This is a genomic window from Calothrix rhizosoleniae SC01, from assembly GCF_900185595.1.
GTDB lineage: Bacteria > Cyanobacteriota > Cyanobacteriia > Cyanobacteriales > Nostocaceae > Calothrix_A > Calothrix_A rhizosoleniae.
Window position 1 is genome coordinate 1 of record NZ_FYBH01000138.1, and the last position, 52,096, is coordinate 52,096.

Genomic DNA, 52,096 nt, shown 5'->3' on the forward strand with positions numbered 1-52,096 from the left:
TACTTATTTATGGATAAGTAATCAACAATTGTGCCGCGATGCATAAGCATTCTTTCACAAGAATTCATTACTTCAAGCCCCTGACTTTAGACATCTATGCTTTACTTACAATTCATCATCCATATCTAAATCTTCATCTGTCAATGTTTGTTGGGGGATAGCAGCAATAATTGCATCAATTACTTTTGCTACTGGCAAAATTTCAATGTCCAATTCGGGAAATTTTTGCCCCTTGGGTACAATTGCTCGTTTAAATCCCAGTTTTGCCGCTTCTTTTAAACGTAATTCCATTTGGGATACAGAACGCACTTGCCCTCCCAATCCCACCTCTCCAATTAATACTGTACCTGGATCGACAATGCGATCGCGGAAACTGGCTACCACAGCGATGGCAACTCCCAAATCTACTGCTGGTTCTTCTACATGTAATCCCCCGGCGGAAGCGACATAAGAATCCAACTTGGACATGGGTATACCCACCCGTTTTTCTAGTACTGCCAAAATTTGCACCAAGCGACTGTAATCTACCCCGGTGGTGGAACGTCGAGGGGAAGTGTAGCTAGTAGGACTAACCAAAGCCTGTAACTCTACCACAATTGGACGAGTTCCTTCGCAGGCTACCACAATTGCTGTACCCGGTGCGGGTTCGTCACGATTACCTAAAAATAATTCACTGGGGTTGGGTACTTCCCGCAATCCATGTTCAACCATTTCAAAGATACCGATTTCGTGGGTAGCTCCAAAACGATTTTTTACAGTACGTAATAACCTATGGGAAGCGAAGCGATCACCTTCAAAATATAACACCGTATCAACTAAGTGTTCCAAAACCTTAGGCCCTGCGATCGCTCCTTCTTTGGTAACATGTCCAACAATTAACATGGTAATATTTTCATGTTTTGCTATTTTCATTAAAGCAGCAGTACATTCCCTGACCTGAGCCACAGAGCCAGGGGCAGATGTAAGATTAGGGAAGAAAATTGTTTGAATACTATCAATAACTGTCAAGTTTGGTCGTAGAGATTCCATTTCCTTTAAAATCTCTTCTAAATTTGTTTCTGGTAGGACATATAGAGCTGTCAAATTGATATCTACGGGTTCTGATTGTGTTAATGGATCAGCATTTTTTGATACTTGCTTACCATCTGTATCATTGCTTTCCTCATTAGTTAATTTTGTTACCCCTAAACGGGATGCCCTTAATTTGATCTGTTGCCCAGATTCTTCCCCAGAAACATAAAGAATACGATAGTTTTGTGCTAGTTGATTTGATACTTGTAGTAATAAAGTAGATTTACCAATACCAGGATCACCACCAATTAATACCATAGAGCCAGGAACTACCCCACCTCCCAATACCCGATCCAATTCTCCATACCCAGAATTCCAACGCACTAATTGGCGATCGCTAATTTGATCAAATCGCACAGCCGCTCTAGGTTTAGCTGGTTTCTGATGAGATTTGCCATGTCCCGGTTTTGACTGCCAACCACTTACCATACCACTGGGCAAATCCGCGGCAGAGTGGATAGCAACTTGCTCTTCTAAGGAATTGTAAGTACCGCATGATGGGCATTTCCCAAACCATTGAGATGATTCTGCACCACATTCATTACAAACGTAATATGTTTTTGGCTTTGCCATTCTTAAATCTTATTAAATATTCTTAATTTTTACTTAATTTTTGCAGTCAGCAAAAGTCTAACAATAGTAATAGTTGTGGCGTTTTCTCAATGTATTAATGGAATGATATCTTAATATTATGATATTAAAAATTTATCATGAAAAACTTTAGTTAAGGAGCATTGAGAAATTTGGAAAGTCATAAGGAAAAAATTCTGGTGGTAGATGATGAAGCCAGTATCCGCCGTATTTTAGAAACACGGCTGTCCATGATTGGTTATGATGTAGTTACCGCAGGGGATGGCGAAGAAGCTTTGGATACATTCCACAGCACTGAACCCGATCTAGTAGTTTTGGACGTGATGATGCCAAAACTAGATGGTTACGGAGTTTGTCAAGAATTACGTAAGGAATCAGATGTCCCCATTATTATGCTTACCGCTTTGGGTGATGTTGCTGATCGGATTACAGGTTTAGAATTGGGTGCTGATGACTATGTAGTCAAGCCATTTTCTCCCAAGGAACTAGAGGCTCGCATTCGTTCTGTGTTAAGACGAGTGGATAAAATTGGAGCTTCTGGCATTCCCAGTTCCGGTGTTATTCATATTGCTAATATCAAAATTGATACCAATAAGCGTCAAGTTTATAAAGGTGATGAGCGCATTCGCTTAACTGGTATGGAATTCAGTTTACTAGAATTGCTAGTCAGCAGATCGGGAGAAGCTTTTTCTCGTTCAGAAATTTTACAGGAGGTATGGGGATATACTCCAGAACGCCACGTAGATACACGGGTAGTCGATGTGCATATATCCCGTCTACGAGCAAAGTTAGAAGATGATCCTAGTAATCCAGAACTTATTCTCACGGCAAGAGGTACAGGCTATCTGTTTCAAAGAATTATTGAACCAGGAGAAGAATGAAAGAGTGAAAGAGTGAAAGAGCATATTTGGCAGAAAAAACTACAGAGTAGGAGTTTAGACACGAGAGGGAAACTTCTCCATCCCATGAAGTGAAGAATGGGGAGTTAAACTCAACTATCTATTCATAAACCTGTAACCCATAACTCATAACTCATAACTCATATCTTTTGTAAAATATGGCTCAACCAGATCCCAATCAAGTTCTACGTCGTTTGCCTCTGGTGGTTGGTGGCTTAGGTGCTTTTCTTTTGCTAGTTAACCGCTTGTTTACGCCAGAAATCACCAATTCTCAAGCTCGAGGGGATGTGTTGGGTGTGGTGTTAAGTGCAGTATTAATATTGACAGGCTTAATTTGGCAACAGGTGCAACCAAGAACTCCTGATAGCGTAGAACTAATTGGGGAGGAAGGTTTTGATATGCTCCCAGATTTACCGCAGGCAGTGAAAACAGAATTAGCTTGGGCATCCCATTTGCTACTGACAAATACAGTGACGCGATCGCTATTGGTAATAGTTCAAGATAAAATTTTGTTGCGTCGTGGAATTCTGGGAGCTAAATCTGAGGTTAAACCAGGAACAATCTTAAAAAGAGTCCTAGAAACTCAAAAGCCAGTTTATTTAGTAGATTTAAAAGTTTATCCCGGCAAAGTCGAATTTGATTATTTGCCAGAGAATGTACAAGGAGTTATTTGTCAACCAATTGGGAAGATAGGTATATTGATTTTAGGGGCAAATGCTCCCCGCAGTTACACCAAGCAAGATGAAAGATGGATTGCGGGGATTGCTGATAAATTAGCTGTTACTCTTAGTGTCAGTTAGTTGTGAGCATTTTTGAGTGGTTAAAATATTTCTCTGGTGGAGCAAAAAGGTATCAAGCATTTTTTATAGTTAGAAAAGTTGATAACTACAAAATATATGCAAATTATCTATGGGCTACTTGTTGCTTTAATGATTGTAGGTATCATCGGTTCTGTGATTCCTGCACTTCCTGGTGCCAGTTTAATTTTAATTGCCATTATTATTTGGGGATTTGTTCAGGGTTCTTGGGCGACAATTAGCATTCCCTTGATTGTCACATTGATAGTATTACTGTTGAGTATAGGAGTTGATTTTTTAGCTGGTTACTTAGGTGCGAAAAAAGCAGGTGCTAGCAAGTGGGGACAAATTGGTGCTTTTGTCGGCTTATTCCTAGGGTTTTTCGGATTTTTGCCGGCTTTACCTTTTGGTGGTCCCCTGTTAGGAATATTGCTAGGACCATTGTTAGGAGCAATAATTGCTGAATATATTTACCGCCGCCAACTGAAGGTAGCATTTAAGGCTGGTATTGGTATTCTTGTTGGTACCGTAGTTGGCAATATTATTCAAGGATTATTAGCGATCGCTGCGGTGATTGTATTTTTGGTCACTACATGGTCACAAGTATTTGCGAGCTAAATTGAAAATGAGGAGTCGGGAGTCGGTCAGTCAGAGGCATGCAGGGAAGCAGGGAGCTCTTAGCAGGGGAGAAACCCCGTACATGAATGTAGAGAGTAGCGCGCAGAAAGGGGGTCTTCCCCATGAGCGACTGCATCAAAAAAGGAATTATTGAGAAAGATTGCTTATGCATGGCGGCACAATTATCTACTAATTTTTCCACAAATAAATTTGAGGGCTTGTATCCTTTTCTTTTTCGGTCAGAGATGATTTTTATTGGCATTGCTGAATTGGAATATGAAATTTAAAATCAAGCCTCTCAAACTCTTGTTCTCTAGATCTCTGCGCCTCTGCGTTAAACAAATTCATATCTTTATTCAGCAACGCCCAAATAATTATTAAAAATTAAATGGGTAATAAATTAAGACTTTGGAATTCCTATCTCGCTACACAAATTCGATAAAAACAGCTTTTTAATATTTCTATCTAAATCTGTGTAGCTCAGTCAATTTTAAACGTTATCTTCATCATGTTTATCAATTTAACTTAAAGCAGTATAGGTATAAAAAATATCCTTGACTTTAACAGCGTGAGAGTATAATTCCTTTTTATATAAGTTTTTAAGCCCAATCATGCTCATATTTAAATGTATTAAATAATTGTTTATTTAAATAAGTACGTAATTCGATTTTTAATTTTTAGTAAAAAAATAGTTTAATTACCGTAAATTATCAATTCCATAAATTTACGGTTTCAATAAATATATGCCATCATTGAGAATAATGATTATAGATTATTCTCAATATTAAAAATGAATTTTTTCAAGCATTTATTAATAGTTATAACAGCTACTCTGCCTATCCTAATAGATAGTCATAAGGTAGCCAAAGCCGTAACCTTTAACTTTGAATTTGCGGATGGAATCTCACAAACTTATCAAGATGCTGTTAAACAAGCGGGTGATCTTTGGGCTGCTCATCTTGAGGATGATGTCACCATCAATATTTATATCAGCTTTGGAGAATTAAATGATGGCATTGTTGCTGCAGTACGTCCTAGTATGGTACGGGCAAACTATACAGATGTCCTAAGTCAATTTGATTTGGATCAAACATCAGCAGATGATGCCACAGCATTCAATTATTTACCAACTATCCAAGCAAATAATGGGGGAATCAAGCGGCTGATTAATAAGACGGGTACTAAATATCGCTCTCACAAAGATAAAAGTGTGTCTAATCTCTGGCTTACCCGTGCCAATGCCAAGTCCCTAGGCATTATTGAAGGTAACAACATAACCACCGATGCCGAAATTCGGCTGAATAATAGTAACTCTGTCCAATGGGATTTTGATGCCAGTGATGGTATTGAATCAGATCATTACGATTTAGTCGGCACTGTGGCACATGAGCTAGGACATGCGATGGGATTTATCAGTGGTGTTGATATGTTGGATTTTAACTTTCAAAGGCAGCAATTTTACCCAGATCAAGAGTACGACTATATCACTACTATGGATCTGTTCCGCCACTCAGATAGAACAAAAGGTAAAGGCAAGATCGATTTCAGGCTTAACAAGAAGGAAAAATATTTTTCTATTGATGGAGGTACTAATAAAATTGCCGAATTTTCCAATGGTTTGTCCACACGTGGCTCCTCGGGTGGCTACCAAGCAAGCCATTGGAAATTTGGCTTGAATGGCGTGATGCAACCAAGCATTGATCCTGGTGAGATTAATTCTATCCTACCTATCGATCTCCAATTGATGGACGCAATTGGTTGGGACTTGAACTCAGACAGCGAGATTAATTACCTGGAATCATCGGTTGATTACATCATTAGTGAAGACAACTTGCATCTTCCCATGACTCGAAGTTTACCAGGACATCATAGTAGCGGTTTCAGCTTTTGGTAACAGGGTTCAGTATCTCCTTCTGGTAAAGAAAGAGCTAATATGATTTAATTTCTGAATAAAATTCTGTTTCTGTATCATTTGTGTAGCTGATTCGATTTAAAGTCGACTATTTTTTGGAGAAATCATGAAATATTTTAACCAACCAAGAATACTTACCATACTTATAAAGATAATCGCCATACCTAAAATGGAATTTTTTACTTGCCAATTTTCACCAGTTTGATTTGATAATACAACCTCTACCATAATTGGCGGTAATAAGATGAAACCTGGCATAATAAATAAAATATAGTATGTAACTTTAGGACGGACAATACTTGTAATTAACGCTAGAATTATTCCCAAAGGTATAAAAGTTAAAATATAATATAATCCATTATAAATGGTTTGATAGGATCTATTTAAATAGATATCCCAAGGATTACTAATAGCAGCTAAACAGTTGAAAAGAGCAAATCCAGGATTTAAATTAAATGTATATCCATTACTAAGACTGTCGATATAAAATTTCAGAATCGAGCCATTATAAGTAATGATCAGGTGATGGCTTTTATTATTATTTAATACATCTGGGATAACCATTTGTGGGTTAGTGCCATTATTTCCCATAATTGGTGTTCGCAATCTTAATACTAGATCTGACCCATCCTGTCCTAAAGTCAAATTACGCTGATCATGGTCTTTCGAGATTGAAATAATCCTAGCTGGTCCAGTTTGAGATATTTGTGCTGTAGCAAATGTAGTAAGTAAGTCGGCACAATAAAACCAAACTATGTGAAGAATAGTAAATAAGCCTAAAACCCTTGTTCCCCCTGCTCCCTGCTCCCTGCCCCCTGCCTTATCCAAACGATAATTTTTTACGCCAACCTACTTACTCAGAGTAAATTGCGAACTACGGCGAATTTTGTCTGTAATTGAACTGACTGAAAATGAAGTTTTTAGCCAGTTACGGGAATCAATAAAAGCACCTGTGGTCTCTTCAGTTTTACCAGATTCTCCTTGCCAAGATAGAGTCGGTGAATTTCCAGTTTTATCACTAAAGTTATCCTTACCTATAAATTTATAAGCAGCTATTAAAGCAGTATCATTATCTGACAGTAACTTGTTTTGCGAAAAGGCATTTTCCACTTCTATCGGAGAGATACTTCGATCTGCGATCACTAATTCATAAATATTACCTCGCCAAGGTCTATCTCCTGTTCCTTCATTCCCAATATGTAAAAAAAGCCGATTATCCCAATTACTCAAACTGGTAATAATTGGTAAATTAGCAGCGATTATTAAACAAAAAATTGTGTATGTAATTCCTGCTAAAATTGTTGTTTTTATAGATAGTGAATTACGAATTTTTTCTAGGAAGAGCCAAATAGAATTAATGATTTTATATTTCCAAATATGGAAACATAAAAATCCTAATAATCCACCTATACTGTTGTTAACGATATCAGCTATTGTCGTTGATCTAGAAGGTAACAATATTTGGAGGAATTCTACTGTAAAAGATAAACCAGAACTGGCTATAAAAATAATTAATATTAACTCAATAATATTTTTTCTATATTTGTTAATTACGTTACTTAAACCAAATCCAAAAGGGATAAATAGTAAGACATTATTTACAGAATCAGTTAAATCAGTTTTATGGCGGAATGCATAACTAATATTGGTAATTTCAGGAATGAGTTTTTGGGAAAAATTAAAAGGGAATAAGGTCGCAAATAATATAACCGCAGTACTCAAAATAACTATTATCGGAGATAATTTGTCAAATAAATCGTACAAATAAGAGATTGAGAGTTGATGGTTTTTTACTATCTTTTTCATAAAAAATATATATAACAATAATTATTTCTCTAGCCTATAATAACTAATTATTTTTTATTTGAAATCTATCATTATGAAGATAAGCTATAAGTTTATTTTATAACACATCATTTTTTTGATCATTGAGAATTAAACATAAATATTATAATTAGGATCTAAATATTGAAATAATTATCACTTTATTAAAAATGATAATCGTGACAATATTTTGTAATGTTTTACACAATAAAACATTACGTCTGGTCTGAATTAAAAACGTTTTTTTATTGCGAAGGTTTTGATACTTTCCAAAAACCTTAATTTTTGGATTACTAAGGCGATTACAATAGTTTCAGCGATCAATTCACACTAAGTATACATTTCAAAATTGTGCGACTTCATCATTTCTTCATCAAATCTTAACCAGATTCATAAAAAGTTGCGATCGCCATTTATTTTAAAATTGAATTACCGAACATGGGGATTTATTTTGATTGCCAATACGATATACCTATTGCACAATTAAGAATGTGATTCCAAGCACAACCTGATTGAGGTGATTAATCTCTAGGAAATTTTTCATTTGTCTGCTGTTCTTGAGGAATTAAGATAATATGTTCAGTATTTATGCTGCAAGTCTAATATTTAGATTTAGATAATTTCCATAATTCACGGATTAGGGATGATAATCCTTGCTATATAATACTGAACAAGGCTGATAGTGAGGATGTGAAAGCTGTGCGTGATGATTTGCAGGGTTTAGAGATTACTCCACAAGAATTGCGATATCTCACCAATTTACCTGTTAAATATGAGCGACCAAATATTACAAGGCATTTTCAAAAAAAATGTAGGCTGTGGATTAATAAAATTAAAGGCTCAGAGGGCCCCACAGCTTTATTTTTGGGATTATCTTTATGTGTAGTAATATATTTATTTTTAGGATTAGTTATTAATTTATTGGCTATCTGGTTCCCTTTACCTCCAATGCCATCATGGATATTAATAATATTATCGGGGGGCTTATTTTTTTATGTAACTAAACTATTTTTATATTTAGTCTGGAAGCATAACAAAAAAATGGTGAATACTAACATGAACCCATCTTTAGAAGTTCTATTAAAGGATGTTGATAGATACAATGCTGTAATTAAAGCAATTGATATTAATGATAGAATCGAAGCAGTAGGTAATACAGAAGTTATTATTCAAGATAGGGAGCGAGTTACTGCAGCTTTAGAAATGGCACGGATAGATTTAGTTAAGGCATTAAAAACTGAAAAAATTTTAAGAGAAAATCAAAAATTTATCATTAGCAACCATGATCTATTTACAGATAATCTGACAAATTTAACAGCAACATATGTAACTGAAAAAGCTGCTGAACATGGGAAATTTCTCAATGAAGCATTACAGATTGCCCTCGAAGTTCAAGATGAAATGAGAAAATTACAACGTCACCGTTAAATTTGGTATGACTACATAGAAATAAGATGATTTTTGCACCTATGTGACCTATAAGTGAGTCTTGTTAAATATCTGTAGGAAACGAAGTTTAAATTTTGGTCTAGACAGGAAACAGAAAATAAGGAAAAATTATATAAAACTGAATATTAAATGAATATATCAAAATTTACATATGGGGAGGCAGCAACTCAGTTTTTTGTCGATTTCTATGGTTACAACCAATAATTTTTTCTCAAAACCAGGTTATTTGGGATTCTATATTTAAATTATTTTGCTTTTCTAACTGACCTCATACCGATTTTTAATGGATAGATCCAACTTCAGATTAGAATTGAAGATAAAAAATATATGTCAAACTCTAGGAAAAGCTGATATAAAGGAAACTAGTAGAATGAATTGGCAAGAGATATCTGGTAACTGGGTGATTTTACCCCACAATCCCATTGGTATTATCCATTTCTTAGGTGGTGCATTTGTGGGTTCCGCTCCTCATGTCACCTATCGCTTGTTATTAGAATACCTCGCGGCGAAGGGGTTTATTGTCATTGCGACTTCATTTGTAAACACTCTGGATCATATTACGATTGCGAAGCAAGTTCTGCTGAACTTTGAAAGGGCTTTGGTACGCTTGGAGGATAGATCCATCATTGGTAAAGGCTATCTTCCTATTTACGGTGTGGGACACAGTATGGGTTGTAAACTGCACTTACTTATTGGTAGCCTTTTCTCTGTGAATAGGGCTGGTAATATCCTGATATCATTCAATAACTATGCAGCTAGTGATGCTATTCCCCTGGTAGAACAATTAAACTCTACACTGGAGATTGAATTTATCCCTACTCCCCAGGAAACAAACAAACTTGTGCAAGAAAATTACAATGTCCGTCGCAACCTATTAGTAAAATTTAGTAACGACACCATAGATCAGTCAACGACTTTAAGGGAAATACTAGATAAACGGTTTCCAGGTATGGTAACAGCGCAAACTTTACAAGGGAGCCATCTGACACCTATAGGTCAAGATGTAAGTTGGAAACCAGGTAGGGAATTTAATCCTTTAGATGCTATAGGACAATGGTTTAAGCAAGAAGTATATCGCGATTTAAATAAGTTAAAATCTACTATGATTTTGTGGCTCAATCCAATTTCAGAGCTAGAAATGTAGGATAGATAAAATATAGAAAAAATATTATTGGACATCAGAACACAAATGAAAAATAACCCATCATAATCCCTTTCCCATTATCTTTATTAATACCGATTTACCTAATTTATATGTTTAAAATTCTCGTTATTGATGATGATATGGCAGTCCAAATACTGCTCAAAAGAATGCTGGAAAAGGAGGGGTATGAAGTCATTGCTGTTAGTAATGGTAAAGATGGCATAGAAGCCGCAATTGCTTCTCCACCAGCAATGATTATTTGTGATTGGATGATGCCAGGGTTAACTGGAATTGACGTATGTCGTTATATCAAGAATGTCCCTTATTTATCTACTACCTTTTTTATTCTGTTAACATCCTTAGATTCCATTGCTGATCGTGTTAAAGGATTGGATGCTGGTGCTGATGATTTTATCACTAAACCAATAGAAAAAAATGAGTTACGAGCTAGAGTTAGAGCTGGATTACGTTTGCATCAATTAAGCCAGGATCTGCAAAACCAAAAGAAACTTTTAGAAACAGAATTGACGGAAGCAGCAGATTACGTCATGTCTCTGTTACCACCGCCAATGAAATCTCCATTAAAGATTGATTTTCGGTTTATTCCTTCTCGACAGTTGGGTGGTGATTGTTTTGATTATTACTGGTTGGATTCAGAATATTTAGCCATTTATCTTCTCGATACTGCTGGACATGGATTGAGAGCCACTCTTTTAGCTATTTCTGTTTTTAATTTATTGCGATCGCGGGCATTAAAAGGGTTAAATTATTATCAACCAAGTGAGGTATTAACAGCTCTCAATGAAACTTTCCCGATGAATTATCAGAATGATAAATATTTCACTATCTGGTATGGTGTTTATCACTTATCTCAACAAAAATTAGTTTATGCTAGTGCAGGTCATCCACCAGCGATATTATTTTCTGATACTGATAATTTTCCTTTGGTACATCGATTAAGAACTCCTGGTATGCCTATTGGAATGTTCTCCGGTGCACAATATACTGATGCTACTTGTAAAATAGAAAAAGACAGTAGTCTGTATATTTTTAGTGACGGTGCTTATGAAATTACCAAATCAGATGGAAATATTTGGGGTTTAGATGCTTTTATTCAGACCCTGATAGACCTATCGAAAAATTCTAATTGTCAACTAGAACAAGTTATTAGATTCTTAATTCATTCTAATTTAAAACCATCTTTTGAAGATGATTTATCTATACTAAAAATGCAGTTTAATTAACTGCGAGAAAGTACTGATTGATAAAATTGATCTTGATTGGCAAATATTGTAAATACCTTATCCATACCAGTAAGTTCAAACAATATTTTAATTTGTTCATTCACAGAGCAAATAAATAGTTGGTTCTCGGCTGCTCGCAATCCTTTAAATGCTAACACTAAAGCCCCCAATCCAGAGCTATCCATAAAAGTCACATCTGCAAAATCTACCAAGATTATTTTGATTCCATTGTCAACACATTCGGTAATTTGCGATCGCAACTCTTGTGATGTAGTTGCATCTAAAATCCCACTTGGTTTAATAACTTGAGTTTTATCTTGATCCATAAATAATATTCATAATTTTCAGTTTGGCTTTTCCCAAAGACAATCATTATACAATCTTAATGATTATGATCTACAACTCTGAACACAAGTCAGCCCCAACTCTTATTCAGTGACACTCCTACACTTCTGTTCGAGTCAGTGTAGGCTTCTGGCGGATTACTCCTTCCAAAAATTCGTTCGTGGTACTCCAATTGTTTCCCACTACCGCAGTTTTAAGTCAGGCGCGTGTCCCTCCCGACTTGGATAGGTAAAATCAGGCACCGATACGGGTGAAGTTAACCAAACTTATTGTATCAAACTCATGCAATATTTTGCTTGTTTCCTCCATGTCTTCCTTCCTCGCCTACGGCATTAGACAGGACTTACCTTGGCTCGATAGAGTAATTTATTACCTTTTCTGTAGCCAGTGTAACGTACCTTAACTATCTCTCCCGGTGCTAAAGTGCCATCCATTAATTGATGCTTTTGGGGATTATATGGTACTTCTGCTCCCACAACAGCAATCGCTTCCATTCCCCAGGCTTGTAATAGCTGATCTAAGGGTTTTTGCACCAAAGGTATAATTTTAACTGCTGGTAGTTGGGGATTCTCCTGAGCCTTATATGCGGCTGTAGGGAACTGTAAAAATAAAGACTCCAGTATTTGCAATATGGATTGCTGGAATTCTTGTTGTAATAATTCTTGCTGTTGGGCTAATTGCTGTTGCGATCGCTGGTACTCGGTTTGTAAATCTGCTATCTGTTGTAATAATTCTGGATTTGCTGATTTTGTACCATTCTCCAATTTGACCCCAGAAAAATTATCCACTAATTCACTCAATGATATATTCAATACTGAAGATAGCTGCAATAAGGGATCTAAGCGCATTTTCTCTATCTTTCCCCGTCGCAGCTGTAATATTTGACGTTCAGAAATGCCAGATTTACGACTCAGTTCTCTGAAACTCGCAACACCCACTTGTTGCATTAACTCCCGTAACCTTTGAGTAAAATCAGTGTTGGACATTTTGCAAATTGAAGATTTACCAACCAGGGAAGCAAGGGAATGAAGAGAAACAAATCTCACACAATCTATTCCTGATCCAATTTTTACTTCATCCCCTCTCCCCTCATCTTTATTCTTCCAGTAAACTCCTCAACATCCAAGCAGTTTTTTCATGTACTTGCATTCGTTGAGTCAATAAATCTGCTGTGGGTTCATCGTTAGCTCTTTCTACTGCGGGAAAGATAGAACGGGCTGTTCGGACTACGGCTTCTTGTCCTTCCACCAATAAACGGATCATTTCTTTGGCTTTGGGAACCCCTGGAGTTTCCGGAATGGAGGTTAGCTGGGCATATTCGCCATAGGTTCCCGGTGCGGGATAGCCTAGTGAGCGAATTCTTTCAGCCACTAAATCTACAGCTAAAGCTAACTCTGTATACTGGGTTTCAAACATTAAGTGCAATGTCTGAAACATTGGTCCTGTTACGTTCCAATGAAAATTGTGAGTTTTTAGATACAAAGAATAGGTGTCTGCTAACAAACGAGATAGTCCTTCGGCTATTTCCCTACGCTCCCGTTCTTCAATGCCGATGTTGACGGGTAGAGATGCTCCTGTCTGACTTGCCATAATCTACTCCTAATTGGTGCTTAAATTTAAAAGAAATTAATTACATTAAATAACTACTATGCTAAGTGCATTCTCAATACACTTTTGGGTGCTTTCCTAATTCTGGCGAGGATAGTTTCTTTACCTAAACGCTGACAAGCTTCATAGCGATGACATCCTGAAAATCCGTAGTATTGCCCATCTACTTCTAAAACATCAATGGGTTCTTGTTGTCCAATTTCCCTAATGGATTCCATTAAGGCTTCCACCTTGTGCGGATCGTTTTGCCTTGGTAAGGGTCGCCGAATTTGGTGTAATGGAATTTGTTCTACCCTGACCATCACAGCTCCTCCTTAAACTGTAGTATTTTATCCTTAAATAAATCATACTCATTATGAGTTTATTTAGCAACTAAATCCAAAAACACAGTGCTATTATGGGGAAAACGCCACACTTAAGCTACATCAATATTTAGCACTGTTAGTAGAATATATTTTCATGAATATCCCGTTCAGGTCTTTTTCTGGCACTGCGATCGCAATTTTCTGTTGGTTTGGGTTGGTGGGGGCACCAAGTCTAGGGGCAAAACAATCAGATGTGGAGCTGAAGATCGGTATAGTGCAGCGATTTGGCAGTCAAGTCAAGGACAAATTACAATTACTACCGGCTAAAGGCGATCGCTTGCAATTGGAATTTAAACAAGGTAATGGACGAAAAAGGTTAGTTACGGCTAATCCGGTGCAGTTAGAAATTGGTAAACAAACTTTATCTAAACCAGTATTAGACGAAAGGGTCGTTCTAGGAACTTTCCGTACCTTTGAAACTGCTGAAGATAATGCGAAAAAATGGCGTGAACAAGGGATTGAGGTAGAAATAGCCCAACCGGAACGCTGGCAAGTATGGGCAAAAAGGGATGTTTACAATAGTCCTTTACTCAGACGGTTTTTACTGGAAAGTGTGCAAGCTGCTGGTCAAAAAACATCATATATAGATAGTAAAATTTTAAAACAAGTACCCTTAGTCAGTTGGGTAGTCAATGGTTATCGCTACAACCGCGATCGCTTAAAAATTAGTAGTGGTAAAAATTTAATTTTTGTTAGACAAGGGAAGAAGGTAAAAAACCCTCGTCTTTATGGTGGTAAATTGGCAATTCAACCAAACGCTTATGGTAATTACACCCTAGTCAACCATGTACCCTTAGAAACATATTTGCGGGGGGTTGTACCCTATGAGATCGGTACCAATGCCCCCATGGCATCCCTAGAAGCACAGACCATCATTGCCCGGACTTATGCTCTGAGGAATTTACGTAGGTTTGAAGTTGATGGGTATGAATTATGCGCGGATACTCACTGTCAGGTTTACTATGGACTATATGGAACTTCCAGTAGTACGGATCAAGCGATCGCTACTACTAAAGGTATGGTATTAACCTATGAGAATCAATTAGTAGATGCCTTATACGCTTCCACTACTGGGGGAGTAACAGCTGCTTTTAGTAATGTGTGGGAAGGGGAAGACCGACCTTATTTAAAACCAGTTGTGGATGCTCCTAGTAATATTTGGGACTTATCTACCAATAGTTTGTCTTCAGAAAAGAACTTCCGACGATTTATCAGTATAAAAAAAGGATTCAATGAAAGCGAGTGGAGTATGTTCCGTTGGCGTAGGGAAAGCAAGATCGAAAATATTACCAAAGGCTTGCAAAAGTTTATGAAGGTTAAAAATAGTCCCTATGCCAAATTTAAAAAACTGCGAGGAATGCAGGTAGTGGAGCGCAGTCAAGGAGGACGCATTCTCAAACTAGCAGTCAAAACTGACATTGGCACTTTTCATTTACACAAAGATGAAGTTCGCAGTGCCTTCTTTGCCCCTAAAAGTACTTTATTTTATCTACAACCCCTAAACAAAGGTAAACCTGGATTATGGGGATATGCTTTTATTGGTGGAGGATTAGGACATGGAGTTGGTTTAAGCCAAACTGGAGCCCAAAACTTAGCTAAACTAGGTTGGTCAAGCCAGGAAATTCTCCAGTTTTATTATCCGGGTACTCAAATTAACCCACTGAGTGAAATCCAGAAACAGTGAATTTAAGTTAAGGCAGGAACATTAATTATTTGTTCCTGCTTTAAACTAAATCTAAGTTATATATATTTTTTGCTAAATCATTGTTTTAGCAAACAGAATACACAGAGCAGAAGCTATTTATGTGAATCTGTTTCCTCTACTGTTTCATGCACCTATTTATTAACTCTTGGTGACTCTGGTAAGAGAAAGTTTTTAGGTGCTGGGAACATTTCTAGTAGAGTTCTTCCTCTTGGTGAGTTAAGATGGTGCAATCAGAGCTTGGATAAGCAACGCAGGTTAATACATATCCTTTTTCGATTTGGTCATCATCTAAGAAAGATTGGTCGGATTGATCAACAGTACCAGCTGTGACTTTACCAGCACATGTGGAACAAGCACCAGCACGGCAGGAATAAGGCAGATCCAGACCTTCGTCTTCTGCTGCATCTAAAATGTAGGTCTCGCTATCGACTTCAATAGTTTTGTTTAAACCTTCATTTTCGTTGATGAGTGTTACTTTGTAAGTTGCCATTTTATTTTCCTCTCTTTTGCCAGCGGCAGTATGCAGTATTAAGCTATCTTCAAGCAATTACCACGGCATATCTGATTGATGAGCCGTTCATTAAAATTTGCTTCAATTCTGATACTACGAGAAAAATAGCCGGATGCAACTAGAAAATCGCTCTGATTGACCAAGGATTAGTAATGAAATTTAGTTCCTGAATATAGATAAGTTTTTTTTATTGAAAAAAGGCTGTAAATCCCTACATCATCAAAAATAGTTATAGTTATCTTTGGAAAAACCTATTTTACCAATCAATCATCTCGGCTTCTTCGTTGTGATTCTTGAGTGCAAAAATTTTATATTTATATAACTACGCAATTAGGGCGCGGACATTGTTGCACTCCCAAACCCATGAGCAGTAAACTTATTACTCCTTCGGAGTTCACCATTTGCTTTATGCCGGGGAACCCCTATGGGTTGCGCCACTTGCTTTATGCCGGGAAACCCGTCCACCGCAATGGCTTACCGTCCACCGCAATGGTTCACTTATTACTTGCCCATAGGACTATATGTATACATCTACGACACCATATAAAGGTTCAAAAATTAGGGTCGGTTTAGTTGGTATTGGATATGCAGCGAAAACAAGGGCAAAGGCATTACACAGTGATGAAATTGCCGTTAAAGCTCAACTCGTGGCTGTTTGCGGCCATTCTCCCGAAAAAACTATTGCCTTTGCCCAAGAATTTAATTGTACAGCGATCGCAACTTGGGAGGAGCTAGTTAACCTAGCAGACATTGATTTAGTCATTATCTCTACTATTAATCGAGATCATGGAGCGATCGCTAAAGCAGCTCTTTCTCAGAATAAACACGTAATTGTTGAGTATCCTCTAGCTCTAGATGTAGGGGAAGCTGAGGAAATTATAACTCTTGCTGAAACCCAAAAAAGACTTCTCCATGTGGAACATATTGAAATGCTAGGAGGAGTTCATCAAGCTTTAAAACAAAATTTACCTCATATCGGTCAACTATTTTATGCTCGTTACAGCACCATCAAATCCCAGTTACCATCACCCCGTAAATGGAGTTACCATCACCAAATGTTCGGTTTTCCTTTGATGGCTGCCCTTTCTCGCGTCCATCGTCTGGTAGATTTGTTTGGTCAAGTTTTGACGGTTAATTGTCACACCCGATTTTGGCCAATAGATAGGGAATATTACCAAAGCTGCATCTGTGTTGCCCAATTGCAATTTGAAAGTGGATTATTAGGGCAAATAACCTATGGTAAAGGGGAAACTCTGTGGCACAGTGAACGTAAATTTGAAGTTCATGGCGCAAATGGAGGGATTATTATCAATGGTGAGACAGGAGCTTTATTGCAGCCAGAAAAAAGCATCCCCATAGAAATTGCCAGTCGCCGGGGCTTATTTGCTAAAGATACAGGGATGGTTTTAGAACACCTGATTCGTAAAACTCCCTTATATATTACCCCTCAAGCAAGTTTGTATACCCTGAAAGTTGCTGATGCCGCTAGACGTTCCGCACAAACAGGGCTAATGGTAAATATGGCTTAATATTACTTTACAGATACAGCATCAACATCAACAGTATTACCTGTAGATGTATCGACTTCAGCAGTCGCATTAGCTACAGCTTCCCCAGTGGATTGACCTTGGCGTGATTTAAAACTATCAATTACTAAAGTAGAAACTTCAGTCACCAATAATGTTAATAAAAACACATCATCCACTTGTCCTAAAATAGGAATTACGTCAGGGGCGATGTCAATAGGACTAATTAAATACACCATAGTTCCTAAAATTACCCACCACCGATACTTAGGATGACGGAGCAAATTACGATACCATGCGTAAATAGATTGAATAGAAAACTTCATGACATTAACCTCTAGTTATCTTTAATTTTGGCAAATTATGCCCTAAACTTCCTGTGGGAATAACCGCACTAATCGCTCTGGAAAATGCTACCAATATAACCTGAAGCTATTCCCTAACTATTGGTATTTCCACAATAATAAAAATAGTGCGTTTAACTCAAAAGTCAGGTACTTAGGGATTTTTGCATCAGCAATGGATAGAGGAGAGTTACAACTGTGGATATATTAGAAACATTTCAAAAAGGTGGTCCTGCAATGTGGCCCCTGTTAGCCCTATCAATTTTATCTTTGAGCGTTATTTTTGAAAGATTGTGGTTTTGGTTACGCATTTTAAGTCAAGAGAGGGCAACGGTTGATCGCGTTTTGGAAGCAGCTGAAGATCATTGGGAAATCGCTAAAGATATAGCTAAACGGGCAACAGATCAACCTATTGGTAGATTTCTTTATGCTCCTTTAAAGCTATCATCTAAAGATGCAGAAACTTTCCGACTAGCATTAGAGTCTACAGCCGAAGAGGAGTTAGCTGGAATGCGCCGGGGGGAAAAGCTATTAGAAGTAGTGATTGCTTTATCTCCTCTCTTAGGATTATTAGGTACAGTTTTAGGTCTAATTACTTCTTTGCGTGCCATCCGGATTGGGGATTTGGGTACTCAAGCTGCTGCGGGGGTAACTACTGGAATTGGGGAATCTCTGATTAGTACTGCTGCAGGGCTAGTTGTAGCTATCTTCACTTTGGTATTTTATCGTTTATTCCAAAGTTTTGTGTTTAACCAAGTTAAAGTTTTTCGCAGAGCCGGTAACGAGTTAGAATTGCAGTATAGACAATCACCACCAGAATATCGCAATAGTAGAGAGACAAATGCTTTTGGGGTCAACCCTCAACAATCTACCACCAAAGAGATGGATGTTTCTGATGTTATGACCACAGAATCTACAGAAAATCAATTTATTAATTACAGCGAACAAAATCCAAACAACTTGTCTGAGAACAGGGAAGAAGAAGATTCTGATACCTTAGGGCTTGATAATTAATCAGAAATTAAATCTTGATATACGGTGTGAGAGGGAAATCATGAAAATTAATCTGCAAAATTCTGTTGAAGGCGTACAAATTCAAGTTCTTCCTCTAATTGATGTTGTTTTTTGTATACTCACATTTTTTTTACTAGCAGCCTTGCAATTTACTCGTCAACAAGCAATTAATATAGACTTACCCAAAGCAAAAACAGGAACTTCTGCTCAGGTTAATTTAGAACCAAATAAACGCAATATCTTACCTGTCTCCATAGACGCAATTGGTCAGACCTTTGTGGAAAAAGAGCCTGTGAATAAAGAAAAGTTAGCAAACAAATTAAAACAATATCTGGAACAAAATCCTCAAGGCGTATTAGTATTAAATGCTTCTCGTTCTGCTACGTACAATGATGTGATTGAAACATTAGATATATTAAGGGAAGTTGGAGGCGGGCGCGTCGCTTTGGGAATAATTCCTGGTCCTGCAGGAGCTACTAATAACTCTCCATCTAATACACCTATACCAAATAATCCTACTCCAAACAATCTGTCCCCAGATAGCTCCAATTTCAATTTACCACCATTAAATAATCAAGCTCCCGTACCACCAACTGCACCTAGTCAACCCCAAAAAGTCCCAGTCAATCCAAAACCTGGAAGTTGAAGGGCAAAGAGTAGGTGACTAGGGAACAGGGGAGATGAGGGAATAAGGAGCCAAAACACATCACCCCATCATCCCCTTGCTCCCCCTTGCTCCATTTCTCCCTGAATATTGCAAACATAAAGATATATAAAATAAATTTCCCTTATAAATGAAATTCCTGCTAAGTTACGGGTAAATACTAAAGTTGTAGCGATCGCCAAATTTTCCTTAACTGATCCTGACTGACTACTGTTTTTTTAACGAACAATAATATCTAAGGTAGTTCTTGTTCACCAGTTAATTAGGAATCACAGATAAAGGGATTTATGGCAGTTCAGAATGTACTAAAGTCGATGCCATCAACTTAGTATCTGAATACGTTATTTAATTTTTGATGACGTAGTATTTTGTAAATAGTCATTCAAGTTTCAGGGGTTTTGGCTAATGAATATTGGAGCCTTGTTAATCGCCTGGGTTGTAACAGCTGTCAGTCTATACATTATTAGCAAATTACCTTTGGGAGTAGAAATTGATTCTCCAGGTAAAGCCTTTATTTCGGCAGCTGTATTGGGAATTGTTACCGCATTCGTCAGACCAGCTTTAAAATTATTTTTTTCAATTCCCAACCTGGTTACTTTTGATTTGTTGTCAAGTTTGTTCACATTTATTATTGCTGTAGTCTGTTTTGGTCTTGCTGCTTGGTTAGTTGAAGGATTTCGTCTCCGATTTGGTATTTGGAGCGCCATTATGGGGGCGTTTGCGCTCTCTTTGATCAGTGGTTTAATTTACAAATTACTGGGAGTCTAGCTAGAAAATGGAGTTTAGGTGTTAGGGGTTGGGGAATAGGGAAGAAGTATTTTCATCTTTGGTTGTGTACAAAAGTATATGAGAGACTAGCTGGAAAATGGGGAGTGGGGAATCGGGAATCCGGATTCGGTCAGAGGTGTTCTTACTCTTGTTTGTGTGCAAACTCTGAAGCGGGTTCAGTCTCAGGTACGGTGAAGATGCTTTCTGAGGGTAAAACCATTGGGTTCCCTATGACGAAAGAATCCCACGGTTGATCGCCTAGCGTAACCGTGGGAGTGTCAAGAATTGTGATTTCTTAACCCCTCACTCCCAGTTATTCGTTCTCAGATGGTGGGGGAACTGCTGCACTATCTGATGTTTGATTGCGTTGTTCCCGTTTTTTGCGATCAGCAGCCACCATATCCGCCATGACAATTAGAGCTTGGGTCATTTTATCTAGATTGGAGCGATATAACTCCAAATCTTTGGTGAGCTTATCATCAGATATACTCAAGCCATCCCCAATAGTTTTAAGTGTTTCATTCAGCTGCTTTTCATCTTTAACGAATTCTGGATCGGCAGATTCTAATAAACTATACAAACCAATGGCAAATAAACGGCTGTATTTAAAGTTGGAATTATTGGCGATCGCTTGTAAAGTATTTTGCAGTTCAGTATCTCTATCTAAATGAGTGCTTTGACTTAACCAGCTAATTAAATCGGCAATAGGCAAATCATTCGCCACAGCTTGCAAGCGTTGAGCATCTTGTTGATAAGTATCTGGATTTACCTCCACAGCCTTGAGAAGGGAATTAAAAATGGACTCTTTATCCTGTTCTGGCTGATAACCTGCCATAAAACGCTCAAAGGTGGTGACTACGCCCAAAGCATAAATTGGGTTGTAGTTAAAATCTACATTAACAGACAGCAGATGCATTTCTACCATCAACTCTTCTACTACCCGGCGATAAATTGTATTTATCGGTCGGGAATGAAGGGTGTAGAAGGTTCGTTTCGTATCAGAGACAGTACGGACGTTATTCACAAATTTTTTCAGGGCAATGTAATTTTATTCTCTCGTTTCCAGTCAACTTTGCCAAGTTGAGGTTGGAGGTAAATAGCAATAGTTCGATATTTAGAATAACTGATCGGACTGCCCAATAGGTGCAAAACTTTTTTCTATGTGGGTGAAGTTTCCTAAATTGTATCCTGCTTTAAGGCATTACCTGCCCATCAGGATATATAGCACTACGTAATCAGGGAGCGGACATTGTTGAATCCCCAAACCTATGCTAATTAAAGCAAGGAAAATAATGGACTTAGCAACCGGTTCCTATTTCTTCCCAGCTGATTAACTCGGCAAATTTGCCCCGTCGTAATTTTTTCTCAACACTTGAATAATGAAACTGAAGTTTATTCTTAGTCTTGGTATATTATAAGAATGAGTCTCATTCTCATGAAATTACAATTTATTGATACTTAATATCATTAGACTAAATGTATAAATTACACCTTAGATTAAAAATTTAGGATTTCTGTTCAAAATAGCTAAGGAGAATGGCGGAAATAATTTTATCAAGAACAAGAGCGTAAGCCTTGTTCCCTAATAATTTCAATTATGTCCACCTCCTGATAAATGTCATAAGAACATTATTTTTTATCAAAATCACTTGCTAAAGACTAGAAAACAGTTGAGAATACCTAAATAATAAATTTGCAGGATAAAAGCAAGAAAGTAGTGTGAGAGAGATGATGAAATATTTATGGGATGGAATGCTTATTAGTTCCACAGCAGTAGGGATGGCCTTCTCTGTGGGGATTATGGGTGCTGTGGCAAAAGAAGTCCCAACTTCCACAGACATGAGAGGAAGTGCACCTCAAAACAAAAGTCAGGGACAGAAAATAGCTCAAGTAACTTCCGTATCTCAGTTGTCAGACGTACAGCCTACAGACTGGGCATTTCAAGCCTTGCAATCCTTGGTAGAAAGATATGGTTGCATTGCAGGGTATCCCAATGGCACTTATCGTGGCAATCGAGCCATGACGCGGTATGAGTTCGCGGCGGGTTTAAATGCTTGTTTGGAGAGGGTAAATGAACTAATTGCCACTGCAACAGCAGATTTAGTCACCAAAGAAGATTTAGCCACATTACAAAGATTACAAGAAGAATTTTCGGCGGAATTAGCCACATTAAGGGGACGTGTGGATTCCTTAGAAGCGAGAACCGCAGAATTAGAAGCAAATCAATTTTCCACCACCACCAAGCTGCAAGGAGAGGTGGTTGCAGCTTTCACCGATGTACTGTCAGGGGATACCAATAATAGTGATAATACGACTTTTGCGGCTCGGACTCGCATCGAGTTTGTCACCAGCTTCACAGGAAAAGACACTTTATTTACTAGGTTAGCAGCGAATAATATTGTTGATCCAGACATTGGGACTCCAGAAGGGAGTTTTTCCTTCGCTGGAGAGGATGGTAATACAGATATTGGTTTAGATGCCTTGTATTATCAATTTCCCCTAGGTGAAGCCACTCAGATAATTGCGATCGCCACTGGCGGTGCAGCAGATGACGTTGCAGACACAGTCAATATTTTTGATGGAGACGGTGGGGCTGGTGCTTTATCTAACTTTGGTACCAGAAATTCCATTTACTATCAAATGGATGGTGCTGGTGTGGGGGTAACTCGGCAATTCGGTGAGCGATTGGAATTGAGTTTGGGATATTTGGCAAACTCTCCTAACGATCCCAGTGATGGTAATGGCTTGTTTAATGGTGGTTACGGTGCTTTAGCCCAACTGACCTTTAAACCGAGCGATCGCTTGACCATTGGTCTAACTTATATTAATGCTTACAACCAGGAATTAACTACAGGTAGCAACCGGGCAAATCCTCGGACATTTTTAGGGGGAATTGTACAAAATATCACGAATAGTGCAGATACTGTTTCGATTCCCGTTTCCAGCAATTCCTATGGCATAGAAGCATCTTTTAAACTGAGTGATCAATTTGTCCTCGGGGGATGGGTTGGTTATACCAATGCACAAAATCTTTCCACCAGAGGTGGTGTAATTGATCGAGGAGATGCGGATATATGGAACTGGGCTGTGACCCTGGGATTTCCCGACCTGGGTAAAAAAGGTAACTTAGCTGGCATAATTGTGGGCATGGAGCCAAAAGTCACAAATTCGAGTATTAATGAAATTGACGAAGATGATGATACTTCTCTACACATCGAAGCCTTTTACCAGTATCAGATTAATGACAACATAGCCATTACTCCAGGAGTAATTTGGCTGACAGCACCAGACCATAATAGCGATAACGATGATGTTGTTATGGGTGTCCTCAGAACCACCTTCAGCTTTTAAATCAATCTAGCCTGGGGATGAGGGAGTGGGAGAGTGGAAGAGTGAGGGAGTGAGGGAGTGAGGGTTGATGGTTGACGGTTGATGGTTGGGAGTTAAGATTTTTTATCTTTACACTCCTTCCCTCTTCCCCTCTTTCCCTCCTTCTCTCTTTCCCGTCTTCCCACACTCCCCCTGCTCCCTGCTCCCTGCTCCCCTGCCTCTTCAGTCCTCTTTCTCTCTTCCTCAAAGATAGTTACTTCATTAAGAAATTCTATAAATTGGCATTGAATGCTGATGATAATCTTATTTTTCTGTTTATTGTTCTAGTGACAAACTAAATAACTAATAACTAATGACTAATTATTCCTTTTGAAGGGTACAATGAATGCCGATTGTCTTCCAAAAAATTAAAGCTTCATGATTTCCAGTAATGACTTTCGACCTGGTGTCTCAATTGTAATCGATGGATCTGTATGGCGTGTAGTGGAATTTCTCCACGTCAAACCAGGAAAAGGAGCCGCCTTTGTGCGGACAAAGTTAAAAAATGTCCAGACAGGGAACGTGGTGGAAAAAACCTTCCGGGCTGGAGAGACGGTTCCACAAGCGACTCTAGAAAAAATTGTCATGCAACATACCTATAAAGAAGGAGATGATTTCGTCTTTATGGATATGGAAACCTATGAAGAAAGTAGATTGACTAAGGCACAGATTGGCGATCGCGTCAAATATATCAAAGAAGGGATGGAAGCTAATGTTGTTCGTTGGGAAGACCAGATATTGGAAGTAGAATTACCAAATTCCGTAGTTCTAGAAGTTATAGAAACAGATCCTGGTGTTAAAGGTGATACTGCTACAGGTGGCAACAAACCTGCTGTGGTAGAAACAGGAGCTCAAGTAATGGTTCCTTTATTTATCTCCAAAGGAGAACGCATTAAAATCGATACCCGTAACGATACTTACCTTGGTCGGGAAAAGGACTAGATTTGCATCTTGGTTCCGAGATATCAATTTTCTTTATTCTCAAAAGAACTAAGCAGAAATTTGGCTTATTACCTGTACCCAAATAAGTTAGCTGCACAGAGTAAGCATCAGGAAAGATTCAACTTGACTTGTTGCTTGCCAGTGCGGGAGTGGAAAACACACTCCTTAGAGAACCTCAACTAATACACAGAGGGTTATTCTCTCTTGATCCATTTTCCGTTCTACAATTTGTAGATAAATTTATTTAATACATACATTTCATGAGGTCATAAAAACAGTGTCATTCGACTTTAATGAAATTCGCCAACTACTGGTCACTATTGCAAATACTGATATTGCAGAATTAATCCTTAAAGGTGATGACTTTGAAATTACAGTTCGCAAAACTGTGACTTCCCATCACCCACAACAGTCAATATCACAATCCCCGTTAACTAGTGTGGTAGGTTCGGGTATTCCAGTTTCTCCAGGAACTTCTATACCCACCTCAGATACCGGCAATGGTTTAGATGCAGATAAGGTCAGTAATGGCGCTAATCAGCCATCATCAGCTAGCTCTAATAATGCAAAATTAGTTGAAGTCCCATCCCCTATGGTGGGAACCTTTTATCGTGCTCCAGCACCAGGAGAATCAGCATTTGTAGAAGTGGGCGATCGGGTGCGTAGCGATCAAACAGTATGCATCATCGAAGCGATGAAACTGATGAACGAAATTGAAGCTGAAGTATCCGGACAAGTAATGGAAATTTTGGTAGAAAATGGCGAAGCCGTAGAATATGGTCAACCTTTGATGCGAATAAACCCCGATTAAGTATTAATCTATATATACAGACACCTAGTCACTTAAAAGATGTCAGTTCTTGCGGATTAATCCTAATGAAACAAGCGTTGCCTGTACCAACAGAAGTGGTGCAACAAGTTGCGGAATATTTTAGCCTGCTAAGTGAGCCCATGCGCTTAAGGCTGTTGCATCTACTACGAGATGAAGAAAAATGCGTACAAGAGTTGGTAGAGGCAACACAAACGTCTCAGGCTAACGTCTCTAAGCATTTAAAAGTCATGTGGCAAGCAGGTATCCTCAGTAGACGTAGTGAAGGCACTTCTGCTTACTACCGAGTGGAGGATGAAATGATTTTTGAATTATGCAACCAGGTTTGCGATCGCTTGGCTAGTAGATTGGAAAAACAGGCTCGCAATTTTCGGATTTTGAATAGCAGGAACTAGGGTGTGTATTAAAACTCGATAATGTTGGGTTTCGTCCCTCAACCCAACCTACGCCTCACCATTCCTTAATTATGAGTGGTATATTCATTGCCGGAAATCACCTTAAAACTAGGCTTTGAACTAAGGCAAATTTTCGTTACTGCATCTACACTTCCCATGTCTCTACCAAAAATGTCCAAACATAGCTGGCAAAATCATCGTCGTATTGCTTTTCTTTATGCCGTACCCATTGGATTATTAGGTGGGTTAATGGGCTTGGGAGGTGCGGAATTTAGATTACCAGTATTGGTCGGTTCCCTCAAATATTCAGCTCGAGAAGCGATTTATCTCAATTTAGCTGTCAGTTTGGTCACCATAGCTGCGGCTATACCCATTCGAGGGACAACCCTTTCTTTTACACCCGTCATACCATTTTTACCTGCTGTTTTATCTTTGATTGTAGGGGCAGTAATTACAGCTTTTGTGGGAACTGCGATCGCTCATAGGTTATCTAATCGCCAATTGGAGCAAATTATTTTATATTTGTTGGTAATAATTGGCACAACTTTAATTATTGAGGGATTTTTACCCACAGAAATAACAGCACTGTTACCCAATATCCTCGGATTATGGTTAATTGCGGGAGTTGGCTTTGGACTGCTGATTGGACTAGTCAGTAGTTTATTGGGGGTAGCTGGGGGAGAGATAATTATTCCCACATTAATTTTTGCCTTTGGTGCGGATGTCAAAACAGCAGGAACATCAGCATTATTAATCAGTTTACCTACGGTATTAGTAGGAGTGTTGAGATATGCCAGCAAGGGAGTATTTCGGATTCCCGTAGCAGCTCCTCTAGATTATAGTCATCCCCTGAAGAATACTGTTTTACCAATGGGTATAGGTTCTGCAATTGGTGCTTTATTAGGTGGGTTAATGGTAGGAGTTGTACCCGGACAAATTTTAAAAGTAGTTTTGGGTATAATCTTGATTATTTCAGCAGTGCGGGTATTTTTTCACCAAAAAAGATCATCACATTGAAACAACCATGTCAGTTTGATCGATGAGTTCTCAAGTAATCTTAATCTAACAGGACTATTCCATCTGTTAGAGCATCAAGATCTATGTGTCAACTCCTAGGAATGAACTGTAATGTACCCACAGATATTTGTTTCTCTTTTGAAGGCTTTGCAGCACGAGGCGGTAAAACTGATGACCATAAAGATGGTTGGGGTATTACTTTCTTTGAAGGTAAGGGTTGTCGAATGTTTGTGGATGCCAAACCTTCCGTTAAATCGCCAATAGCAGAGTTGGTGCGAAACTACCCCATCCACTCTACCCATGTAATTGCCCATATTCGTAAAGCCACCCAAGGGGAAATTTCCCTAGAAAATTGCCATCCTTTTCGTCGAGAAATTTGGGGTAGATATTGGGTATTTGCTCACAATGGGGATTTACCCAGTTTCCATCTGCCGAAAATGGAATTTTATCAGCCAGTAGGTACCACAGATAGTGAACAAGCTTTTTGTTTAATTTTGGAAACTTTGCGGCAACAATTTCCCCAAGAAAAGCCAACTCTCAAAGAGCTTTACCCAATCCTAAGAGAAATTACTGATAAAATTTCATCTCAAGGTACTTTTAACTACTTAATTTCTGATGGGGAATACTTTTTTGCCCATTGTTCCACCAAGCTTTGTTATATTGTTCGCCAAGCCCCATTTGCTGCTGCTCACTTGATTGATCAAGATGTGACTGTAGATTTTAATGAGTTAACCACACAGAGCGATCGCGTTGCTATAATTGCCACTACTCCCCTGACTGATAACGAAGTTTGGACAATTATTCCAGAGGGAAAGTTACTCGCATTTCAGGATGGTTTACCCTTAGATTTATCGTGAGAACCTGGAAATATAGCAATTATTTATTACTTGTTACTTGAAATCTTTTCTCCCATTGCTCATGATTGGTTTTCGCTTCTTGAATAATAGGTGATGCAGCAATTAAGTTATTCACTAACCAATTGACAAGAGAAAGGGGAAAACGTAAAGGTCTAGCAATATCTAGAAATAAAACCACACGATAATCATCTGTCTCGTTCCAAGCTTCATGGTAGAAAGTATCGTCAAACATTAAACTTTTGCCTTCTTCCCAATAAGCAACTTTATCAGCAATACGAATTCGACAAGCAGATTGGGGTTCTGGAATCATTAAACCCAAGTGATAGCGAATTATACCTTTATGCTTACCTCGATGTTCAGGAATATGCTTCCCTGGAGCGAGGATAGAAAAAAATGCTACCTTCATTCCCGGAATTTTTTCTAAGAGCTTTGTTGTCTGGGGACATCTTTGACAATTGTTAGTGGCTTTAAAGCCAAAAGCATAGAAAAAATAGGTTTTCCAGAGATTATCATTGGCAATGCGATACTGTCTTTTAGAAATATCTTGAAAGTTGGGTAATTCGTCCACATCCTGAAGCACTTGTTCTAATTCTTGACGAATCACCGTCCAATTAGCTTCTAGTTCCTGCGTCCAAGGAAATTGTTGAGGATCAAAAAAAGCGGAGTCACCAATTAAAGAATATTTACCAACTAAATTTTCTAGCCAAGCATCTTTGAGTACAGTTTTTTCTAAATTTTTAACAACGATATCAATTAAGTTTTTCATTCTCTATTTAACTAATTAAATTGAATATTGCTTGCGGTAATGGCATCCACAATGGAATTAGTAAACATACCATAAGATAAGTATTAAATTGCTTTTGCTCATTCATTGAACATTGAGCTAAACCAAGTATACATAGCATGGCTGCAAAACTATATACAGGTATAAGAGGGTAGGTTGTAACAATAAATAAAATCAGTAACCAATCTCGATTTTTACCCAACCACTTTGGTATGGAAGAGAGAAAAGCCATACTAATTACACCCTCAATCAATAAAGTCCAGTAGGAAAAAACTAAGCTCAGGTAACTCATCAATGGACTAGTTATGAGTTTTACTTCCTCGTTGATTACGCCATTAGCTTGCATGGATGCAAATGCTTGACGATTAGTTGTTAAAACCTCTGAATCTAATCCTCCTAACAGAGATGCTCCCATCTCCAATCTTTTATCTAGTAAAAATGTTGCGTGTAAAAAAGAACCATCTAAATACTCCCCAGAGATAAATTTCCAGACTGTTGACAAAAAGAAACATAAACCAAGCAAGAGTTTAGCATTCCACATCATAATTTGCTCTGGCTTGGAGCTATAAATTGCTAATAGACAAACCAAACACCAATAAGTAATTAGATATTCGTGGTTAACATAAAGGAACCAAAACCTGATGTTATTAATGATTAAAACTGTACAAAGAGCCAACCACATGAATCTTTGAATCAGCAAATTCGGGATAAAAAGCATTAAGGCACTGAAAATTTTTTCGGGCAATCTTGATAATGTAAATTCATCAGGTCCATGTAACAATACTAATAGTAATGTTAATCGCAGTATCAACAGGTATTTCGGTTGCTCTATCAGTTTCGTAAAAGCTTGGCGAAAACTATCAATAACCTGAGAAATCATCTTTTTTAGCCTCCACCCCTGGACTCAAAACTTTATATCGGATGCTACTGTTTTCTCGGTCATGATGCAATCGCCAAACTTGAATCTTGACTTTTTGCAGATTTTTAAGTGATGGTTGTTTAGCTCCTTGATTCTCAAACTTATTTAATTGGGAACCCAATAATTTGTCAGCTACTGTTTCCAGCAAATATGTTGTGGGAAAAGTCCTAATTAAAATCAAATCTTGATCTGAAAACAGATTTTTGAGAGATTTGGAGTCAATCTTGATTAATTTGCCTCGATTATCTGTTCCCAAAACCTGAATCAAGCGTCTCTCATCCCTATCTACAGAGGAAAACATACCCCAGCCTCCTCCATGCCAAGGACTTAATCCTACGGTGTGGGCAAGTACCATTTGTCGTATCGTAACCAAGATTAATAAAAGTGGTATAGCCCATTTTTGTACAAGCGAAACTGCTAAGGATTTATGTATCATCGCGGAACTCAGGAATAGAGAAGACAAGGGAGTGTGGGGAGTGTGGGGAGTGATGGAGTATGGGAGTGATGGGAAGATGAGTATAAATTACTCTTCTTCCCTCCTTCCCTTCTCCGCTCTTTCCCTCTTCCCTTCCTCTCCTCTTGCCCATTTTCCCACACTCCCTCCTCTCACCTAACCAAGGATTGTGGCATTACTGAATCGATGTTCTAGCTATTAACCTCTCAGTCCTTGCTCATACAGTATTACGTTCTTGGTTTAGGGAAAATTTTCTACCTTTTCCTGTGGGAAAAAAATGATATCCTAATTTAGATATTTAATGCTATACCAAGGCATCTTCATCCATAGGTAACCTAATTTCCTGTTGTACTGTCAGTCCAGCCAGAAATTGGCGATTTTCACTGATATGAGGGAATTTTAACTGGGAAGCAGGTATTCCTTTTTGTAAAAGGCGCTGACGAAGTTGAGCAAAACTTCCAGGTGCTAAAATCCGCAATCTAGGGGATGGAACCCGACGAGTTTGTCGCTTATCTTCATAAGATATGTTCGCTTGTTTTAATTTTTGGTCAAACTGAGCTAAAAATTCCTGGGGATTGTTGAGGGTGTAACCAGGAACTAGCTCAATATTTAATAAGTAATGGGCTGGAACCTCTTGCTCTGAGAGAGTAATACAGAAATTCTCTAGGGGTAATTCAAAATCCTGTTGTAATTGCTGCATGACTTGGGTGGCATGAAATTCGTTGGTTTTCTCTGTTGTGGAAGATAACAATCCTCCTACTCGATGACGGAAACTCAACAGAGGTGTCTGATGATAAAAACCTACCACCTCAACCACATCGCCAATATCATAACGGTAAAAACCATTATAGTTTGTTACCAGAATCCGGTAATATTGCCCTACTTCTACCTCCTGGGGTAAAAGGGTTTTGGGTTGATCCACATCCCATTGATCTGGAGGAATAAATTCAAAAAATCCAGTATCAATTGATAAAACGGCACCGTCATGGTTAAAGTCCTGATAAATACCAAACGTCGCTTCCGCAGAGGCATAAACACCGCCAAATATGGGAGTATCGCCAAAGTAACGGGGAAAGCGTTCAAAATAAAAATTTGAGGTACCACCACGGGCTGTAGTTATACAGCTGAGATTTTGCCATGCTAGATGAGGGGTAAGTTTGCCTTCACTGTGCAAAATTTCCTCAAGTTTCCTTGCTCGGTTTGGCTGTGCTGAAAATTGCCGTTGTAGTTGTGTTCTTAGTTCTGGTTCTAGTTGCAGGTTGGATGTAATTTCCCCTGTTTTTAAGTCGTGGATCAACTCTTCTGCATAGGATTCCAAATATTGAGCTAACTGTAAACCCAGCACGGGAAAATTAGCCCCAATTATCCTCATATTGGGATTACTTAAGGCAAACAGCAAACACATGTAATGACGAGTGTGGGAATCTGCTGGTAATAGAGCTTGGTAGGGATGAGCAAAAACTTGTTTGTAAAGGAGTTGATTTAAGCGTAAGTCACCAACACTCACAGGACCATAGGGAATACCAGCACTACTTCGCCCCATTAATTGTACTGAACTGGTCAGTAGCATTTTACCAAGTGACGAACCACGCCTTTGGGCAGCATCCGCAGCAAATCCAATACATACCTGATTAGCACGACTTAAAACTTGGCGTGATTTATTTGTCACAGGAATTAACTTCTGTTTACCCGTAGAACCACTGGTAAGATTGATATAGACAACTGGATCGGGTGTAAGAACATTACTTTCCCCAGCAGCAATTCGCTCAACATATGGTTCATAACTACTGTAAGGTAATATTGGTATTCTATTTTGGAATTGCTCGATGGTTTTAATATCCCTTAACCTATATTTTTGACCCAGTTCTGTCCCTTGATAAGCTTGAAGTAGCGATCGCAAAAATCGCTCTTGAAAAACATCTACTTGGCGCGTTTTGCGGATAAAATTTGCCTTCGCAATTTTTGCCACATTTGTCAATAGTGGTAATACTAAATTTGCCATTACTCCTCACAACAGTTAAAAGTTAAAAAAAGTTAGAACTACGATACTAGGTTTTTTTGCTAACACAATTAAAATTTATGGTAACAAAAGACAACATTGTTATTCCTATTCACGGGTTGAGTGGATGTATCTGACTTTTCACGGTATGTGGAAAAGTCAGAGAGTGTGGGAGAAATAAGTTTTAATTACCCTTTGAGTGTTAGATTACATCTGACGTAAATCACGTATTACTCAAAGGTTATGACCACTTTCAGGTTATTCACAGATTGCAATATAAAAAGATGGGATTTCCCCATTACTTAACACCCAAACCCCAAAACCTGTCTCAATTTCAAGCTTCTGCCTCCTACACCTTACACCCTATCCCCTACCCCCTTTTTAGCACTTCCCATAAAAAGTCAGGTGGATGTATCGGGGAACTCACAGTTATACTGCTCATCTAGATATTTAGATTCTTTAACTAGTTTTAATGGTGTCTATTGCTCGCAAAAATCTTTTAGTCGATATTCCTCGCTTTCTAGTGGCACAGGCAGGAATTATGTTTGCTGTTAGCCTTGTTACTATCCAAACCGGGATATTTCAGGGAGTAATTCGTTCTACTGTATCATTAATAGCAAATTCTCCTGCTGATATTTGGGTTAGTTCACAACAAATAGTACATCTGGAGTTAACAGAACCCATTTTGTTTGATAATGTTGTCAAAGCTAGAACAGTCAAGGGAGTAGAGCAGGCAGATGCCTTAATCAGAGGCAGTGTAAGATGGCTAGTTCCCAATGGAAATTTAACAATAGTCAAGGTATTTGGATTCAATCCCAGTAAGAGATTGTTTACACCAGGTAAACTGGCTCAGGGTAGTATCAGCGACCTCAAAAATCCCTACACCGTGATTGTAGATAAAACTAAATTAAACTCTCTCCAGGTGAGAAAAATTGGCGATCGCGCGAAAATTGGTTCACTATCCGCTCAGGTAGTGGGTATTACCCAAAATTCTCAATCTGTAGTTTCTGGTTCATTTATATTTGCTTCCCTAGAAACAGCCAACGCCTATATTAATTCTCGCATTACCTCCAGCGTCAACTGTAAATTGCAGGCAGAAGAATTTAAATGCACTAATATTTATGAAAAAGTCGATCCGGCTTTACAAACTAGTAAACCACCTGCATCTGTTCCCGAACCTTTGGGTTTAAATAGTCCCATCTCCTTTGTGTTAGTTAAAGCCAAGCCAGGTGAGGATATCCAAAAACTGAAAAAGCGACTAAGAAAATTTTTGCCGGGAACTAGTGTTTTCACTAAGACTGAAATGGTGCAAAAAGTACGAAATTTCTGGGAGAGACGAACCGGAATTGGATTTATTCTCGGCTTGGGTGCAGTGGTAGGAGTCGTTGTGGGAATAGTTATTGTTGGTCAAATTCTTTACTCCTCTGTGTCCGATCATATCAAGGAATTTGGAACTCTCAAAGCGATGGGTGCGTCTAATAGTGTAATATATGGCATCATCTTGGAACAGGCTTTGTGGATGGCTGTGATTGGCTATATTCCGGGAATGTTATTGTGTTGGGGTTTAGGAATATGGACATTAGCTACTCAGGGTATCGTTATACTAATTACACCAACTACTGCTGTTGGTGTTTTTGGTATCACTTTGTTTATGTGTGTGAGTTCGGCTGTATTCGCAATCCAAAAAGTCAACCGAGTAGATCCGGCAATTGTTTTTAAAGCATAGCTACGTTCATGGATCAAAAGTTAACTTTTTATCGATTGACGCAAATATGGAATGAATATCTTCATTAATTATTAATCTTATTCTCATAACCAAAAATTATAAATAGATCTGAGTGATTTAAGTACCATTACCAACCTATAGCAATCTCATGTAATGTTCATTTCGGATTTTAGATTTTATGGCACTACGCAATTATGCTAGGACATTATTGAAGACCCAAACCTATGAGCAGTAAACTTATTACTCCTTCGGAGTTCACCATTTGCTTTATGCCGGGGAACCCCTATGGGTTGCGCCACTTGCTTTATGCCGGGGAACCCCTATGGGTTGCGCCACTTGCTTTATGCCGGGAAACCCGTCCACCGCAATGGCTTACCGTCCACCGCAATGGTTCACTTATTACTTGCCCGTAGCCCTATATATTTTTGATTACCAATTCTGGGAAAACTATATCTGGTATCTGCCGCACCTTGAGGGAAAAACCAACTAAATTTTTGGGGAATAAAAACATTTTGTAATTTAAACCTCTCTACCGCAGTTGCGATGAAGTGGCTTAGATCACAGGATGAATGTCAATTCAGGGGGATTATTCAATCACAGGGCTGCTCCATATTTTAGGTGGTAAGACTGATCACTGATCACTGACAACTAATAAATATTTACTAAAATGACCTCTTCTCAAGTTAGATTGATAAAGAATTCTAGAATTCACAAATGGAAATATTCTCAGTCTATTGATGAATTAACTACAGTGAAAACCTGTGCCATCGCAGCCAGAGACATAAAAATGGTTTATAAATCTGGTCTTGCAAGTTTTGTGGCGCTTAAGGGAATAGACTTAAACATTCCTCAGGGTGCAATTCAATTGTTAATGGGACCATCTGGATCAGGCAAAACAACTTTACTATCAATTTTGGCAGGGATTTTAACTCCCACAAGTGGTAGTGTACATTTGCTAGGTAAAGATATTACTAGCATGTCTAGTAAAAATTTATCTAAATTTAGGCGAGATACCATAGGATTTATATTTCAGGGTTTTAATCTATTTCCCGCATTAACGGCGGCGGAGAACGTAGAAGTAGCATTGAATATTAAAGGCATTAAAGGTAAGCCAGCACGCCAACAATCTCTGAATTTACTAGATAAGGTTGGTTTAGCCGATAAAGCAAATAGCCTACCTGGTAACTTATCTGGAGGACAAAAACAAAGAATTGCCATTGCTCGCGCCTTAGCTGGTAATCCTCCACTGATTATGGCTGATGAACCTACTGCTGCTCTTGATTCCCACAATGGACAACTGGTTATTGATCTATTATGTCAATTGGCAAAGAAAGAAGGGACTACTGTAGTTATTGTCACCCACGATTCTCGCATTAAAAAGTTTGCTGACTATGTTACGGAGATGGAAGATGGGTTGATTAACACTGATTCTATATAATTGTTGACTGCTCCCCTGCCTGAAGACGAGGGGATTCTACAAAGATGCTACGGGACGGGTTAAAACCGCGTCGCTTTGCTTACGATTAAAAGTTTTATATCACTACCACAGCACGTTATGAAATTATTGAAGGGTCAAACCTATGAACAGTAAACTTATTAACTATTACTTATTACTTATTGCTTGAGTCTTTATCGTTCCGGTGTCGGTTTAATATTGTAACCTGAACAATAGGGCAATGTCTGCCAACAAGCCGCGTTGAGTCTACGCTATTGCTTGTATTTTTGTTCTACCCTAGTACCATGACAACAACCAACCAATTCCTCAGCCATCTTAATCCCAGTCAACGCCGTGCTGTTGAGCATTTTTGTGGTCCGTTACTAGTTGTTGCTGGTGCAGGTTCCGGTAAAACGCGGGCATTGACTTATCGAATTGCTAATTTAATTTTGCAACACCGTGTCGATCCAGAAAATATCCTGGCGGTTACTTTTACGAACAAAGCTGCACGGGAGATGAAGGAAAGAATTCAGAAGTTATTTGCTGAACAATTGGCAATGTCTGAATATGGCGAAAAGTTTGAGCTGCTACCAGAGTATGAACAAACTCAACTCAAATCAAGGGTTTGGCGCAATTATATTAAGGAAATGTGGGTGGGTACTTTCCACAGCTTGCTAGCTCGTGTGCTGCGATTTGATGTGGAAAAATATCAAGATGAGAAGGGACGGAAGTGGGATCGTAATTTTTCTATTTTTGATGAGTCTGATGCTCAAAGCTTAGTGAAGGAAATTGTCACTAAGCAATTAAATTTGGATGATAAGAAGTTTGAACCCCGTTCTGTGCGTTATGCCATTAGTAATGCCAAAAACCAAGGCTTTTCCCCTAAAGAATTGGAGTTAGAACGACAGGATTATAAAGGAAGGGTTATTGCTCAAGTCTATGGTCATTATCAAGATAGGCTGGCAGAAAATAATGCTTTAGATTTTGATGATTTAATATTACTACCCACCAGGCTGTTCCAACAAAATGACCAGGTATTAGGCTATTGGCATCGTAAGTTTCGCCATATTCTGGTAGATGAATATCAAGATACTAACCGCACCCAATATGAATTAATCCGCCAATTGGTAACAAATGGGGAACAGAAAAAGAGTAATTGGGATTGGGAACAGCGTTCTGTTTTTGTGGTGGGGGATGCGGATCAATCAATTTATTCCTTTAGGATGGCAGATTTCACCATCTTGTTAGAGTTTCAGCAAGATTTTGGGGATGGGTTGGCAGATGAAGATACCCGCAGTATGGTCAAACTGGAGGAAAATTACCGTTCCTGTGAAAATATTCTCCAAGCTGCAAATGAACTAATTGAGAATAATACTCAACGAATTGATAAAATACTTAAAGCCACTCGGGGAGCTGGGGATTTAATTTATTGCCATAGAGCCGATGATGAGGTGGCTGAGGCTCAGTTTCTAATTAATCAAATTCAGAACCTGGAGAGTCAAAACCCAGAGTTGGATTGGGGTAGTTTTGCCATTCTCTACAGAACCAACGCCCAATCTCGCCCCTTTGAAGATATTCTAGTCCGTCGGGGTATTCCCTATACTGTGGTGGGTGGTTTGAAATTTTACGATCGCAAAGAGATTAAAGATGTGCTGGGTTATTTAAGAGCGATCGCGAATCCATCAGATACGGTCAGCTTATTACGAGTAATTAATACTCCCCGTCGGGGAATTGGTAAAACCACCATTGAAAATTTGCTCAATGCTTCCCAGGAATTGGGTATGCCATTGTGGGAAATACTGAGTGATGAAACATCAGTTAATACATTAGCTGGAAGGGCGGCAAAATCGATCAAGGGTTTTGCTCACATGATTGCTAAGTGGCGAGAGGAAATAACTACCCTACCTGTGAGCCAATTGGTGCAAGATGTCTTAGAAGCATCGGGTTATGTTGATGATTTAAAAAAGCAGGGCACGGAGGAAGCAGAAAACCGCTTGCAGAACGTCCAGGAATTATTTAACGCTGTGTTGCAATTTGAAGAAGAAAATGAAGAGGTAAACTTACAAAATTTCCTGGCTAGTACTGCTCTTAGTTCCGATTTAGATAACTTGAAAGAAGGGGATGCAGCAGTGTCCTTGATGACATTACACGCATCTAAAGGACTGGAATTTCCTGTGGTTTGCGTTGTGGGGTTAGAACAGGGATTATTCCCCAATTACCGTTCCATGAATGATCCTGCTGCCTTAGAGGAAGAACGTCGCTTGTGTTACGTCGGAATTACCCGTGCCCAAGAAAAATTATACCTTTCCCATGCTCGTGAACGCCGCTTGTATGGTTATAGAGAACCTGCCGTGCGATCGCAATTTTTAGGAGAATTACCAGAGGAATTATTGACAACCCAATTCGGTCGGCGCAAAAATTATCCTCAGGGTAATGGTAGCAGAGTAACTCCATCTCACAAAGGTAATAAAGTTGAACCACAGGATTGGCAAGTAGGGAATAAAGTTTTACATAAGACCTTTGGTATCGGTGAAATTACCCACATATTTGGTGGAAATAATAAAATTTCTCTGGCAGTTAAATTTGATAACTTGGGGCAAAAAATTGTTAATCCAGCCCAGCTACAAAGTATGAGTTGAATAACGCTCTGAATGCAGGAGAGCAGGGGAGCAGAGAGCGGGAAACAGGGAGCAGGGAGCAGGGAGCAGGGAAAGTCATTTTGATGACAAAAATTGGATAATTTATTTTTTGGAGTTCCCTAATTATTTTTCTTCGTGAATGAAGAGGCTTTATACCAGTTTCCGGCTCGAGCATTACTTATTACTTATTATTTTTTACTTATTACTTAATTGAGCCCGTTGGCGCTTGTAGTGCATATCAGTCTTCAAATTCCTCAGTCATACCGGGATTAATCAGGGTAATATCATATTCACTAGAATCAGTATTTCCTACGGGCCCAGTGTCGTTTTTAAGTAAGTAATAAATAGCTCGTACCTGAGGGCCAAAGACAATTTCGTCTTCGTTTTGCAGATCGTGATTTGCCATCTTGCGCCCGTTAATCATCAAACCATTGACACTATTTTTACCTTTACCATCACCATCAACAATCCGATAATAATAACTTTGGGGATCGCCTTGTTCTACACACTTAATTAATGTAGCATGACGGCGGGAAACAAACTGAGATATGAGGCGAATATCATTATGTCTATCCCTACCAATGGAATAGAGGGGGTGGATGAGGGTAAATTCTTTTCGTCCTTGATCGTCCTCAACGATCAATAGATGGTTGGGATTATTGTCTATTACCATTGAAAAATTATTAATATCTTCACTAAAAAATACCGTTAATCAAAATTTGTTATTTTTTGGAGACAAAGCAGATCTCAAAAAAAATGTGATCTGAGTTGTTACCAACTGCCAGGAGTTGGTAACAATTGACTCTCGACTTAAGTTTAACTGAGATGCAGCACAGATGTCTAAAACTAAATATTAGGGGCGATTCAAGTTTTTCAGTAACAAAGAATTGCTCACAACACTCACAGAACTAAAAGCCATTAATCCAGCAGCACCCCCAGGACTCAGAGCAAAACCCATGCTAGGTAATAAAATTCCTGCGGCTAGGGGAATTCCCAAGGTATTGTAAGCAAATGCCCAAAATAAGTTTTGGCGAATTTTGTTAAATGTAGCTCTACTTAGCTGAATAGATGCTACCACATCAGTTAAGCGATCACTCATTAAAACAATTTCTGCGGTTTCCATTGCCACATCGGTGCCAGATTTTAAGGCAATGCCTACATCAGCTTGAGATAGAGCAGGAGCGTCGTTAATACCGTCTCCCACCATCGCCACGGACATTAAAGATTCCTGGGAGGAAACATTTGTTGCCAGTTTTCCTTGCTGTAGTTCTTGGATGGTAGCAGCTTTTTTGGCAGGGGGTACACCAGCAATGATATCCATACTATTTAATCCCAGTTGGTTGCCAATGGTGTTAGCGACTTCTTGACGATCCCCAGATAGGAGCATGATCCGTAAACCCATGTTTTGTAGCTGTTCTACGGTTGTTTTTGCATCTTTTCTCAAGGGATCGCTAACTGCAATTATTCCTATCAATTGCTCGTCTCTAGCGACACCAACTATGGTTTTGCCCAACTTGGCGAAGACATTAGCTTGTTCCTCTGCGGCTGGAGGAATAGCAATTCCATGCCCTTGTAACCACTTCCAGTTACCCAATAAAACCAAGGAATTATCTACCATTGCAGATACCCCCAATCCTGGTTCAGTATGAAATTCAGTGGCGGTGGGGATCGCTAATTGCTGCTGTTGAGCTGCGGTTTGAATCGCATTTGCTAGAGGATGGGAAGTACCGCTTTCTACGGCTGCAGCTAGTTGGAGTAAGCTATTGGCAGTGAGATTTGCTGATGGTAAAGGTAGGCAATCAGTAACCGTGGGTTTACCAGTTGTCAGGGTTCCTGTTTTATCAAAGACTACCGTATCCAGACGATGAACCTTCTCCAGCACATCACCACCTTTAATTAGTAAACCCCTTTCAGCACCCATTGCTGTACCCACCAAAATTGCTGTGGGTGTAGCAAGTCCTAAAGCACAGGGACAAGCAACAACCATAACAGCGATCGCTAACTTTAAACTTAGTAATAGTCCGGCGTATGTAGTGGGAATTTCCTGGTTTGTTAACCCGAAAGGAGAGAGTTGTTGGTGAGCTATGGGATTGACAATATCTGGCCAAATATGAGTACCGAAAAAGTACCAAAATAGACATGTGAGGATGGAGGCTGTTAACACCCCGTAGGTAAAGTAACCAGCCACCGTATCTGCTAATTTCTGTACAGGAGCTTTGCGGGTTTGGGCTGCTTCCACTAAAGCAATGATATGTGCCAAAGTAGTATCTCCACCAGTGCGAGTAGCTTGAATTGCGATCGCTCCTGATTGATTGATCGTACCAGCAGTCACACCATCCCCTACCTGTTTACTAATAGGTACAGATTCCCCACTCAACATGGATTCATCAATGCTAGTTTGCCCTGACATTACCTCACCATCAACGGGAATCTTCTCTCCTGGTAAAACTTGCAACCATTCCCCTACCTTTACCTGTTCAGCAGGAATTTCCACCATCCCCGCACCTTTCTGAGATGATTGGGGATTAGCAATCAAGCGAGCGATGGGGGGTTGTAATGACATTAATTGCTTAAATGCAGCAGCTGCACGACCCTTTGCTTGTTGTTCCAAGGTTTTTCCCAAGAGAATAAAACCCAGCATCATTACCGGCTCATCAAAAAAGCATTCCCAGCCTATCTGGGGGAATATTAATGCCACCAAGCTCGCGGTATAAGCCGTTAGGGTTCCCAAACCCACTAGACTGTTCATATTGGGTGCATTACGTCGCCAACTTAGCCACCCATCTACCAAAATTGAACGACCCGGAAATAATAATGTTACCGTTGCTAGTCCAAAATGAAACCAAATATTATGCAAAAACATTAAGGACGAACCAGCAATAGTTCCAAAATGCCCAATTAAGGATAAAAATAACAGTACTCCAGCAATAATTAATTTTCGCCATGCAGACTGCATCTGTGTGTGCTGTTGAGTTTCAGAAGTATCTGCCAATATTCTATTTGTAGCTCGGGGTTGACTGGGAAATCCCACAGATGTTAGTTGCTTTGCCAAAGCTTGGGCATCAACTATACCCAGTTCTGACTCCACAACAGCTACTTCTGTTGCTAAATTCACACAAGCATTCCTAACCCCTGGATACTGATTCAGTTGCTTCTCCACTGATTTAACACAGCCAGCACATTTCATTCCCCCAACATCCAAGGTAATTTTTTCTGTATTTACCGTTGGGGTTTTTTCTGTAGGTTCCTTGGTTCTGGGGACAATTTGCATGGGAAATGTTTGATTAGTTACGAAATTTCAGCGCCCAATTAAATGCGCCTCTATTTCGAGGTTAGGCTAAATTCGGGAATAAGACAGGTAGTCAGAGACATTAATTTTTGTGAAGATGTTCATGAACCTGTGGAGTTGTTCCCTTTGCTACCACGCAAATAACTCAGGTAAATTAATACTGTGAATTGTAATGGGATCATTACCATTTCGCCCTGCCAAAAATGATTAATTTCTAAATTAGAGATGGTACTAAAATAGCCACAACTTATGAGAGCTAGGAATACAAGATAAATATACCTCATACCATTTTGGATTTTAGATTTTGGATTTTAGATCGTGAATCATAAGGAAGAAGGAGTTGCTTATAACTTTTCCATCGGGATTTCCTTCATATTGGCTTTTAGACAAATTTCAAAACCAACCTTGCTTATTAGTAAAATAGTTATCTATGAATTCTTCATGGCTCTTATTTAAATAAATAATTCCTTCAACTAAGCCCACAACTTGCATAATCAATAATGTAAATCCATAGGAGAAATAGCCTCCAAGAATAGAGATAATTATTGTTAATATTCCTTCTGCTGTATACCCCAGAATGAATTTATGGATACCAAGACTACCAAAAATAATAGCTCCGTAACCGGCTAAAAGTTGCTTAGCTGCGTAATTAGAGTTGAGATTTGCCATAAAAAATATCTACCACTCGTGGGGAATTTAACAGTTAAAAATATCAGCGACAACAGAATATATGTGAACTAAGATGAACTGTCAATAGCTACATAGCTAGAGCAATGATTCACAATGCTTTAATATATTCTTCTACAACTATGAATTTAAATTATGATGACAATTCTGAATTGAAGTAAATCTGTTCCAAGCGGACTATATAACGCTATACGCAAGTAATAAGTGATAAGTTTACTGCTTATAGGTTTCAGACTTCAAAAATGTCCTAACATAATTGCCTAATGCTATATATTAAGTTTTGAATTTAGATAATTTTCTGAGTAAATTAAATCTGCTACATAGAAATTCAAAGGTTAATACATTATCAGTACTGACACAAAATTTACGTAATTAATTAATGACAAACGATAGAGACATAATCGCCTCCAACTCTGGTATTTCTTCCCTACACGGAGACTGTTGCGAGTAAAGCGCAGTATCCCCGTCGCCATGAAAATTTTCCTCGCATAAGTTCGCATAAGCAAGAAACCCATTATTTTGTAGGTTCCTAGTAGTTTAAACCAACGATTTTACATAAAAATCGGGTTAATATACGTAATTCCTAGCTATATTACTTTTTACATATAAATTAGATAAATCCCGGACTATCAGGGAATCTATTTTGTGTAATTGCAAGATTCTGGCTAAGGAAATTTACTACTAATTTGCATAGGATTTATGAAGGCGGGATGAATAAACCATTCATTATATGAATCATACATGAATGGTAATGGCAGTTTCTGTGGAGGTGATTACCTCTATAATTGAAACCAATATGTTTTAGGTAAGCAGATTGTATGCTATTTATCCAGATGTCGTTGATAAAGAAAGTATTAATTTTTATTGGATTTACAAAGAGAATATAAAGTGACTTGAAGCACACATTCGGAAATTCAGATAATCTTCAATATCCTACTGTGAGTAGCTAAGTTTGATGGCAAGGATTATGATTATTTAGTAACATTGATAATTAAATATTTCCTCGAACTAATCAATCTGGACTGACTATAGAACTATTTAGGTATTACTAGTAACTAAATATAGCCATGAATAGCAATTATTAACCCCTATTGTCAATTATAGTTAGCCAAATAGGGGCATATGCAATCAAGCAAAATTTTGTCATCTTTTGCAATATAAACCAACTGGATAATCACAGATATATCATAAGCACTCCGTCTTTATCCCCAAATTCTTTGTAGATTGAGTACAAATCCAGGTAAAACATTTTCTCCAGAAAGAGTTGGAGGTAATTTCAAAACTTACACCTCTCGTCCTGAATGATAAATTTCTACTTCCTGTTTTTTTCTGTTTATCAACCACTCTAATCGACACCCATTTTTTGTCATGGGAATATTTGCCGTTTTTGTTCGCTGACTGATGCTATAACAAATCTATATCCATTTTTGCACTACCATAAAAGCACATAAAAGTATTAAATGACTGCATTTTTCTGCAAACCTTCAGCCGCCAAAATATGATTATTAACTTGCTTAATCTCCTCCCTTTATTCTGTAAATTCAGGTTATAGTTTACTTCCCACTACTACCCAGGATAAATAGACTCATCAGAGTACCACTGTTCCAGAGACTATGTAGTAATATGGGAGCTAAAAGATTACGCGATCGCGTATAAATAAATCCTAAAACCATCCCTAAAGCCATTAAAGGGATAATTTCTGATAAGTTTAAATGGACAATTGCAAATACCAAGCTACTGACAATAATTGCTCCCCATACAGGGAAATAGCGAGTTAGGGAAGGTAGTAAAAAGCCACGGAAGAGAAATTCTTCAAAGAATGGAGCAGCAATACCCGCAGTACAGAAAAAGACGAACAAAGCTACAGAATCTTGGCTATCTAATACTAATTGCAACAGAGGATTACTACCACCTTGACCCTGCCATAACTTTTGATTAATCAGGGAAACTAATACTACTATGGGTAAAGCGACGCAATAGCCACCCAATCCCCACAAAAACCATTTTTCTTGGAAGCGCAAACGGAACCATCCAGAGGTAAGGGGTAAAAAGCTTTTAATGGATAGATACAAGACTGCAAGTGCTCCCAATGCTACCAGTAAATAGCTCAATAAAAGTAAAAATGCCTGGGTTTGTATATTTACCGGACGAGTAATGGGGAGTATCTGTAATAGCAAAGGCATGACAAATTGCCCAATCACAATTTGTCCTCCAAAGAAAAAACCAAAGATAAAAACCTGTAATATAGTTTCACTATCCCAAGGTGTTGACCAAGACAAGTCCTCATTTTTAGCCCACAGAGAATTTTTACCTTGAAAAATTCTCTGTATAATTAACACAATTAATAAAACAACACCGATGATACCAGTAACTAAAGGTAGGGTAATGACAATCCCTAGTTTGAATATTGCTCCTTCAGCATTTTCTTGAGCTTTGACTAACAAGTTAGATAAATCTGCTTCTCGTTGCTGTAGTTTGTATAGCTTGGTAAGACTAGTAAAGCGAAACCAACCTGTTAAATTGCTGGTAATTAATGTTTGGGCATTGGGTAAAATTCTGGGAGGATCGCTCCAAATTCCAGCCAAAACAAGTGCTGTTTCGGCAAAATTGGGGTTGACATCTGGTTTTTTGGCTAAATCTGTCCAAGTTTGCAGAGCTACATCTGTATTTGTTTGAGCTGCTTGTATAACTCCTAAACGTAAATCTAATTCTGCAATTAATTTTTGCAGCTGTTGTAGAGATTGTTGCAACTGTTTGCTTTCAGTATTCTCTGTTTCTCGGATATCTAAGGATGTAGTGGATTGTTGTGCCAGTTGTTTTTTGATTTTTGCCAAATTATCGGCAGCTGATTTACGTACTTGCTCATATTGTTTATTCGCAGTTTCCAAGGGCTGTTTGCCCAGAAAAGCAGTTTTTGCTGTTTCTACATTCTCAGGAGTATTATTTTCGGGATGCCATTCTTGTGCTTGGAGGAGAATATTAGTTTGATAAAGTTCCAAACTGCTTTGGATTTGAGGCTCTTGCCAACTTTTAAATAAAGCCAGACTATAAAAACATATTGCTACTAGTGTCAGTAAAATTAATAGCAACCGCTTGATTGTCATATTAGTTATCAATTATCAGTTATCAGGTTCCCCGGAGGAAAACCCTGTTCGCCAATTTTCTCTTCTCTCCTTAAATAAACCAATTGATAGGGTTTTTCTCCGTTATTTAAAAGCTTAAAGGATAAATGAGGTGATTGTCTCCTAGGCTTTGTCTTCACAGTTGCTTCTTTCACATCGCCTAATAGCATTTACAACCCACACATATGATTATCAAAGTATGTGTGGGCTGTGAGTTCATGATTTCCAATTCCAAGCAGCAACGGCTAAAGTCACCCAACCAGTCATTAAAGCTAACCCTCCGAATGGGGCTACCATACCAAAAGATGTTGTACCAGTTAAGCTCAGAGCATACAAGCTACCAGAAAAAATTACCACACCAGTTATGAATAGCCAGCCACTAGTTATGAGGGTGGTAGATGGAGATTTAATTAGAATCAGTAACAGAGCCACAATCATCAAAGCTAGGGCATGAAACATTTGGTAGCGTACACCAGTGGCAAAAATTTCCAGCGATCGCTCGCTAATTTTTGAGCGTAAAATATGAGAGCCAAAGGCTCCAATTGCTACAGACGAACCGCCTAAAATCGCTCCCAATGTCAAGAAAATCTGTGGCATTTCAGTTATAATTTGTCAACTCTAATATAGATATATCTTATCTATTACGGGAAAAGCCTATTGATTGCGATTAGGTTGCTCATAACTAGGCATCAAAATGATATAGTACTGAGCCTTCTTCGCTAACTTTAAAATTAGCGTTTAATTCTTGAGCTTTGATATCTAAATATTCTTTAGCTGTGGTAGGTGGTAATTGCGACTGCATAGCAAAACCTAACAAGGAGATCCGTCCCTCGTTTTCTTGTACCATACGGTAAAAAATGGATTGTAAATTTTTGCTTGCCTGTTCTTCGCTGGCTTGTTTCTCTTGCTTGCCTTGACGATATAATCCTAAAGCTAACCATCCTCCAATAGCTAAAGTCGGGAAGCCAAAAATTAAACCTTGCTTGGCAGTAATATCCAGTAGATAAAGAGCTTCTGTATTCAAAAATTCTTGGTAGTCACCATCAATACCTGGTGGAAGAGGTTTGAGCATTTTATGTTTATCAACCTCAGCAGAGATTGATAAAGTCATTAACATAACTCCAAGTGTTAACAGCCAACCAGCAGCCAATTTTCCAGCAGTTTTCATAGTCACATCTGGTGATTTAAGCTTTGTTTGCGATTGTAACCTTACTAGATGGAAAATGGGGAATCGGGAGTTGGGAATCGGGAGTTGGGAGTTGGGAGTTGGGAGTGGGTAAAAATAAGTAGTGCAAGCGTCTCGCTTGCTATTTCCCAAACCTGGGCAAGATGCCCAAACTGCTTGTTCAATTGATTTTTACGCGAATATATAAGAGCAACCTAAAATCAGGAATTCACAGTTCACGACAAGATATGGAGTTTTATCTTGCCGCGACTATCAGCTTAATTCCTTGTAGCTTCCAGTAAACGGGAGAAGTAAAAACGGCTACGTGTCATGGAATCACGTTGTACCGTAAAGCCATTTTTTTCCAAGACTTTGATCACATCAGTTTCTCGGTGCATATAAGCACGAGTTGTTTTACTCGGCCCAGGGAAGAAGCTACCAATTTTCTTGAGAATTGTCAAAAAACAGGTTTTGGGTGCAAAACTGAGAATAATCCGTGACTGTGCCACAGAACAAAGGTGAGAAATCATCTCATCCATTTTTTCCTGGGGATAGTGGATGAGTACATCTAAACAAATAACTGTATGGTAGTTACCATTAATGGCTTCTAAATCTTGTACGGCAAAGGTCGGATTATCATTGTTGTTTAAGGTATGTAAACCTCTTGCCTTTCCTTCCTCCACCATTTTTTCCGAAATATCGCTGGCATAGACTTTTGCCCCAGCTGCTGCTAGGGGTATGCTCAAGCTACCCACACCACAGCCTGCATCACAAATTGATATTTCTGTTAAGTTTTCATCTGCTTGCAGCCAGTTTAATACCTTATCAATTGTTTGTTGATGCCCATTACGGATGTCTAATTGGACTTTATTGACATCTCCATCTCCATAAATACGCTTCCAGCGATCGAAGCCGGTGGAATTGAAATAATCTTTAACAATAATTTTGTCGTCAGCTACGTTCATGCCCGTCTAGAAGTTAAAGGTTCCCAAGCCTTAAAATTACCATGTTTGCCTGTTCCCCAAAGTCATATGGCAATCAAATGTTATGGCAGAAAGAATAAGACAGTCCCGATGAAAAAATTTTTCACCATCAATTATCTAAGGTAGAATTTTTCCTTCCCTCCATCACTCCTGCTCCTTGCCCCCTGCTCCCTGCTCCCTGCCCCCTGCTCCCTACTCCCTGCTCCCTACTCCCTGCTCCCTACTCCCTGCTCCCTGCTCCCTGCCCCCTGCCCCCAATCTCTGCCAGGTAAGCTCCCTCCTAGCTTCATCAAAGTGCCAACGCAATAAATTCGCAGGTTGATTAACATCCATTCCTGGTAAACCAATTGCTTGACGAGGTGAGTCTGTAGCTAGTTTAATCGCTGTCCCTAGGTCGCAGATACCCCACTTAACTAAATTTTGGACTCCCACCAATAAAGGTAAAGTTGTTCCCGACAAGGTTCCATCTAAGAGCCTTGCAGTCCCATTTATCACTTCTATTTCCCGACTGTCCCAAGGATAAATTCCATCGGGTAATCCCAAGGGTGCTAAAGCATCGCTGACAAGAAACAGACCCTTGTCATAGTTACTGGCTCTGAGCAATATGTCTATCATGCTGGGACAAACATGTTGCCCATCAGCAATAAAACCACACATAACTTGTTGTTGGGTAATAGCTGCACCTAATAATCCTGGTTCTCGATGATGTAATGGTGGCATAGCATTAAAGGCATGAGTTACCATTGTTGCTCCCATATCAAAGGCTTGTTGTGCTTGGATAGAATTGGCTTGAGAATGCCCCAAGCTAACGGTTATGCCTAAGGAACGCAGATAGGGGATAACTTCACCTGTAGAATCTAATTCTGGTGCTAAAGTAATTATTTTCACAATGTGACCATAGTTACCCAAAACATGTTTGATATTTTCTACCGTCAGTGGTAATAAATATTCTGAAGGATGAGCACCTCTTTTTTGTAAATTTAAACACGGCCCTTCTAGGTGGACTCCCAAAATTTTGGCTCCCTGATTTTCAGGTAAAAAATTAGCAATCGCTTCTAATGAATTTTGTATATTTTCAACGGAAGTAGTAACTAAGGTGGGTAAAAAACTATCTATTCCCATATCCCACATAAATTTACAAATTTTTGCTAATAAATGCTGATTTTCTGTCCTTAAATCTGGAAATGCTAAACCTAAAGCCCCATTAATTTGTAAATCTAAACCACCTAAAGAAATCCAATCACCAGTAACATCTAAAACCTGTATTTTTTGGCTATTTTCCCAATTAGTCTCCACATCCATAGGAGATATTTGTTCAATTTTTCCTTGATGATTAATTAAAATTCTGTATAAATAATTTTCTTCATATAATTTGGCATTAATTATTTCTACTGGATTAATATTCATGTTTGGTATATTTAGTCTGAATCGCTCATTTTGCCAGATGCTAACTAATTTTAGACACAGTGGGTAGCAATAAAACCAATTAATTGAGATGATTACTTAACTATCAATCCAAAATCCAAAATTCTATGTCTCCCTTAATTGGCATTATTATGGGTAGCGATTCTGACCTACCGACTATGGAAAGTGCGATCGCAATTTGTGAAGAATTCGATGTTGCTTGTGAAGTGGCAATAGTTAGTGCCCATCGAACCCCAGAGAAGATGGTGGAATATGCTCAATCCGCTCATCAAAGAGGTATTAAAGTAATTATTGCTGGTGCTGGTGGTGCAGCTCATTTACCAGGAATGGTAGCATCCTTGACTCCATTGCCCGTCATTGGCGTTCCCGTAGCTAGCCGCCATTTACAAGGAATAGATTCTTTGTATTCAATTGTACAAATGCCCGCAGGTATTCCTGTTGCCACCGTAGCTATTGGTAATGCTAAAAATGCTGGACTTTTAGCAATACAAATTATTGCTACCCAGCAATCTGAGTTATTAGAGAAAGTACAAAATTATCGCCAAAACCTATGTAAATCAGTAATGGAGAAACAAACAAACCTAGAAAATCTCGGTTATAAACAATATTTACAACAAATGTAAATCAGAAAATAATAGCTGGCAATAGACAATTTATAGCGCTATGTGCAAGTAATAAGTAATAAGTTTACTGTTGGGGATTCAACAATATCCGCGCCCTAATTGCGTACTAATAGATGTTATTTTTTTAACAAAATAAATATATTCCTATATTCATATTTGGGTATATGAAATCAAAGTACAAGCATTATTTTTTATCTTGAACAAAAAATTAACATTTGTTTATAAAAGTGTAATATTTGTAGTCATATGGCTGGAAATGCTTGCACAATAGACAAACCAGCAAATAGGATAAAGATGGCTTTATTTTGCCCATTGTGCCTTTAGTTTTTCTTAAACTGATAAAATGTATTTAAGACTACAGATTTTATGGCTATTTATTGACAATACTAGTGTCTCAGTAATAAGCTAAGTCACTGGCAACAAATGATGAATATGTTTAGTGCCTAAGCTGGGAAGCACGAATTTATTGGTGGAGTTAGTAGAATATTAACTTGACCATATTATGGCATATATAATTGCAAGTAATTAAATATCTCTTAAAGAGAAACAAAACTCAATATTAAATGTTTTGAAAATGAATTAAATTATTTAACTATCTGGTTTCTAAACAAATACTTGCTGGTAATTAGTATCAGCAATTAAAGTAGGATAACTCTCTGACAATACAGAATATCAAAAACCATTTTGTTTGGACTGTAAATGAAGATAGTTCTGGAAATACTGAACATATTCCTAACTGTAAGGATGGTGTATGAGGATGCAGATGAAGCGTACAAAAAGATGGAAGTTGAAAAATAGGCGACAGTCCGCTCAATGGAGTCCCTATAACTCAAGAACAGAAAATATTTTTCAAACAATTAGTAATGGAATTAAAGGATTAACACCAAGCTGGCAAGCTTGTATTCCTATTGCTTGCTTGATTGTGTTGTTTTCTGGTTATGCTGCAATCGCCCAAACCCCTAAAGCAGTAAGCCAAGAAGACTTTGATAGCTTGAAGGTTGCAGTTGATACCTTGTGGGTCGCAGTCGCAGCCTTTTTGGTAATTTTTATGAATGCTGGTTTCGGAATGTTAGAAACTGGCTTCTGTCGGCAAAAAAATGCAGTTAATATCCTATCCAAAAACCTGATTGTCTTTGCTCTTGCTACCATTGCCTTTTGGGTAATCGGATTTGCCCTGATGTTTGGTGATGATGGTGGTAATGGTTTTATTGGTTTACAAGGATTTTTTCTGACAGGTGCAGATAATAGTCCAGCGACTGGAGATGCTTACAAGGGTGTATTTGGTGCTTTGAATTGGACTGGTATTCCCTTAGCAGCGAAATTTTTATTCCAGGTAGCATTTGCTGGTACAGCAGCTACCATCGTATCTGGAGCAGTTGCCGAACGGATTAAATTTATTGACTTCCTAATTTTCAGTGTCCTGCTAGTTGGTATATCCTACGGGATTACTGGACATTGGGTCTGGGGTGGCGGCTGGCTGGCTGGTATGGGCTTTTGGGATTTTGCTGGTTCTACCGTGGTTCACTCCGTTGGCGGTTGGGCTGCGTTAATGGGAGCAATCTTTTTAGGAGCGCGGACTGGTAAGTATCAAAATGGGGAACCGACTGCCCTTCCTGCACACAATATGAGTCTTGCTACCCTTGGTTGCTTGATTCTGTGGTTAGGTTGGTTTGGTTTTAACCCTGGTTCCACTATGGCTGCTGATAGTGGAGCGATCGCTCATATTGCTTTAACCACAAACCTGGCGGCTGCTGCGGGTGGTATTGCGGCTACCTTAACAGCTTGGGCACGTCTTGGTAAGCCAGATTTGTCCATGATTATCAATGGTATTTTGGCTGGTTTGGTAGGAATTACAGCACCTTGTGCCTACGTTAATTTTTTTAGTGCTGTAATCATCGGCTTAATCGCTGGAGTTATAGTAGTTTTCTCTGTAATTACAATTGAGAAAATGGGCGTTGATGACCCAGTTGGTGCCACCTCAGTCCACTTAGTATGTGGTGTTTGGGGAACCTTAGCAGTGGGCTTATTTGCAGCTGGTCCAGGAATTTATTCTTGGTATGGTGATGGTGCAGGTCCTACCAAAGGTTTATTGTTTGGTGGTGGATTTGGACAATTGTGGTTGCAGATAGTTGGTGTTGTGGCTATTGGTATATTTACTGTTGCCTTTAGCAGTGTGGTCTGGTTAATACTCAAAAATACCTTGGGTATTCGTGTCCCCCGACAAGAAGAGTTGGAAGGTTTAGATATTGGGGAACATGGCATGGAAGCTTACAGTGGGTTCCTTAAAGAATCTAGTACCGGTGGATTTATGGGATCTGATTATGGCGATGATGTTTCATCGGAAACTGGAGATATTCCCAGTACATAGATAATACTACTGGTAAAAGTATATTTCTGAAAACTGTTTCGGAAATGACACATAATCTGCATGGAGATGTTGCCTAGCAACGTCTCTATATTTTTGTTTAAAAGTATCAAAGGTTACAAAATAGATAATATCAAAAGTTGAGCAATAACCCATTGATAATTTCCTGCCTACTACAATCAAGAATGAATTTATTTGAGATTTTCGTCAATTAACTCAGAAAATAAGCGGTAAACATCAAAAAAAGATTTACCTCACACAAAGTTATTAGCGCAGAGAGACACATACAAGTGTTAAAGAAAATTGTGCTCGTGGGAGCGATTGCCATACTTTTCGGTGGTCTATTTATAGATAGTGCTGTTGCTCAAACACCCATAAGTTCTACCCCTATTAATACGGGCGATACGGCATTTATGTTATTTTCTGCCGCCTTGGTATTGTTAATGACACCAGGTTTGGCTTTTTTTTATAGTGGGTTTGTGCGATCGCGCAATGTTCTCAATACCCTAATGATGGGTTTTGTGGTCATGGGGATTGTAGGAGTAACTTGGGTTTTATGGGGTTACAGCCTTGCTTTTGCTCCAGGGAATGCCTTCATCGGTGGTTTGCAGTGGCTGGGATTAAATGGGGTTTTGTTAGGAGCTAGCGAATATGCACCCACCATTCCCCACCC

General features: G+C 38.7%; 47 protein-coding genes and 2 pseudogenes. 26 read left to right on the top strand and 23 right to left on the bottom strand.

The window, feature by feature from the left end; genetic code table 11:
* Positions 1-105: 105 nt before the first annotated feature.
* Positions 106-1,644 (bottom strand): DNA repair protein RadA, encoded by a 1,539-nt coding sequence (radA, locus tag CALSC_RS08250; protein ID WP_088240888.1) that lies wholly within the window; start codon positions 1,642-1,644, stop codon positions 106-108.
* 170 nt (positions 1,645-1,814) lie between these two features.
* Between radA and rpaB the strand changes: the two genes are divergently transcribed.
* The 5 genes from rpaB (at position 1,815) to CALSC_RS08270 (ending at position 5,870) form a co-directional block, all read left to right on the top strand.
* Entirely contained in the window at positions 1,815-2,543 is a 729-nt protein-coding gene (gene rpaB / locus CALSC_RS08255; protein WP_088240889.1) for a response regulator transcription factor RpaB, read from the top strand.
* A 176-nt stretch (positions 2,544-2,719) separates the two neighbouring features.
* The gene (locus CALSC_RS08260; RefSeq protein WP_088240890.1) at positions 2,720-3,361 is read left to right on the top strand and encodes a cofactor assembly of complex C subunit B; all 642 of its coding nucleotides are present in this window, start codon (positions 2,720-2,722) and stop codon (positions 3,359-3,361) included.
* Positions 3,362-3,457: 96 nt separating this feature from the next.
* The gene (locus tag CALSC_RS08265; protein WP_088240891.1) at positions 3,458-3,976 is read left to right on the top strand and encodes a DUF456 domain-containing protein; all 519 of its coding nucleotides are present in this window, start codon (positions 3,458-3,460) and stop codon (positions 3,974-3,976) included.
* Positions 3,977-4,098: 122 nt separating this feature from the next.
* Positions 4,099-4,263, top strand: coding sequence for a hypothetical protein (locus tag CALSC_RS26360; protein ID WP_159460585.1), 165 nt, complete (start codon positions 4,099-4,101; stop codon positions 4,261-4,263).
* Positions 4,264-4,766: 503 nt separating this feature from the next.
* Entirely contained in the window at positions 4,767-5,870 is a 1,104-nt protein-coding gene (locus tag CALSC_RS08270; RefSeq protein ID WP_088240892.1) for an NF038122 family metalloprotease, read from the top strand.
* Between the two features lie 96 nt (positions 5,871-5,966).
* Here the strand turns inward: CALSC_RS08270 and CALSC_RS08275 are convergent, their stop codons facing one another.
* Complete coding sequence (locus tag CALSC_RS08275) at positions 5,967-6,716, bottom strand: LamG domain-containing protein (RefSeq protein WP_088240893.1); 750 nt, start codon at positions 6,714-6,716, stop codon at positions 5,967-5,969.
* Between the two features lie 21 nt (positions 6,717-6,737).
* Positions 6,738-7,694 carry a VanZ family protein gene (locus CALSC_RS08280; protein ID WP_088240894.1) on the bottom strand — a complete coding sequence of 319 codons (957 nt, stop codon included), beginning with the start codon at positions 7,692-7,694 and terminating at the stop codon, positions 6,738-6,740.
* A gap of 708 nt (positions 7,695-8,402) precedes the next feature.
* Between CALSC_RS08280 and CALSC_RS08285 the strand changes: the two genes are divergently transcribed.
* From CALSC_RS08285 to CALSC_RS08295, 3 genes are all read left to right on the top strand, one after another.
* Positions 8,403-9,140 carry a hypothetical protein gene (locus tag CALSC_RS08285; protein ID WP_327331219.1) on the top strand — a complete coding sequence of 246 codons (738 nt, stop codon included), beginning with the start codon at positions 8,403-8,405 and terminating at the stop codon, positions 9,138-9,140.
* A 391-nt stretch (positions 9,141-9,531) separates the two neighbouring features.
* Positions 9,532-10,305 carry a DUF1350 family protein gene (locus CALSC_RS08290; protein WP_088240896.1) on the top strand — a complete coding sequence of 258 codons (774 nt, stop codon included), beginning with the start codon at positions 9,532-9,534 and terminating at the stop codon, positions 10,303-10,305.
* A gap of 110 nt (positions 10,306-10,415) precedes the next feature.
* A complete protein-coding gene (locus tag CALSC_RS08295) occupies positions 10,416-11,549 on the top strand; it encodes a PP2C family protein-serine/threonine phosphatase (RefSeq protein ID WP_088240897.1) in 1,134 nt (377 codons plus the stop codon).
* On the opposite strand, the gene CALSC_RS08300 is transcribed toward CALSC_RS08295, so the two are convergent.
* The 4 genes from CALSC_RS08300 to CALSC_RS08315 all read right to left on the bottom strand — a co-directional run bounded on the left by CALSC_RS08300 (position 11,546) and on the right by CALSC_RS08315 (position 13,804).
* Complete coding sequence (locus CALSC_RS08300) at positions 11,546-11,875, bottom strand: STAS domain-containing protein (RefSeq protein WP_088240898.1); 330 nt, start codon at positions 11,873-11,875, stop codon at positions 11,546-11,548. The genes CALSC_RS08295 and CALSC_RS08300 overlap by 4 nt on opposite strands.
* A gap of 351 nt (positions 11,876-12,226) precedes the next feature.
* Complete coding sequence (gene grpE, locus CALSC_RS08305; protein WP_088240899.1) at positions 12,227-12,880, bottom strand: nucleotide exchange factor GrpE; 654 nt, start codon at positions 12,878-12,880, stop codon at positions 12,227-12,229.
* 109 nt (positions 12,881-12,989) lie between these two features.
* Positions 12,990-13,484, bottom strand: a complete 495-nt coding sequence (locus tag CALSC_RS08310) for a Dps family protein (protein ID WP_088240900.1) — start codon at positions 13,482-13,484, stop codon at positions 12,990-12,992.
* 56 nt (positions 13,485-13,540) lie between these two features.
* Positions 13,541-13,804 (bottom strand): ParB N-terminal domain-containing protein, encoded by a 264-nt coding sequence (locus CALSC_RS08315; RefSeq protein ID WP_088240901.1) that lies wholly within the window; start codon positions 13,802-13,804, stop codon positions 13,541-13,543.
* 157 nt (positions 13,805-13,961) lie between these two features.
* Here CALSC_RS08315 and CALSC_RS08320 point away from each other — a divergent pair, with 157 nt between their 5' ends.
* Positions 13,962-15,551, top strand: coding sequence for a SpoIID/LytB domain-containing protein (locus CALSC_RS08320; protein WP_088240902.1), 1,590 nt, complete (start codon positions 13,962-13,964; stop codon positions 15,549-15,551).
* A gap of 211 nt (positions 15,552-15,762) precedes the next feature.
* Here the strand turns inward: CALSC_RS08320 and CALSC_RS08325 are convergent, their stop codons facing one another.
* On the bottom strand, positions 15,763-16,062 hold the full coding sequence (locus CALSC_RS08325) for a ferredoxin (RefSeq protein ID WP_088240932.1): 300 nt from the start codon (positions 16,060-16,062) through the stop codon (positions 15,763-15,765).
* Between the two features lie 542 nt (positions 16,063-16,604).
* Here CALSC_RS08325 and CALSC_RS08330 point away from each other — a divergent pair.
* Complete coding sequence (locus CALSC_RS08330) at positions 16,605-17,612, top strand: Gfo/Idh/MocA family protein (protein WP_088240903.1); 1,008 nt, start codon at positions 16,605-16,607, stop codon at positions 17,610-17,612.
* A gap of 2 nt (positions 17,613-17,614) precedes the next feature.
* Here CALSC_RS08330 and CALSC_RS08335 read toward each other — a convergent pair whose 3' ends face one another.
* Complete coding sequence (locus CALSC_RS08335) at positions 17,615-17,935, bottom strand: YkvA family protein (protein WP_088240904.1); 321 nt, start codon at positions 17,933-17,935, stop codon at positions 17,615-17,617.
* A 216-nt stretch (positions 17,936-18,151) separates the two neighbouring features.
* On the opposite strand from CALSC_RS08335, the gene CALSC_RS08340 reads away from it, so the two are divergent.
* The 3 genes from CALSC_RS08340 to CALSC_RS08350 all read left to right on the top strand — a co-directional run bounded on the left by CALSC_RS08340 (position 18,152) and on the right by CALSC_RS08350 (position 20,399).
* The gene (locus tag CALSC_RS08340) at positions 18,152-18,967 is read left to right on the top strand and encodes a MotA/TolQ/ExbB proton channel family protein (protein ID WP_088240905.1); all 816 of its coding nucleotides are present in this window, start codon (positions 18,152-18,154) and stop codon (positions 18,965-18,967) included.
* A gap of 40 nt (positions 18,968-19,007) precedes the next feature.
* Positions 19,008-19,613: an ExbD/TolR family protein gene (locus CALSC_RS08345; RefSeq protein WP_088240906.1), complete on the top strand. Its 606-nt coding sequence runs from the start codon at positions 19,008-19,010 to the stop codon at positions 19,611-19,613.
* A 423-nt stretch (positions 19,614-20,036) separates the two neighbouring features.
* Positions 20,037-20,399, top strand: a complete 363-nt coding sequence (locus tag CALSC_RS08350; protein ID WP_088240907.1) for a phage holin family protein — start codon at positions 20,037-20,039, stop codon at positions 20,397-20,399.
* Between the two features lie 313 nt (positions 20,400-20,712).
* On the opposite strand, the gene psb29 is transcribed toward CALSC_RS08350, so the two are convergent.
* Positions 20,713-21,423: a photosystem II biogenesis protein Psp29 gene (psb29, locus tag CALSC_RS08355; protein ID WP_088240908.1), complete on the bottom strand. Its 711-nt coding sequence runs from the start codon at positions 21,421-21,423 to the stop codon at positions 20,713-20,715.
* A 707-nt stretch (positions 21,424-22,130) separates the two neighbouring features.
* On the opposite strand from psb29, the gene CALSC_RS08360 reads away from it, so the two are divergent.
* From CALSC_RS08360 to CALSC_RS08385, 6 genes are all read left to right on the top strand, one after another.
* Entirely contained in the window at positions 22,131-23,750 is a 1,620-nt protein-coding gene (locus tag CALSC_RS08360; protein WP_088240909.1) for an iron uptake porin, read from the top strand.
* Positions 23,751-24,146: 396 nt separating this feature from the next.
* On the top strand, positions 24,147-24,710 hold the full coding sequence (efp, locus tag CALSC_RS08365; protein ID WP_088240910.1) for an elongation factor P: 564 nt from the start codon (positions 24,147-24,149) through the stop codon (positions 24,708-24,710).
* Positions 24,711-24,987: 277 nt separating this feature from the next.
* Positions 24,988-25,521, top strand: a complete 534-nt coding sequence (accB, locus tag CALSC_RS08370) for an acetyl-CoA carboxylase biotin carboxyl carrier protein (protein ID WP_088240911.1) — start codon at positions 24,988-24,990, stop codon at positions 25,519-25,521.
* A 65-nt stretch (positions 25,522-25,586) separates the two neighbouring features.
* The gene (locus CALSC_RS08375; RefSeq protein ID WP_088240912.1) at positions 25,587-25,934 is read left to right on the top strand and encodes an ArsR/SmtB family transcription factor; all 348 of its coding nucleotides are present in this window, start codon (positions 25,587-25,589) and stop codon (positions 25,932-25,934) included.
* Positions 25,935-26,009: 75 nt separating this feature from the next.
* Complete coding sequence (locus tag CALSC_RS08380; RefSeq protein ID WP_235006725.1) at positions 26,010-26,951, top strand: sulfite exporter TauE/SafE family protein; 942 nt, start codon at positions 26,010-26,012, stop codon at positions 26,949-26,951.
* A gap of 83 nt (positions 26,952-27,034) precedes the next feature.
* A complete protein-coding gene (locus CALSC_RS08385) occupies positions 27,035-27,808 on the top strand; it encodes a class II glutamine amidotransferase (RefSeq protein ID WP_088240913.1) in 774 nt (257 codons plus the stop codon).
* A 19-nt stretch (positions 27,809-27,827) separates the two neighbouring features.
* Here the strand turns inward: CALSC_RS08385 and CALSC_RS08390 are convergent, their stop codons facing one another.
* From CALSC_RS08390 to CALSC_RS08405, 4 genes are all read right to left on the bottom strand, one after another.
* Positions 27,828-28,574, bottom strand: coding sequence for an aspartyl/asparaginyl beta-hydroxylase domain-containing protein (locus CALSC_RS08390; RefSeq protein ID WP_088240914.1), 747 nt, complete (start codon positions 28,572-28,574; stop codon positions 27,828-27,830).
* Positions 28,575-28,581: 7 nt separating this feature from the next.
* The gene (locus CALSC_RS08395; protein ID WP_088240915.1) at positions 28,582-29,472 is read right to left on the bottom strand and encodes a hypothetical protein; all 891 of its coding nucleotides are present in this window, start codon (positions 29,470-29,472) and stop codon (positions 28,582-28,584) included.
* The gene (locus tag CALSC_RS08400) at positions 29,453-29,947 is read right to left on the bottom strand and encodes a hypothetical protein (RefSeq protein ID WP_159460586.1); all 495 of its coding nucleotides are present in this window, start codon (positions 29,945-29,947) and stop codon (positions 29,453-29,455) included. The genes CALSC_RS08395 and CALSC_RS08400 overlap by 20 nt, the downstream gene beginning before the upstream one ends.
* 322 nt (positions 29,948-30,269) lie before the next feature.
* Complete coding sequence (locus CALSC_RS08405; protein ID WP_088240917.1) at positions 30,270-31,967, bottom strand: GH3 auxin-responsive promoter family protein; 1,698 nt, start codon at positions 31,965-31,967, stop codon at positions 30,270-30,272.
* Between the two features lie 469 nt (positions 31,968-32,436).
* Between CALSC_RS08405 and CALSC_RS08410 the strand changes: the two genes are divergently transcribed.
* From CALSC_RS08410 to pcrA, 4 genes are all read left to right on the top strand, one after another.
* Positions 32,437-33,690: an ABC transporter permease gene (locus tag CALSC_RS08410; RefSeq protein ID WP_088240918.1), complete on the top strand. Its 1,254-nt coding sequence runs from the start codon at positions 32,437-32,439 to the stop codon at positions 33,688-33,690.
* A 224-nt stretch (positions 33,691-33,914) separates the two neighbouring features.
* Positions 33,915-34,103, top strand: a complete 189-nt coding sequence (locus CALSC_RS25820) for a hypothetical protein (RefSeq protein ID WP_143288193.1) — start codon at positions 33,915-33,917, stop codon at positions 34,101-34,103.
* A gap of 254 nt (positions 34,104-34,357) precedes the next feature.
* Positions 34,358-35,128 carry an ABC transporter ATP-binding protein gene (locus CALSC_RS08415; protein ID WP_088240919.1) on the top strand — a complete coding sequence of 257 codons (771 nt, stop codon included), beginning with the start codon at positions 34,358-34,360 and terminating at the stop codon, positions 35,126-35,128.
* Between the two features lie 302 nt (positions 35,129-35,430).
* Positions 35,431-37,764, top strand: coding sequence for a DNA helicase PcrA (pcrA, locus tag CALSC_RS08420; RefSeq protein WP_088240920.1), 2,334 nt, complete (start codon positions 35,431-35,433; stop codon positions 37,762-37,764).
* Between the two features lie 238 nt (positions 37,765-38,002).
* Here the strand turns inward: pcrA and CALSC_RS08425 are convergent, their stop codons facing one another.
* The 9 genes and pseudogenes from CALSC_RS08425 to nagA form a co-directional block, all read right to left on the bottom strand.
* Positions 38,003-38,437 (bottom strand): FHA domain-containing protein, encoded by a 435-nt coding sequence (locus CALSC_RS08425; protein ID WP_088240921.1) that lies wholly within the window; start codon positions 38,435-38,437, stop codon positions 38,003-38,005.
* Between the two features lie 180 nt (positions 38,438-38,617).
* Positions 38,618-41,035 carry a heavy metal translocating P-type ATPase gene (locus CALSC_RS08430; RefSeq protein ID WP_088240922.1) on the bottom strand — a complete coding sequence of 806 codons (2,418 nt, stop codon included), beginning with the start codon at positions 41,033-41,035 and terminating at the stop codon, positions 38,618-38,620.
* Between the two features lie 411 nt (positions 41,036-41,446).
* A complete protein-coding gene (locus tag CALSC_RS08435; protein WP_088240923.1) occupies positions 41,447-41,722 on the bottom strand; it encodes a TM2 domain-containing protein in 276 nt (91 codons plus the stop codon).
* Positions 41,723-42,942: 1,220 nt separating this feature from the next.
* Positions 42,943-43,101 (bottom strand): annotated as a pseudogene (locus CALSC_RS27355) (Uma2 family endonuclease); the annotation flags it as partial.
* A gap of 192 nt (positions 43,102-43,293) precedes the next feature.
* Positions 43,294-44,844, bottom strand: coding sequence for a CPBP family intramembrane glutamic endopeptidase (locus tag CALSC_RS08440; protein WP_088240924.1), 1,551 nt, complete (start codon positions 44,842-44,844; stop codon positions 43,294-43,296).
* 234 nt (positions 44,845-45,078) lie between these two features.
* Positions 45,079-45,459 carry a DUF423 domain-containing protein gene (locus CALSC_RS08450; RefSeq protein WP_088240926.1) on the bottom strand — a complete coding sequence of 127 codons (381 nt, stop codon included), beginning with the start codon at positions 45,457-45,459 and terminating at the stop codon, positions 45,079-45,081.
* A gap of 85 nt (positions 45,460-45,544) precedes the next feature.
* Positions 45,545-46,030, bottom strand: a complete 486-nt coding sequence (locus tag CALSC_RS08455) for a hypothetical protein (protein WP_088240927.1) — start codon at positions 46,028-46,030, stop codon at positions 45,545-45,547.
* A gap of 275 nt (positions 46,031-46,305) precedes the next feature.
* Positions 46,306-46,992 (bottom strand): magnesium protoporphyrin IX methyltransferase, encoded by a 687-nt coding sequence (gene bchM, locus CALSC_RS08460; RefSeq protein ID WP_088240928.1) that lies wholly within the window; start codon positions 46,990-46,992, stop codon positions 46,306-46,308.
* Between the two features lie 210 nt (positions 46,993-47,202).
* Positions 47,203-48,417 (bottom strand): N-acetylglucosamine-6-phosphate deacetylase, encoded by a 1,215-nt coding sequence (gene nagA / locus CALSC_RS08465; protein ID WP_088240929.1) that lies wholly within the window; start codon positions 48,415-48,417, stop codon positions 47,203-47,205.
* A gap of 125 nt (positions 48,418-48,542) precedes the next feature.
* On the opposite strand from nagA, the gene purE reads away from it, so the two are divergent.
* From purE to CALSC_RS08480, 3 genes and pseudogenes are all read left to right on the top strand, one after another.
* Complete coding sequence (gene purE, locus CALSC_RS08470) at positions 48,543-49,058, top strand: 5-(carboxyamino)imidazole ribonucleotide mutase (RefSeq protein WP_088240930.1); 516 nt, start codon at positions 48,543-48,545, stop codon at positions 49,056-49,058.
* A 763-nt stretch (positions 49,059-49,821) separates the two neighbouring features.
* Positions 49,822-51,426 (top strand): ammonium transporter, encoded by a 1,605-nt coding sequence (locus CALSC_RS08475; protein ID WP_088240931.1) that lies wholly within the window; start codon positions 49,822-49,824, stop codon positions 51,424-51,426.
* Positions 51,427-51,713: 287 nt separating this feature from the next.
* Positions 51,714-52,096 (top strand): annotated as a pseudogene (locus tag CALSC_RS08480) (ammonium transporter); the annotation flags it as partial.

Bases quoted from the DNA above. Each gene is read 5' to 3' on its own strand.
- CALSC_RS08325 (WP_088240932.1), bottom strand. From the start codon at position 16,062: ATGGCAACTTACAAAGTAACACTCATCAACGAAAATGAAGGTTTAAAC.
- CALSC_RS08455 (WP_088240927.1), bottom strand. From the start codon at position 46,030: ATGAAAACTGCTGGAAAATTGGCTGCTGGTTGGCTGTTAACACTTGGA.
- CALSC_RS08390 (WP_088240914.1), bottom strand. From the start codon at position 28,574: ATGAAAAACTTAATTGATATCGTTGTTAAAAATTTAGAAAAAACTGTA.
- CALSC_RS08415 (WP_088240919.1), top strand. From the start codon at position 34,358: ATGACCTCTTCTCAAGTTAGATTGATAAAGAATTCTAGAATTCACAAA.
- CALSC_RS08395 (WP_088240915.1), bottom strand. From the start codon at position 29,472: ATGATTTCTCAGGTTATTGATAGTTTTCGCCAAGCTTTTACGAAACTG.
- grpE (WP_088240899.1), bottom strand. From the start codon at position 12,880: ATGTCCAACACTGATTTTACTCAAAGGTTACGGGAGTTAATGCAACAA.
- CALSC_RS08315 (WP_088240901.1), bottom strand. From the start codon at position 13,804: ATGGTCAGGGTAGAACAAATTCCATTACACCAAATTCGGCGACCCTTA.
- CALSC_RS08310 (WP_088240900.1), bottom strand. From the start codon at position 13,484: ATGGCAAGTCAGACAGGAGCATCTCTACCCGTCAACATCGGCATTGAA.
- efp (WP_088240910.1), top strand. From the start codon at position 24,147: ATGATTTCCAGTAATGACTTTCGACCTGGTGTCTCAATTGTAATCGAT.
- CALSC_RS08440 (WP_088240924.1), bottom strand. From the start codon at position 44,844: ATGACAATCAAGCGGTTGCTATTAATTTTACTGACACTAGTAGCAATA.
- CALSC_RS25820 (WP_143288193.1), top strand. From the start codon at position 33,915: ATGAGCAGTAAACTTATTACTCCTTCGGAGTTCACCATTTGCTTTATG.
- CALSC_RS08280 (WP_088240894.1), bottom strand. From the start codon at position 7,694: ATGAAAAAGATAGTAAAAAACCATCAACTCTCAATCTCTTATTTGTAC.
- nagA (WP_088240929.1), bottom strand. From the start codon at position 48,417: ATGAATATTAATCCAGTAGAAATAATTAATGCCAAATTATATGAAGAA.
- CALSC_RS08475 (WP_088240931.1), top strand. From the start codon at position 49,822: ATGAAGCGTACAAAAAGATGGAAGTTGAAAAATAGGCGACAGTCCGCT.
- CALSC_RS08335 (WP_088240904.1), bottom strand. From the start codon at position 17,935: ATGAAGTTTTCTATTCAATCTATTTACGCATGGTATCGTAATTTGCTC.
- CALSC_RS08425 (WP_088240921.1), bottom strand. From the start codon at position 38,437: ATGGTAATAGACAATAATCCCAACCATCTATTGATCGTTGAGGACGAT.
- pcrA (WP_088240920.1), top strand. From the start codon at position 35,431: ATGACAACAACCAACCAATTCCTCAGCCATCTTAATCCCAGTCAACGC.
- CALSC_RS08400 (WP_159460586.1), bottom strand. From the start codon at position 29,947: ATGATACATAAATCCTTAGCAGTTTCGCTTGTACAAAAATGGGCTATA.
- CALSC_RS08385 (WP_088240913.1), top strand. From the start codon at position 27,035: ATGTGTCAACTCCTAGGAATGAACTGTAATGTACCCACAGATATTTGT.
- CALSC_RS08330 (WP_088240903.1), top strand. From the start codon at position 16,605: ATGTATACATCTACGACACCATATAAAGGTTCAAAAATTAGGGTCGGT.
- CALSC_RS08375 (WP_088240912.1), top strand. From the start codon at position 25,587: ATGAAACAAGCGTTGCCTGTACCAACAGAAGTGGTGCAACAAGTTGCG.
- CALSC_RS08270 (WP_088240892.1), top strand. From the start codon at position 4,767: ATGAATTTTTTCAAGCATTTATTAATAGTTATAACAGCTACTCTGCCT.
- CALSC_RS08405 (WP_088240917.1), bottom strand. From the start codon at position 31,967: ATGGCAAATTTAGTATTACCACTATTGACAAATGTGGCAAAAATTGCG.
- CALSC_RS08320 (WP_088240902.1), top strand. From the start codon at position 13,962: ATGAATATCCCGTTCAGGTCTTTTTCTGGCACTGCGATCGCAATTTTC.
- purE (WP_088240930.1), top strand. From the start codon at position 48,543: ATGTCTCCCTTAATTGGCATTATTATGGGTAGCGATTCTGACCTACCG.
- CALSC_RS26360 (WP_159460585.1), top strand. From the start codon at position 4,099: ATGAGCGACTGCATCAAAAAAGGAATTATTGAGAAAGATTGCTTATGC.
- CALSC_RS08265 (WP_088240891.1), top strand. From the start codon at position 3,458: ATGCAAATTATCTATGGGCTACTTGTTGCTTTAATGATTGTAGGTATC.
- CALSC_RS08300 (WP_088240898.1), bottom strand. From the start codon at position 11,875: ATGGATCAAGATAAAACTCAAGTTATTAAACCAAGTGGGATTTTAGAT.
- CALSC_RS08260 (WP_088240890.1), top strand. From the start codon at position 2,720: ATGGCTCAACCAGATCCCAATCAAGTTCTACGTCGTTTGCCTCTGGTG.
- CALSC_RS08450 (WP_088240926.1), bottom strand. From the start codon at position 45,459: ATGCCACAGATTTTCTTGACATTGGGAGCGATTTTAGGCGGTTCGTCT.
- CALSC_RS08435 (WP_088240923.1), bottom strand. From the start codon at position 41,722: ATGGCAAATCTCAACTCTAATTACGCAGCTAAGCAACTTTTAGCCGGT.
- CALSC_RS08410 (WP_088240918.1), top strand. From the start codon at position 32,437: ATGGTGTCTATTGCTCGCAAAAATCTTTTAGTCGATATTCCTCGCTTT.
- radA (WP_088240888.1), bottom strand. From the start codon at position 1,644: ATGGCAAAGCCAAAAACATATTACGTTTGTAATGAATGTGGTGCAGAA.
- CALSC_RS08290 (WP_088240896.1), top strand. From the start codon at position 9,532: ATGAATTGGCAAGAGATATCTGGTAACTGGGTGATTTTACCCCACAAT.
- CALSC_RS08430 (WP_088240922.1), bottom strand. From the start codon at position 41,035: ATGCAAATTGTCCCCAGAACCAAGGAACCTACAGAAAAAACCCCAACG.
- CALSC_RS08360 (WP_088240909.1), top strand. From the start codon at position 22,131: ATGAAATATTTATGGGATGGAATGCTTATTAGTTCCACAGCAGTAGGG.
- CALSC_RS08295 (WP_088240897.1), top strand. From the start codon at position 10,416: ATGTTTAAAATTCTCGTTATTGATGATGATATGGCAGTCCAAATACTG.
- CALSC_RS08345 (WP_088240906.1), top strand. From the start codon at position 19,008: ATGAAAATTAATCTGCAAAATTCTGTTGAAGGCGTACAAATTCAAGTT.
- CALSC_RS08350 (WP_088240907.1), top strand. From the start codon at position 20,037: ATGAATATTGGAGCCTTGTTAATCGCCTGGGTTGTAACAGCTGTCAGT.
- bchM (WP_088240928.1), bottom strand. From the start codon at position 46,992: ATGAACGTAGCTGACGACAAAATTATTGTTAAAGATTATTTCAATTCC.